Source organism: Salinarimonas sp. (assembly GCF_040111675.1).
Classification (GTDB): Bacteria; Pseudomonadota; Alphaproteobacteria; order Rhizobiales; family Beijerinckiaceae; genus Salinarimonas.
In genome coordinates this window covers 5,267,258-5,322,697 of the sequence record NZ_CP157794.1, presented here as the reverse complement: position 1 = coordinate 5,322,697, position 55,440 = coordinate 5,267,258, and the positions used below count along the sequence as shown (strand labels likewise).

The 55,440-nt window shown below is 72.2% G+C and carries 56 protein-coding genes and 1 tRNA gene (2 of these 57 only partly in view); 26 read left to right on the top strand and 31 right to left on the bottom strand.

Annotated elements, in window-relative coordinates; translation table 11 throughout:
• Nucleotides 1-49, bottom strand: partial view of an aminotransferase gene (locus tag ABL310_RS24790; protein WP_349369656.1) — the 5' portion only. Its footprint begins 1,097 nt before the window's first position; the window shows 49 of its 1,146 coding nt (coding positions 1-49); the start codon lies at nt 47-49; its stop codon lies beyond the left edge, outside the window.
• A gap of 61 nt (nt 50-110) precedes the next feature.
• A complete protein-coding gene (locus ABL310_RS24785) occupies nt 111-992 on the bottom strand; it encodes an EamA family transporter (protein WP_349372125.1) in 882 nt (293 codons plus the stop codon).
• 135 nt (nt 993-1,127) lie between these two features.
• Here ABL310_RS24785 and ABL310_RS24780 point away from each other — a divergent pair, with 135 nt between their 5' ends.
• Nucleotides 1,128-1,637: a ferritin-like domain-containing protein gene (locus ABL310_RS24780; protein ID WP_374730353.1), complete on the top strand. Its 510-nt coding sequence runs from the start codon at nt 1,128-1,130 to the stop codon at nt 1,635-1,637.
• A 12-nt stretch (nt 1,638-1,649) separates the two neighbouring features.
• On the opposite strand, the gene ABL310_RS24775 is transcribed toward ABL310_RS24780, so the two are convergent.
• A complete protein-coding gene (locus ABL310_RS24775; RefSeq protein ID WP_349369654.1) occupies nt 1,650-1,895 on the bottom strand; it encodes a DUF1674 domain-containing protein in 246 nt (81 codons plus the stop codon).
• 132 nt (nt 1,896-2,027) lie between these two features.
• Between ABL310_RS24775 and htpX the strand changes: the two genes are divergently transcribed.
• Nucleotides 2,028-2,966, top strand: coding sequence for a zinc metalloprotease HtpX (htpX, locus tag ABL310_RS24770; protein WP_349369653.1), 939 nt, complete (start codon nt 2,028-2,030; stop codon nt 2,964-2,966).
• Nucleotides 2,967-2,974: 8 nt separating this feature from the next.
• On the opposite strand, the gene ABL310_RS24765 is transcribed toward htpX, so the two are convergent.
• Together ABL310_RS24765 and ABL310_RS24760 are read right to left on the bottom strand one after the other, a co-directional pair.
• The gene (locus tag ABL310_RS24765; protein WP_349369652.1) at nt 2,975-4,096 is read right to left on the bottom strand and encodes a DUF2336 domain-containing protein; all 1,122 of its coding nucleotides are present in this window, start codon (nt 4,094-4,096) and stop codon (nt 2,975-2,977) included.
• A 123-nt stretch (nt 4,097-4,219) separates the two neighbouring features.
• Complete coding sequence (locus ABL310_RS24760; RefSeq protein ID WP_349369651.1) at nt 4,220-5,335, bottom strand: DUF2336 domain-containing protein; 1,116 nt, start codon at nt 5,333-5,335, stop codon at nt 4,220-4,222.
• Between the two features lie 329 nt (nt 5,336-5,664).
• On the opposite strand from ABL310_RS24760, the gene rimP reads away from it, so the two are divergent.
• The 9 genes from rimP to ABL310_RS24715 all read left to right on the top strand — a co-directional run bounded on the left by rimP (nt 5,665) and on the right by ABL310_RS24715 (nt 18,032).
• Complete coding sequence (gene rimP / locus ABL310_RS24755) at nt 5,665-6,315, top strand: ribosome maturation factor RimP (RefSeq protein WP_349369650.1); 651 nt, start codon at nt 5,665-5,667, stop codon at nt 6,313-6,315.
• A gap of 6 nt (nt 6,316-6,321) precedes the next feature.
• Nucleotides 6,322-7,989: a transcription termination factor NusA gene (nusA, locus tag ABL310_RS24750; RefSeq protein WP_349369649.1), complete on the top strand. Its 1,668-nt coding sequence runs from the start codon at nt 6,322-6,324 to the stop codon at nt 7,987-7,989.
• Nucleotides 7,990-8,020: 31 nt separating this feature from the next.
• The gene (locus ABL310_RS24745) at nt 8,021-8,755 is read left to right on the top strand and encodes an RNA-binding protein (RefSeq protein ID WP_349369648.1); all 735 of its coding nucleotides are present in this window, start codon (nt 8,021-8,023) and stop codon (nt 8,753-8,755) included.
• Complete coding sequence (infB, locus tag ABL310_RS24740) at nt 8,748-11,591, top strand: translation initiation factor IF-2 (protein ID WP_349369647.1); 2,844 nt, start codon at nt 8,748-8,750, stop codon at nt 11,589-11,591. The genes ABL310_RS24745 and infB overlap by 8 nt, the downstream gene beginning before the upstream one ends.
• A gap of 167 nt (nt 11,592-11,758) precedes the next feature.
• On the top strand, nt 11,759-12,178 hold the full coding sequence (rbfA, locus tag ABL310_RS24735) for a 30S ribosome-binding factor RbfA (protein ID WP_349369646.1): 420 nt from the start codon (nt 11,759-11,761) through the stop codon (nt 12,176-12,178).
• Between the two features lie 41 nt (nt 12,179-12,219).
• Nucleotides 12,220-13,239, top strand: coding sequence for a tRNA pseudouridine(55) synthase TruB (gene truB / locus ABL310_RS24730; RefSeq protein WP_349369645.1), 1,020 nt, complete (start codon nt 12,220-12,222; stop codon nt 13,237-13,239).
• A gap of 144 nt (nt 13,240-13,383) precedes the next feature.
• Nucleotides 13,384-15,063, top strand: a complete 1,680-nt coding sequence (locus ABL310_RS24725; protein ID WP_349369644.1) for a thiamine pyrophosphate-binding protein — start codon at nt 13,384-13,386, stop codon at nt 15,061-15,063.
• 289 nt (nt 15,064-15,352) lie between these two features.
• Nucleotides 15,353-16,708 (top strand): IS1182 family transposase, encoded by a 1,356-nt coding sequence (locus ABL310_RS24720; RefSeq protein ID WP_349368221.1) that lies wholly within the window; start codon nt 15,353-15,355, stop codon nt 16,706-16,708.
• A gap of 94 nt (nt 16,709-16,802) precedes the next feature.
• Entirely contained in the window at nt 16,803-18,032 is a 1,230-nt protein-coding gene (locus ABL310_RS24715; protein ID WP_349369643.1) for an FAD-binding oxidoreductase, read from the top strand.
• A 21-nt stretch (nt 18,033-18,053) separates the two neighbouring features.
• Here the strand turns inward: ABL310_RS24715 and ABL310_RS24710 are convergent, their stop codons facing one another.
• On the bottom strand, nt 18,054-18,683 hold the full coding sequence (locus ABL310_RS24710; RefSeq protein ID WP_349369642.1) for an SH3 domain-containing protein: 630 nt from the start codon (nt 18,681-18,683) through the stop codon (nt 18,054-18,056).
• 208 nt (nt 18,684-18,891) lie between these two features.
• Between ABL310_RS24710 and upp the strand changes: the two genes are divergently transcribed.
• Entirely contained in the window at nt 18,892-19,521 is a 630-nt protein-coding gene (upp, locus tag ABL310_RS24705; RefSeq protein ID WP_349369641.1) for a uracil phosphoribosyltransferase, read from the top strand.
• Nucleotides 19,522-19,531: 10 nt separating this feature from the next.
• Here the strand turns inward: upp and ABL310_RS24700 are convergent, their stop codons facing one another.
• The 3 genes from ABL310_RS24700 to ABL310_RS24690 form a co-directional block, all read right to left on the bottom strand.
• Nucleotides 19,532-20,113 carry a TadE/TadG family type IV pilus assembly protein gene (locus ABL310_RS24700; RefSeq protein WP_349369640.1) on the bottom strand — a complete coding sequence of 194 codons (582 nt, stop codon included), beginning with the start codon at nt 20,111-20,113 and terminating at the stop codon, nt 19,532-19,534.
• Between the two features lie 11 nt (nt 20,114-20,124).
• On the bottom strand, nt 20,125-20,724 hold the full coding sequence (locus ABL310_RS24695; protein ID WP_349369639.1) for a TadE/TadG family type IV pilus assembly protein: 600 nt from the start codon (nt 20,722-20,724) through the stop codon (nt 20,125-20,127).
• 114 nt (nt 20,725-20,838) lie between these two features.
• A complete protein-coding gene (locus ABL310_RS24690; RefSeq protein WP_349372124.1) occupies nt 20,839-21,324 on the bottom strand; it encodes a pilus assembly protein N-terminal domain-containing protein in 486 nt (161 codons plus the stop codon).
• Nucleotides 21,325-21,974: 650 nt separating this feature from the next.
• Between ABL310_RS24690 and ABL310_RS24685 the strand changes: the two genes are divergently transcribed.
• The 10 genes from ABL310_RS24685 (at nt 21,975) to ABL310_RS24640 (ending at nt 30,918) form a co-directional block, all read left to right on the top strand.
• Nucleotides 21,975-22,169: a Flp family type IVb pilin gene (locus tag ABL310_RS24685; RefSeq protein WP_349369638.1), complete on the top strand. Its 195-nt coding sequence runs from the start codon at nt 21,975-21,977 to the stop codon at nt 22,167-22,169.
• A gap of 82 nt (nt 22,170-22,251) precedes the next feature.
• Complete coding sequence (locus ABL310_RS24680) at nt 22,252-22,443, top strand: Flp family type IVb pilin (RefSeq protein WP_349369637.1); 192 nt, start codon at nt 22,252-22,254, stop codon at nt 22,441-22,443.
• 28 nt (nt 22,444-22,471) lie between these two features.
• On the top strand, nt 22,472-22,990 hold the full coding sequence (locus ABL310_RS24675) for a prepilin peptidase (protein ID WP_349369636.1): 519 nt from the start codon (nt 22,472-22,474) through the stop codon (nt 22,988-22,990).
• A 100-nt stretch (nt 22,991-23,090) separates the two neighbouring features.
• Complete coding sequence (gene cpaB, locus ABL310_RS24670; protein WP_349369635.1) at nt 23,091-23,891, top strand: Flp pilus assembly protein CpaB; 801 nt, start codon at nt 23,091-23,093, stop codon at nt 23,889-23,891.
• Nucleotides 23,892-23,935: 44 nt separating this feature from the next.
• Nucleotides 23,936-25,399 (top strand): type II and III secretion system protein family protein, encoded by a 1,464-nt coding sequence (locus tag ABL310_RS24665; RefSeq protein ID WP_374730419.1) that lies wholly within the window; start codon nt 23,936-23,938, stop codon nt 25,397-25,399.
• A gap of 45 nt (nt 25,400-25,444) precedes the next feature.
• Entirely contained in the window at nt 25,445-26,161 is a 717-nt protein-coding gene (locus ABL310_RS24660; protein WP_349369633.1) for a CpaD family pilus assembly protein, read from the top strand.
• Between the two features lie 23 nt (nt 26,162-26,184).
• Nucleotides 26,185-27,429: an AAA family ATPase gene (locus ABL310_RS24655; RefSeq protein WP_349369632.1), complete on the top strand. Its 1,245-nt coding sequence runs from the start codon at nt 26,185-26,187 to the stop codon at nt 27,427-27,429.
• 26 nt (nt 27,430-27,455) lie between these two features.
• Nucleotides 27,456-28,961: a CpaF family protein gene (locus tag ABL310_RS24650; protein ID WP_374730352.1), complete on the top strand. Its 1,506-nt coding sequence runs from the start codon at nt 27,456-27,458 to the stop codon at nt 28,959-28,961.
• 13 nt (nt 28,962-28,974) lie between these two features.
• Nucleotides 28,975-29,955, top strand: a complete 981-nt coding sequence (locus ABL310_RS24645) for a type II secretion system F family protein (RefSeq protein WP_349369630.1) — start codon at nt 28,975-28,977, stop codon at nt 29,953-29,955.
• 9 nt (nt 29,956-29,964) lie between these two features.
• On the top strand, nt 29,965-30,918 hold the full coding sequence (locus ABL310_RS24640; protein WP_349369629.1) for a type II secretion system F family protein: 954 nt from the start codon (nt 29,965-29,967) through the stop codon (nt 30,916-30,918).
• On the opposite strand, the gene ABL310_RS24635 is transcribed toward ABL310_RS24640, so the two are convergent.
• The 6 genes from ABL310_RS24635 to ABL310_RS24610 form a co-directional block, all read right to left on the bottom strand.
• Nucleotides 30,827-32,047 carry an FAD-dependent oxidoreductase gene (locus tag ABL310_RS24635; RefSeq protein WP_349369628.1) on the bottom strand — a complete coding sequence of 407 codons (1,221 nt, stop codon included), beginning with the start codon at nt 32,045-32,047 and terminating at the stop codon, nt 30,827-30,829. The genes ABL310_RS24640 and ABL310_RS24635 overlap by 92 nt on opposite strands.
• Nucleotides 32,044-32,766, bottom strand: coding sequence for a methyltransferase domain-containing protein (locus tag ABL310_RS24630; RefSeq protein ID WP_349369627.1), 723 nt, complete (start codon nt 32,764-32,766; stop codon nt 32,044-32,046). The genes ABL310_RS24635 and ABL310_RS24630 overlap by 4 nt, the downstream gene beginning before the upstream one ends.
• The gene (locus ABL310_RS24625; RefSeq protein WP_349369626.1) at nt 32,763-33,857 is read right to left on the bottom strand and encodes a type III polyketide synthase; all 1,095 of its coding nucleotides are present in this window, start codon (nt 33,855-33,857) and stop codon (nt 32,763-32,765) included. The genes ABL310_RS24630 and ABL310_RS24625 overlap by 4 nt, the downstream gene beginning before the upstream one ends.
• A gap of 65 nt (nt 33,858-33,922) precedes the next feature.
• Nucleotides 33,923-35,086: a radical SAM family heme chaperone HemW gene (hemW, locus tag ABL310_RS24620; protein WP_349369625.1), complete on the bottom strand. Its 1,164-nt coding sequence runs from the start codon at nt 35,084-35,086 to the stop codon at nt 33,923-33,925.
• A gap of 53 nt (nt 35,087-35,139) precedes the next feature.
• A complete protein-coding gene (locus tag ABL310_RS24615; RefSeq protein ID WP_349369624.1) occupies nt 35,140-35,466 on the bottom strand; it encodes an AzlD domain-containing protein in 327 nt (108 codons plus the stop codon).
• A complete protein-coding gene (locus tag ABL310_RS24610) occupies nt 35,453-36,169 on the bottom strand; it encodes an AzlC family ABC transporter permease (RefSeq protein WP_349369623.1) in 717 nt (238 codons plus the stop codon). Before ABL310_RS24610 ends, ABL310_RS24615 begins: the two co-directional genes overlap by 14 nt.
• Before the next feature lie 173 nt (nt 36,170-36,342).
• On the opposite strand from ABL310_RS24610, the gene ubiG reads away from it, so the two are divergent.
• Nucleotides 36,343-37,125, top strand: coding sequence for a bifunctional 2-polyprenyl-6-hydroxyphenol methylase/3-demethylubiquinol 3-O-methyltransferase UbiG (gene ubiG, locus ABL310_RS24605; protein ID WP_349369622.1), 783 nt, complete (start codon nt 36,343-36,345; stop codon nt 37,123-37,125).
• A 39-nt stretch (nt 37,126-37,164) separates the two neighbouring features.
• On the opposite strand, the gene rpsU is transcribed toward ubiG, so the two are convergent.
• From rpsU to grxC, 4 genes are all read right to left on the bottom strand, one after another.
• Complete coding sequence (gene rpsU / locus ABL310_RS24600; protein ID WP_349369621.1) at nt 37,165-37,407, bottom strand: 30S ribosomal protein S21; 243 nt, start codon at nt 37,405-37,407, stop codon at nt 37,165-37,167.
• Between the two features lie 284 nt (nt 37,408-37,691).
• The gene (locus tag ABL310_RS24595; RefSeq protein ID WP_349369620.1) at nt 37,692-38,198 is read right to left on the bottom strand and encodes a DUF1178 family protein; all 507 of its coding nucleotides are present in this window, start codon (nt 38,196-38,198) and stop codon (nt 37,692-37,694) included.
• 79 nt (nt 38,199-38,277) lie between these two features.
• Nucleotides 38,278-39,120 carry a carbon-nitrogen hydrolase family protein gene (locus ABL310_RS24590; RefSeq protein ID WP_349369619.1) on the bottom strand — a complete coding sequence of 281 codons (843 nt, stop codon included), beginning with the start codon at nt 39,118-39,120 and terminating at the stop codon, nt 38,278-38,280.
• A 15-nt stretch (nt 39,121-39,135) separates the two neighbouring features.
• Nucleotides 39,136-39,393: a glutaredoxin 3 gene (gene grxC, locus ABL310_RS24585; RefSeq protein WP_349369618.1), complete on the bottom strand. Its 258-nt coding sequence runs from the start codon at nt 39,391-39,393 to the stop codon at nt 39,136-39,138.
• 480 nt (nt 39,394-39,873) lie between these two features.
• On the opposite strand from grxC, the gene ABL310_RS24580 reads away from it, so the two are divergent.
• Entirely contained in the window at nt 39,874-40,209 is a 336-nt protein-coding gene (locus ABL310_RS24580; protein WP_349369617.1) for a hypothetical protein, read from the top strand.
• A gap of 21 nt (nt 40,210-40,230) precedes the next feature.
• Here the strand turns inward: ABL310_RS24580 and ABL310_RS24575 are convergent, their stop codons facing one another.
• Both ABL310_RS24575 and ABL310_RS24570 read right to left on the bottom strand, forming a co-directional pair.
• Nucleotides 40,231-42,012, bottom strand: a complete 1,782-nt coding sequence (locus tag ABL310_RS24575) for a mechanosensitive ion channel domain-containing protein (protein ID WP_349369616.1) — start codon at nt 42,010-42,012, stop codon at nt 40,231-40,233.
• 108 nt (nt 42,013-42,120) lie between these two features.
• A complete protein-coding gene (locus ABL310_RS24570) occupies nt 42,121-42,402 on the bottom strand; it encodes a DUF6356 family protein (RefSeq protein WP_349369615.1) in 282 nt (93 codons plus the stop codon).
• Between the two features lie 117 nt (nt 42,403-42,519).
• Between ABL310_RS24570 and ABL310_RS24565 the strand changes: the two genes are divergently transcribed.
• Nucleotides 42,520-42,993 (top strand): Lrp/AsnC family transcriptional regulator, encoded by a 474-nt coding sequence (locus ABL310_RS24565; RefSeq protein WP_349369614.1) that lies wholly within the window; start codon nt 42,520-42,522, stop codon nt 42,991-42,993.
• A gap of 28 nt (nt 42,994-43,021) precedes the next feature.
• Here ABL310_RS24565 and ABL310_RS24560 read toward each other — a convergent pair whose 3' ends face one another.
• From ABL310_RS24560 to ABL310_RS24550, 3 genes are all read right to left on the bottom strand, one after another.
• Complete coding sequence (locus ABL310_RS24560; RefSeq protein ID WP_349369613.1) at nt 43,022-44,341, bottom strand: aminotransferase class I/II-fold pyridoxal phosphate-dependent enzyme; 1,320 nt, start codon at nt 44,339-44,341, stop codon at nt 43,022-43,024.
• A gap of 84 nt (nt 44,342-44,425) precedes the next feature.
• A complete protein-coding gene (locus tag ABL310_RS24555) occupies nt 44,426-45,448 on the bottom strand; it encodes a complex I NDUFA9 subunit family protein (protein ID WP_349369612.1) in 1,023 nt (340 codons plus the stop codon).
• 99 nt (nt 45,449-45,547) lie between these two features.
• The gene (locus tag ABL310_RS24550) at nt 45,548-45,913 is read right to left on the bottom strand and encodes a hypothetical protein (protein ID WP_349369611.1); all 366 of its coding nucleotides are present in this window, start codon (nt 45,911-45,913) and stop codon (nt 45,548-45,550) included.
• A gap of 254 nt (nt 45,914-46,167) precedes the next feature.
• Here ABL310_RS24550 and ABL310_RS24545 point away from each other — a divergent pair.
• Nucleotides 46,168-46,253, top strand: a tRNA-Leu gene (locus ABL310_RS24545).
• Nucleotides 46,254-46,383: 130 nt separating this feature from the next.
• Here ABL310_RS24545 and ABL310_RS24540 read toward each other — a convergent pair.
• The 7 genes from ABL310_RS24540 to mutL form a co-directional block, all read right to left on the bottom strand.
• A complete protein-coding gene (locus ABL310_RS24540; protein ID WP_349369610.1) occupies nt 46,384-48,201 on the bottom strand; it encodes a di-heme-cytochrome C peroxidase in 1,818 nt (605 codons plus the stop codon).
• A 183-nt stretch (nt 48,202-48,384) separates the two neighbouring features.
• Nucleotides 48,385-48,828, bottom strand: coding sequence for a low molecular weight phosphatase family protein (locus ABL310_RS24535; RefSeq protein ID WP_349369609.1), 444 nt, complete (start codon nt 48,826-48,828; stop codon nt 48,385-48,387).
• A 4-nt stretch (nt 48,829-48,832) separates the two neighbouring features.
• Complete coding sequence (locus ABL310_RS24530) at nt 48,833-49,312, bottom strand: UPF0262 family protein (RefSeq protein WP_349369608.1); 480 nt, start codon at nt 49,310-49,312, stop codon at nt 48,833-48,835.
• A 71-nt stretch (nt 49,313-49,383) separates the two neighbouring features.
• A complete protein-coding gene (locus tag ABL310_RS24525) occupies nt 49,384-51,567 on the bottom strand; it encodes an endonuclease (RefSeq protein ID WP_349369607.1) in 2,184 nt (727 codons plus the stop codon).
• Between the two features lie 239 nt (nt 51,568-51,806).
• Complete coding sequence (locus ABL310_RS24520; RefSeq protein ID WP_349369606.1) at nt 51,807-54,524, bottom strand: HAD-IC family P-type ATPase; 2,718 nt, start codon at nt 54,522-54,524, stop codon at nt 51,807-51,809.
• 170 nt (nt 54,525-54,694) lie between these two features.
• Nucleotides 54,695-55,171: a hypothetical protein gene (locus ABL310_RS24515; protein WP_349369605.1), complete on the bottom strand. Its 477-nt coding sequence runs from the start codon at nt 55,169-55,171 to the stop codon at nt 54,695-54,697.
• Nucleotides 55,172-55,262: 91 nt separating this feature from the next.
• Nucleotides 55,263-55,440: the 3' portion of a DNA mismatch repair endonuclease MutL gene (gene mutL / locus ABL310_RS24510; protein WP_349369604.1), read on the bottom strand. The gene runs 1,736 nt beyond the window's last position; 178 of the gene's 1,914 nt are visible here — the last part of the coding sequence; the start codon falls outside the window, past its right edge; it ends in the stop codon at nt 55,263-55,265.

Here is a 55,440-nt window from a genome sequence, read left to right as displayed (position 1 = left end):
CGAAGATCGTGGTCGGCAGGTTCGTGAAGACGGTGTTGAGCGGCTTCATCGGGCGGCTCCGGGCTGGACGGGGGCCGTGGTGTAGCACGCGGCGCGAGAGGTGGGGAAGCTCACGCGCCGGCGGGGCGCCGCCGCAGGAGCTTGTCCCCGGACGCCACCAGCGCCCCCGCCACGATCAGCGCGCAGGCGGCCGCGAGCGCCAGCGTCGGCGCGGCGTAGCCCGTGGCGACGAGGGCGAGCGTCGAGATCACCGGCGCGGAATAGGCGGCCACCCCGAGGAGGCGGATGTCGCCGCGCTTGCAGCCGATGTCCCAGGCGTAGAAGGCCGCGCCCACCGGCCCGAGCCCGAGCGCGAGGACGGCGAGCCATTGCGTCGTGTCCGCCGGCCAGACCGTCGTCTCGAAGGCGAGATGACAGGCGAGCGAGAGGATCGCAGTGGCGAAGCAGAAGCCGACGACGGCGTCCGTCGGCACGCTCGCGACCCGGCGCGAGAGCACCGAATAGGACGACCAGAACAGCGCCGCCGCGAGCGCCAGCAGATAGCCCGGCACGTCCTCGACCCGCGCCGCGAGGCCCTGGCCCTGCGCGAGCACGACGACGCCCGAGAAGCCGATCAGCGCGCCGGCGACGTGGATCGCCTTCAGCCGCTCGCCCGGAAGCAAGCCGGAGAAGACGACGATGAGCAGCGGCCAGAGATAGGCGACGAGGGAGGCCTCCGCCGGCGGGGCGAGGCGCAGAGCCGCGAAATAGAGCGCGTGGTAGCCGAACAGGCCGCCCACGCCCAGCGCCCAGACCCGCCAGGGCTGGATCAGCGCCCGTACGGCGCCCGGCCGGAACGGCAGCGTGAGGAGCCCGAGGAGCCCGCCGATCGCGAAGCACATCGCGTTCATCTGGAAGGGCGGGATCACGCCGGACGCGGCGGTGAACAGCGCGAGCAATCCCCAGGAGAGGATCGCGAGAAAGCCGATGGCGGTGGCGAGGAGCGGCGACATGACGCCGAGGGATGGCATATCGCCGCCGCGCTGTCATCAGCGCCGCGGTCGCCATGAGTCGCGGGAGCGCTCCGGAACCCTGCCGTGGCCGCGTCCGTTCGGGTGCGATCCGAAACCGTGACGAAAAGGAGGTCCGTGATGGCCGACCTGCAGTCCACCTACGTGACCGCGCTGAAGAACACCCACGCCCTCGAGCTCGAGGCGCTCCAGGCCATGGAGCGCCAGGTCGACCGGCTGGAGCGCTATCCGGAGATGAAGGCGATCCTGGAGGCGCACATCGCCGAGACGAAGCAGCAGCGCGACCGGCTGGAGACCGCGCTCGAAGGCCAGGGCGCCCGGCCGTCCACCGTGAAGGAGACCGTGCTCGGCGCCGCCGGCAACGCGGCCGCGATCTTCCACTCGCCGGCCCAGGACGAGATCCTCAAGAACCTCTACGCCGACCACGCTCTGGAGAACTACGAGATCGCCGCCTACCGCTCGCTGATCTCGATCGCCGAGCGCGCCGGAGACACGGCCCACGTCTCCGCCTTCCGCCAGTCGCTGGCCGAGGAGGAGGCAATGGCCAAGCGCGTCGCCGCACAGATCGAGCCGGTGACGGCGAAATACCTCGAGCTGACGCTCGCGGGCGAGACGGCGAGCCGCTGAGGCGGGCGCCGCTCAGGAGAAGTCGCAGGCGATGCCCTTGATCTCCCAATCGGCGTAGCGGACCGGCTCGAGACCACCGCGGCCGTTGGTCTCGGGCGTCGCCGAAATCTCCGCGGCGCGGGCGTCGATGGCGGCGCGGCGCGCCGCGGCCTCCTCCAGCGCCCGCTGCGCCGCGGGCGTCAGCGCCTTGCCCGGCGCCGCGCCGGGCAGGGTCTCCCCGCTCTCCGCGGGGGCGTCGCGGGTGGTCTCGTCCTGCATGCCGCGCTTCTCCTTCGGGAGCCTATTCGACGAACCTCTTGCCGCCAGCGGGACGGCGTTCCCACATCTGCGTTGCGTCCATATAGGCGCGCGCGCCCCGAAAGGGGACCCCCGCCCAAGGCCCGATCCGCGATGAACGTGTTCAAGACCGCACTCCTCCTCGCCGCGCTCACCGCGCTCTTCGGCGTCGTCGGCTACTGGCTCGGCGGCACGGGCGGCATGCTGATCGCGCTCGGCCTCGCGGCCGCGACCAACGCCTACGCCTACTGGAACTCGGACAAGCTGGCGCTGCGCGCCCACCACGCCCGCGAGGTCGACGCGGCGAGCGCGCCGGAGCTCGTCGCGATGGTGCACGATCTCGCGCGGCGCGCGGACCTGCCGCCGCCGCGGGTCTACGTCATCGACAATCCCCAGCCCAACGCCTTCGCCACCGGCCGCAATCCGCAGAACGCGGCGGTGGCCGCGACGACGGGCCTCCTGCAATCGCTCTCGCGCGAGGAGCTCGCCGGCGTCATGGCGCACGAGCTCGCCCACGTGAAGAACCGCGACACGCTGACCATGACGGTGAGCGCCACGCTCGCCGGCGCGCTGGCGACGCTCGCCCAGTTCGGCTTCCTGTTCGGCGGCATGCGCGGCGGCGAGCGGCAGAACCCGATCGCGCTCATCGCCATGATCTTCCTCGCGCCCTTGGGCGGCATGATCATCCAGATGGCGATCAGCCGCTCGCGGGAATACGCGGCGGACCGGATCGGGGCGGAGATCTGCGGCAACCCGCTCTGGCTCGCTTCGGCGCTCCGCAAGATCGCCGGCGGGGTGGCCCGCACGCCCAATCCGGACGCCGAGAGCCACCCCGCCACGGCCTCGATGTTCATCGTCAACCCGCTCGAGGGCGGGGCCATCGACGGCATGTTCTCCACCCACCCGGCGACGGAGAACCGCGTCGCGGCGCTCGTCGATCTGGCGCGGGAGCTGGGCATCGGCGGCGGGGGAGGCGAGACCGCCGCCCCGGCGCGGAGCGGCGCGGCGCGGAGCGGCGCGGCGCCTTGGGGCCGTCGCCGGCCCTGGGGCTGAGGCTCCTCTCAGCGTATCCGGGCCTTCAGCTGGCGCTGGGCGGCGGCCTCGGCCGCGCGCTTCTGCGAGGCCTCGCGCGCCTTGAGGAACTGGACGACGCGCTGCGCCGTCTGCGGGCGCAGCTGCTCGAAGGCGTCGCGGGCGCGCTTCAAGGCGTGCGGCGCCGTCGCGCTCTCCGGCTCGCGCAGCTTCAGCAGCGGCTCAAGCGTCCCGAAGGCCCAGCCCTGGGCGCGGGCCACCACCACGAGAAGCTCCGAATCGCCCGCCTTGAACAGCCGCTCGGCCGTGGGCAGGCCGAGATCGGCGGCGAAGGAGATGGCGCAGATCGCCTCGTCCGCCTTGCCGTCGCGGGCATAGGTCGCGACGTCGGCCTCGGTGATCGGCCGCGTCGCGGCGATGCGCGAGACCGCGGCGTAGGCCGCGCCGAGGTCGCGCCCCTCGGGCAGGACGGCCGCGCGGACCGAGCTCGCGCCGATCTCCACCGCCTCGTCGAGATCGACGCCCGCCGGCGCGTCGGCGGCGAGGCGCCGGCGCGCGGTCTCCTGCGCGACGGCGACGAGCTGGCGCAGATGCTCCTCCGGCAGGTCGCCGCGCTCCTGCAGCAGCTCCTGCAGGGGCTCGTCCATGCGGGCGCGGTCGACGAGCGCGCCCACGGAGCCCTCCGAGAGGCGCGCGCCGGGATTGCCGGCGACCGCATGCACCACGCGCCGGTCCCCCCGCTTGACCAGCACGTCGGTGACGGGCTCGCTCAGGCTCCGCCGGCTCGAGATCGCGAGCATGTGCTCGCGCCCCTTGGCGATGGCGACCGCGACGAGATCCTCGTCGGACAGCCGGTTCGAGCGCTCCAGCACCGGCCGCGCCACGGCGATCTCGTCGTGGGCGAGCGAGCGGATCACGCCGCGCGGCGCGTTCGGCGCGTCGGCGAGGCGCTCCGCGAGCTCGGCGCGGGCGCGGGCCTCGATGGCGGCGGCGAGCCGGGCGATGACGACGTCGAACAGGTCCACCTGATCGTCGGTCAAGGCCGGCGCGTCGCGCAGGAAGAGATCGGTGACCTTGCGCAGGTGATCCGCGCGGCGCGCGGTCGTCCCCCGAGCAATGGCGTCGTCGACCTCTCGAATCAGAGCGGGCATCGCGTTCATGGCTCCTCGTGCCTCCCGACCGGAGACTAGCGAGGGGGATTCGAGAGACGGTTGAGTCGATCGCTCGAATTGTGCGCGTCTATGGCTGGGGCAGGGAGATACGACGAAGCGCCCTCACAGCCCCTCCGCCTCCAGCGTCCGCTCGCGCATCGCGGTGAAGCGCACGATGCGCTGGGCGGTCGAGACGGAGAGCTGCTGGTAGGCGGCGAAGGCGGAGCGGTGGACCTCGTCGGTGAGCTCGCGCCCGGCCTTGGCGACGAGGAAGGCCTTGAAGGTCGCCCAGCCGAATTTCAGCGAGCGCACGAAGAAGAGCAGCGGGTCGTAATGGTTCGAGTGGTAGGCCCGCGCCACGACCGGCGTCGGCACGCCGGCGAGGTGGGCGATGGCCGCGAGCGCATCCTCGATCCGCCCTTCGCGCGCCCAGGCGGCGATGGTCTCCTCGTCGAGGCCGCCGCTCCCCGCCGCCGCGGAGACGGTGCGCGCCGCGTCGGCGAAATCGTCGACCAGCGCCTTGTAGCTCGCGGTGCGCGCGAGATCCTCGGCGGCGTCGTCGACCGCGTCGTCGAAGGCGTCGCCGTCGATGACGAAGCCGGGCCCGAGCGCGTCGCGCATGTTGCTGCGGGCCTTCTCGCGGGCGATGGCGACGAGCTGGGCGAGCTGCTCGTCGCCGAGCCGGGCGCGGCCCTCGAGCGCGGCCTGGAGCGTCTCGTCGCTGCGTGCCTTGTCGACCAGCGCCGCCAGCGAGCGGTCGGACAGGCAGGCGCCCTCGTTCTCGGCGACGGCGCAGACGACGCGCTCGTCGCCGCGGTCGACCAGGATGTCGGTGACGCGCTCGGAGAGGCTCGGGCGACGCGACAGCGCGAGGAGGTGCTCCTGGCTCTTCTGCGCCGCCACCGCGGCGAGATCCTCCTCGTCGAGCCGGATCGCGCGCTCGAGCACCGGGCGGGCGATCGCGATCTCGTCGTCGAGGGCGAGGTCCCGCAGCACGCCCCGCGGGGCGTTCGTCGTGTCGGCGATGCGCTCGGAGAGCTCGACGCGCACCCGGAACTCGATGCCGCGGGCGAGCCGCAGGATCACCTCGTCGAAGACGGCGACGTGCAGGTCCGCCAGGTGCGGGGCCTGCTCGATGAAGAGATCGGTCATCCGCCGCAGCGTCTCGACGCGCCGCGACGGGTCGCCGTTGGATACGGCGTCCTCCACGTCGGCGACGAGCGATCCGAGGATGTCCATGCGGCGGGCTCTTCCTGGCGCGCGGCGGAGGGCTGCGCCCCCGCGTGACGCAGGGACACTAGTGCCCTTTCGTAAGCGATTTGTTGCGCCTCCCGTGCGAATGCGGGCGAACCCGGGTTGAACAAATGCGCGAGGCCGCGTATATCCCGTCTCGTCAGCTCTGGTAGCGGCGTGGAAGCGTCGCCTCGCGGGAGTGGGCCCCACCGGGTCCGCTCCTTTGTCATATTGGGCGTCGGCTCTGCCCGACCCCGCTGTGACCGCGGCCGGAGCGCGGCGCGGGACGCCCCCGCGCCGAGAAGAGCTTTCGAGCGACGAGGATGTTTGCCGCCGTGGCGGATCGACTGCAAGACCGACAGGAAGAACGCCTGATCTCCGAGACCGGCCTCGCCGCGCGGGTCGCCAGCATCGTCGAGCCCGTGATCGAGGATCTCGGCTATCGTCTCGTTCGCGTGAAGATCACGAGCCAGAACGGCTGCACGGTCCAAATCATGGCCGAGCGGCCGGACGGCACGATGGGCGTGGACGATTGCGAGACGGTGAGCCGGGCGATCTCGCCGGCGCTCGACGTCGACGATCCCGTGACCACCGCCTACAATCTCGAGGTCTCCTCGCCCGGCATCGACCGGCCGCTGGTGCGGCCCGGAGACTTCGTGCGCTGGGCCGGCCACGAGGCCAAGGTCGAGATGGCCCGGCCTGTCGGCGCGCGCAAGCGGTTCCGCGGCCTGGTGCGCGGCGTCGAGGGCGAGGACGCCCTCGTCGAGCTGCCCGACGCGCCCACGCCCGAGGAGCGGCTCGCCCGGCTTCCGCTCGCGGACATCGGCGAGGCGCGGCTCGTGCTGACCGACGACCTGATCCGCGAGTCGCTCAGGCGGGGCACGGCGCCCTCGGCCGAGGGCGCGGACGAGACGATCGAGAGCGAGGAGGAGGCCGAGGGCCCCGCCTCCGAGGACAACGACAACTTCCCTTCGTCGAAGGAGTGACACGCGATGGCCGTCAGCGCCAACAGGCTCGAACTCTTGCAGATCGCCGACGCGGTCGCCCGCGAGAAGGTGATCGACCGCCAGATCGTGCTGGCCGCGATGGAGGACGCCATCCAGAAGGCCGCGCGCTCGCGCTACGGCAGCGAGACCGAGGTGCGCGCCGAGATCAACCCGAAGACCGGCGAGATCGCGCTCTCGCGCCTCTTGCACGTGGTCGAGCAGGTCGAGAACGACGCCACCGACATCTCCCTCGAGGAGGCGCGGCGCAAGAACCCCGCCGCCATGATCGGCGACTTCATCGCCGAGCCGCTGCCGCCCTTCGATTTCGGCCGCATCGCCGCCCAGTCGGCGAAGCAGGTCATCGTGCAGAAGGTGCGCGACGCCGAGCGCGACCGCCAGTACGACGAGTTCAAGGACCGCGTCGGCGAGATCGTCAACGGGCTGGTCAAGCGCGTCGAGTACGGCAACGTCATCGTCGATCTCGGCCGGGCCGAGGCCATCATCCGCCGCGACGAGCTGATCCCGCGCGAGACCTTCCGCCCCGGCGACCGGGTGCGCGCCTATCTCTACGACGTGCGCCGCGAGACCCGCGGGCCGCAGATCTTCCTGTCGCGCACGCATCCGCAATTCATGTCCAAGCTGTTCGGCCAGGAGGTCCCGGAGATCTACGACGGCATCGTCGAGGTCCGCGCGGTCGCCCGCGACCCGGGGTCGCGGGCCAAGATCGCGGTGATCTCGCGCGATTCCTCGATCGATCCCGTCGGCGCCTGCGTCGGCATGCGCGGCTCGCGCGTGCAGGCCGTGGTCGGCGAGCTGCAGGGCGAGAAGATCGACATCATTCCCTGGTCGCAGGACGAGGCGACCTTCATCGTCAACGCGCTGCAGCCGGCGGAAGTCGTCAAGGTGGTGCTCGACGAGGACAACGAGCGTATTGAAGTCGTCGTCCCGGACGACCAATTGAGCCTTGCGATCGGGCGGCGCGGCCAGAACGTGCGCCTCGCCTCGCAGCTGACGGGCTGGGACATCGACATCCTGACGGAGGCCGAGGAATCCGAGCGCCGCCAGAAGGAGTTCACCGAGCGCACCACCCTGTTTCAGGACGCGCTCGACGTCGACGAGGTCGTGGGTCAGCTGCTCGCCTCCGAGGGCTTCCGCAACATCGAGGAGATCGCCTACGTCGACCTCGGCGAGATCGCCTCGATCGAGGGCTTCGACGAGGAGACGGCGCAGGAGATCCAGATGCGCGCCAACGAGCATCTGGAGAAGATCGAGGCCGAGAACGAGGCCAAGCGCGTCGAGCTCGGCGTCGCAGACGAGCTGCGCGAGGTGACGGGCGTCACCAGCGGCATGCTGGTCGCGCTCGGCGAGAACGACGTCAAGTCGATGGAGGACCTCGCCGGCTGCGCCACGGACGATCTCGTGGGCTACACGGAAGGCCGCGGCGCGGAGGCGAAGCGCTATCCGGGCTTCCTCGACGGCTTCGAGCTGTCGCGGGCCGAGGCCGAGGCGATGATCATGGACGCGCGCGTGCGCGCGGGCTGGATCGAGCCGCCGGCCGAGGAGGGCCAGGAGGAAGGCGTCGAGGGAGGCCTCGAGGAAGGCCACGACGAGGGCGCGGAGAGCTACGGCGAGGCCGAGGGCGGCGCCGAGGGGACCGAAGCTCATCCGAGCTGAGGAACGGACGAGAAGCGAGGGCGAAGCGGGCGTGCCGCGCGACGAAGCTCAGGACCGCGCCGCCGCGAAGGCGGCGTCCCGCTGGCGCAACGCGCGCCGCGAGCCGCAGCGCACCTGCGTGGCGACCCGCGAGGTCCGCTCGCCCGACGAGCTGATCCGGTTCGTCGCCTCCCCCGACGGGGTGGTGACGCCGGACTTGAAACGCAAGCTGCCCGGCCGGGGCGTATGGGTATCGGCCAGGCGCGAGGCGGTGGAGGAGGCGGCGAGGCGCCGGCTCTTCGCCCGGGGCCTCAAGGCGCCGGTCACCGTCCCGGAGGATCTCGCCGCGGCGATCGACGTCGCTCTGGTCGAGGATCTCCGCCAGGGCCTCGCCCTCGCCAACAAGGCGGGGCGGGTCGTGACCGGTTTCGACACGGTGGTGAAGACCATCGTCTCGAAGCCGATCGCCGCCCTCGTTCACGCCGCGGAAGCGGCGGAGGACGGCAAGAGGAAGATCGCTCAGGCGCTGCGACGGCGCCTGGGCGACGCCGCGGAGCGGATTCCGGTCGTGACGGAGCTGTCCGGCCACGATTTGGATTTGGCTTTGGGGCGGTCTCATGTGATACATGCTGCCCTCGTCTCCGGCGCCGGAAGCCGCGTCTTCCTGGAGCGCTGGGGACGGCTAAGCGTGTATCGCGGATCCATCGCCATGGCGGCCGCGCCCCTCGACCCCGAGGAGGCCGACGCCGACGATACGAACCCGCAGGATTGTGAGCGGAATGTCTGATACGAAAACCCCGGGCGACAAGACGCTGCACGCGCCGCAGAAGACCCTGAGCCTGAAGCCCCGCGTCGAGCAGGGTACGGTGCGTCAGAGCTTCTCGCACGGGCGCACCAAGCAGGTCGTCGTCGAGCGCAAGCGCGGCACCCGCCCGCCGGCAGAGGCGAAGGAGGCGGCGCCCGCCACCGCGAAGCCCGCCGCGCCGCAGGCGCCGGCGCAGAAGGCGCCGCGCCCGGGAACGCCGACGCGTCCGGGCGGGCAGGTGCTGCGCACGCTCTCCGAGAGCGAGCGGGACGCCCGCGCCGCCGCCCTGCTCGACGCCCGCCGCCGCGAGGAGGACGAGCGCCGTCGGCAGGAAGACGAGCGCCGCCGCCAGGAGGCCGAGGCCAAGGCCCGCGCCGAGGCGGAAGCCGAGGCGCGCGCCGACGAGGAGCGCCGCCGCGAGGCGGAGGAGCGCGCCCGCCGCGAGGCCGAGGAGGCCGCCAAGGCCGCCGAGGCCGCGCCCGCCGCCGAGGCGCCGCAGGCCGCTCCCGCGGAGCCGAAGGCCGACGCGGCGCAACCTGCGGCCGCCGCCGAGCCCGCCGCCGCCGCCAAGCCCGCAGCCGCGAAGACGGCCGCCGCCAAGCCGGCGGCCGCGGAGCGTCCCACGCCGCGCGCCACCCCGCCGCGTCCGGGCCTGCCGCCGCGCACGATCGTGCCGCGCGCCGACGCCCGCAAGCCGGCGAGCCTCGACTTCATGGCGCGTCCCGCGCCGGAGCCCGAGCCCGAGGTCAAGCCGGAGCGCCCGGCCGCCAAGGCCGCGGAGCCGGCCGCCCGTCCCGCCGCGGCGCCCGCCGCCGGCGCGCCGGCGCGCGCCCGTCCCGCCGCCGAGGAGGAGGCGCCCCGCGGCCGCAAGGGCGCGCCCAAGGCGCCGCCCGCGCCGAAGGCGACGAAGGGCGGCGAGGATCGCCGCCGCGGCCGCCTGACGGTCACGAAGGCTCTCGCCGGCGACGAGGAGCGCACGCGCTCGGTCGCCTCCTTCAAGCGCCGCATGCAGCGCCTGCAGGGCAAGGGCCAGTCCGCCGACCGCGAGAAGATCGCGCGCGAGGTGATCATCCCCGAGACGATCACCATCCAGGAGCTCGCCAACCGCATGGCCGAGCGCGCGGTGGACGTGATCCGCCTGCTGATGCGGCAGGGCGAGATGCACAAGATCACCGACGTGATCGACGCCGATACGGCGCAGCTCGTCGCGGAGGAGATGGGCCACACCGTCAAGCGCGTGGCCGAGTCCGACGTCGAGGAGGGCCTCTTCGCCGAGGCCGACGCCGACGAGTCGCTGCGGGCGCGCCCGCCGGTCGTGACCATCATGGGCCACGTCGACCACGGCAAGACCTCGCTGCTCGATTCGATCCGCAAGACCAACGTGGTCGCGGGCGAGGCCGGCGGCATCACGCAGCACATCGGCGCCTACCAGGTGACGAGCCCGTCGGGCGGCCGGATCTCCTTCATCGACACGCCCGGCCACGCGGCGTTCACCGCCATGCGCGCCCGCGGCGCGAAGGTGACGGACATCGTGGTGCTGGTGGTCGCGGCCGACGACGGCGTCATGCCGCAGACGGTCGAGGCGATCTCCCACGCGAAGGCGGCCGGCGTGCCGATGATCGTGGCGATCAACAAGATCGACAAGCCGTCGGCCAACCCGCAGCGCGTCCGCACGGAGCTCCTGCAGCACGACGTCCAGGTCGAGTCCATGGGCGGCGACACGCTCGAGTTCGAGGTCTCCGCCGTCACCCGCGCGGGTCTCGACGAGCTGCTCGAGGGCCTCGCGCTCCAGGCCGAGATCCTCGATCTCAAGGCCAACCCGGACCGGGCGGCCGAGGGCACCGTCGTCGAGGCCAAGCTCGACCGCGGCCGCGGGCCGGTGGCGACCGTGCTCGTCCAGCGCGGCACGCTGAAGACCGGCGACATCGTGGTCGCCGGCTCGGAATGGGGCCGCGTGCGCGCGCTCGTCTCCGACATCGGCGCGCAGGTGAAGGAGGCCGGTCCGTCGGTTCCGGTCGAGGTGCTCGGCTTCAACGGCACGCCCGAGGCCGGCGATCGCGTCGCGGTCGTCGAGAACGAGGCGCGCGCCCGCGAGGTCACCGAGTACCGCGCCCGCCAGAAGCGCGAGCGCCTCGCCGCGCGCACCGGCGGCGCCACCCGCTCGCTCGCGGAGATGATGCGCGACCTCAAGGAAGGCGTCGGCCGCAAGGAGATGCCGCTCGTCGTCAAGGCGGACGTGCAGGGCTCGCTCGAGGCCATCGTCGGCGCGCTGGACAAGATCGGCAACGACGAGGTCGCGGCCCGCGTCATCCATGCCGGCGTCGGCGGCATCACCGAGTCGGACGTCACGCTCGCCGAGGCGTCCGGGGCCGTGGTGCTCGGCTTCAACGTGCGCGCGCACAAGGAGGCCCGCGAGGCCGCCGAGCGCGTCGGCGTCGAGGTGCGCTACTACAACATCATCTACGACCTGGTGGACGACATCAAAGCCGTCATGTCGGGCATGCTTCCCCCGCAGCTGCGCGAGGAGCGGCTGGGCGAGGCGGAGATCCTCGAGGTCTTCAACGTGTCCAAGGTCGGCAAGGTCGCGGGTTGCCGCGTCCAGGACGGCGTCGTGCAGCGCGGGGCGCATGTCCGCCTGATCCGCGACAACGTCGTCATCCACGAGGGCAAGCTCTCCCAGCTCAAGCGCTTCAAGGACGACGCGCGCGAGGTGGTGGCCGGCCAGGAATGCGGCATGGCCTTCGAGAACTACCAGGACATGCGCAAGGGCGACGTGATCGAGTGCTATCTCGTCCACGAGGTGCGCCGCACGCTCTGACGCGCGGCGCCCACCCGGGCCATCTCGTTTCCCGCGCGGCGCGGCGTCCGAACCCCCGCGCCGCGCGGGCCGTTTCATCCCCTCACGCGTGAGCCGCGCCCCGAGCCGGGCGCGGCGCACGCGTCGTATCGGCGGGCCCGCGCGGGCCCGCGAAGGAGGCGCCCGCCATGGCGAAGCGTTTCGCATCCGCCGGCCCCACACAGCGTCAGCAGCGCGTCGCGGAACTCGTCCGCCACGCGCTGTCGGACGTGCTCACCCGCGGCGACCTGCCCGACCCGGTGCTGACGAGCCACGTCGTCACCATCCCGGAGGTGCGCATGTCGCCGGACCTCAAGCTCGCCACCGCCTACGTCATGCCGCTCGGCGGCCAGGACGAGGCGGCGGTGCTGGGCGCGCTGGACCGCTCCAAGAAGCTCCTGCGCGGCGAGGTCGCCCGGCGGGTCAACCTGAAATTCGCGCCGGACCTGCGCTTCCGCCGCGACGAGAGCTTCGACGAGGCGGCCCGCATCGACGCGCTGCTGCGCTCCGAGCGGGTGCGGCGCGACGTCGAGGCCGCGCCCGAGGCGGGCGACGAAGACGACGCCTGACGCGTCAGGCGCTTTCCGGATTGGACGAGATGGGTTCCACGATGAGCGACGAGACCAACACGGCCCCCGCCGGCGAGAACGCCCCGCGCCCGGGCGAGGCGCCGACGCGAGGCTCCCGCGGCAAGCGCGGCCCGCGCCCGGACCGGCCCAAGCGCCGGGACGTCAACGGCTGGGTGGTGCTCGACAAGGCGGTCGGCACGACCTCGACCCAGGCGGTCGCCATGGTCAAGCGTGCGCTCAACGCCAAGAAGGCGGGCCATGCCGGCACGCTCGACCCGCTGGCCTCGGGCCTGCTGCCCATCGCGCTCGGCGAGGCGACGAAGACCGTTCCCTTCGTCATGGACGGTCGCAAGGCCTACCTGTTCACCGTCACCTGGGGCGTCGAGACCGACACGGACGACGCCGAGGGCCAGGCCGTCGGCCGCTCCGACGCGCGCCCGAGCCCGGCGGAGATCGAGGCCATCCTGCCGGACTTCATCGGCGAGATCATGCAGATCCCGCCCAAGTTCTCGGCCATCAAGATCGCCGGCGAGCGCGCCTACGACCTCGCCCGCGACGGCGAGGCGGTGGAGCTCGTGGCCCGCCCGGTGGAGATCGACCGCCTGTCCCTCGTGGCGCATACCGGCGACACCTCGGTGTTCGAGGCCGAATGCGGCCGCGGCACCTATGTCCGCGCGCTCGCCCGGGATTTCGGCCGGCGGCTCGGCTGCCTCGGCCACGTCTCCTCCCTGCGCCGCACCCGCGTCGGGCCCTTCACCGAGGAGGACACCGTGGAGGCGGAGGACCTCGAGGCCTTCCGCGCCGCCACCGAGGCCGGCGAGGCGCCGTCCCTCGAGGATCTCGTCCTCCCCGTGCAGACGGCGCTGGGCGAGCTCGATCAGGTCCCCGTCTCCCGCGACGCGGCGGCGCGGCTGATGCGCGGCCAGTCGGTGATCCTGCGCGGCCGCGACGCGCCGGTCGAAGGTCCCGCCTACGCCACTTTCGGCGGCGTGCTGGTCTCCACCGGCACGATCGAGCGCGGCGAGTTCGTGCCGCACCGGGTGTTCAACCTGCGCTCCTGACGCGTGGAATCGAGGCGCGGGTTCGAAGCAGAAGCCGGCGTCGCCGCACGCGCAGGAGCACCGGGCCCCATGCCCGATCCGCACCGCGCCTGTTTCCCTCCCGGGTCCGCCCCGCCATACTGCGGGCAGCTTCGGAGCCGTCCCATGACCACACCTTCGCGCACCGGCGGGCAGATCCTCGTCGACCAGCTTCTCGTCCACGGCGCCCGGCACGTGTTCTGCGTGCCCGGCGAGAGCTACCTCGCCGCGCTCGACGCGATGCACGATGCGCAGGTCGCGATCACCGTCTGCCGCCAGGAGGGCGGGGCGGCCATGGCGGCGGAGGCGCAAGGCAAGCTCACGGGCCGGCCGGGGATCTGCTTCGTCACCCGCGGGCCCGGCGCGACCAACGCCTCGCCGGGGCTCCACATCGCGCGGCAGGATTCGACGCCGATGATCCTCTTCGTCGGCCAGGTGGCCCGCGACATGAAGGAGCGCGAGGCCTTCCAGGAGCTCGACTACCGCGCCGTGTTCGGCACGATCGCCAAATGGGCGACCGAGATCGACGATCCCGCCCGCATCCCGGAGATCGTCTCGCGCGCCTTCCACGTCGCGACGTCCGGCCGCCCCGGCCCCGTCGTGATCGCGCTGCCCGAGGACATGCTGACACAAGAGGCCGCCGTCGCCGACGCGCCGGCCTACGCCCCCGTCGAGACGCATCCCGGCCTCGCGCAGATGGCGGAGCTGCAAAAGCTGCTCTGGGCGGCGAAGCGCCCGATCGCGCTCCTGGGCGGCGCGCGCTGGAGCGAGGCGGCGGTGGCGCGCTTCACCCGCTTCGCCGAGCGCTTCGACCTGCCGGTCGCCTGCACCTTCCGCCGGCAGATGCTGTTTTCCCACGACCATTCCTGCTACGCCGGCGATCTCGGGCTCGGCGTCAACCCGAAGCTTCTCGCCCGCATCCGCGAGGCCGATCTCGTGCTGGCCGTCGGCGGGCGACTCTCGGAGATCGCGAGCCAATCCTACGCGCTCTTCGGCATTCCCGACCCGGGCGTCGAGCTCGTCCACGTCCATCCGGACGCGGAGGAGCTCGGCCGCGTCTACCGGCCGCGTCTGGCGATCAACGCCGCGCCGACCGCCTTCACCGCGGCGCTCGAAGGCGTCCAGCCGCCCGCCACGATCCCCTGGGCCGGCGCGGCGGAGGAGGCCCACGCGGCCTATCTCGCGTGGTCCGACCCGCGGACGATCACGCATCCGGGCGACCTGCAGATGGGCGCGGTCATGGCCCACCTCGCCGAGGTCCTGCCGGAGGACGCGATCCTCTGCAACGGCGCGGGCAACTACGCCACCTGGATCCACCGCTTCCACAGGTTCACCCGCTACGGCACGCAGCTCGCGCCGACCTCCGGCTCGATGGGCTACGGCACGCCCGCGGCCGTCGGCGCCAAGCGCCTCCATCCGGAGCGCACCGTCGTCGCCTTCGCCGGGGACGGCTGCTTCCTGATGAACGGGCAGGAATTCGCCACCGCGGTGCAGTACGATCTGCCCATCGTCGTCATCGTGGTCGACAACCGCATGTACGGCACGATCCGCATGCATCAGGAGCGCGAATATCCCGGCCGCGTCACCGCCACCGCGCTGAAGAACCCGGATTTCGCCGCCTATGCCCGCGCCTTCGGCGGCCACGGCGAGATGGTGACGCGCACGGAAGAGTTCGCGCCCGCCTTCGAGCGGGCCGTCGCCTCGGGCAAGCCGGCGATCCTGCACCTGCTGATCGACCCCGAGACGATCACGCCGACGGCGACGCTCGCGGGCCTGCGCGAGGCCGCGCTGCAGAAGGGGAGCTGAGAGGTCGTGCGATGCTCTCGCCACGCGAGGAACCGTCATCCCGGGCCGCGAAGCGGACCCGGGACCCATCACCTCGACCGTTGCTCGAGCGCGCTTGCCGCGCTCGTCGCGCCACGTTCGATGCTATCGTGTCGCGCGACGCGGCCCGAGGGCCGCGAAACAGGCGTCGGCGCGTCTAGGTCCCGGGTCGCCGTTCGGCGCCCGGGATGACAGCCCGAAGCTCCCGTCCCTAGGAGGCTGTCCGAGTAATTTTCTGGACGTGGGAATCCGGTCGTGATTCTCTTGTTTCATGAGCACGAGCAAGACGTTTCGCCCCTGGGATGTCGAGCAGAGCTGGCTTCTGCCGCCGTCCATTCACGACTTCGTCCCGCCTGGGCACGCGGCGCACTTCGTGCGCGAGACGGTGCGTGAGGGGCTGGATCTGCGGGATATCCTGAGCGCCTACATCGAGCTGCGAGGCTATCCGCCGTATCATCCGGCGATGATGGTGGCGCTTCTGCTGTACGGCTACAGCCGCGGGGTCTACTCCTCGCGCCAGCTGGCGCGAGCCTGCGAGGAGCGGGTCGACTTCATGGCGGTGACGGGCCTGCAGCGGCCGGACTTCCGCACGATCGCGGACTTCCGCAAGCGCCATCTCAAGGCGCTGGGGCGCCTGTTCGAGCAGGTGCTGCGCCTGTGCCGGGCGGCGGGACTGGTGCAGCTCGGGCACGTCGCTCTGGACGGCACGAAGATCAAGGCGAACGCCTCGCGGCACAAGGCGATGAGCTATGGCCGCATGAAGAGCGCGGAGCCGGCGCTGGCCGATGCGGTGGCGGGCTGGCTCGACCGGGCCGAGACGGCGGACCGCGAGGAGGATGCCGCGCACGGCGAGCGGCGCGGGGACGAGATGCCGGACTGGGCGGCGGACAAGCTGCGCCGGCTGGAGCGGATCCGGGCGGCCAAGGCCGCGCTGGAGGCCGAGGCGGCGGCGCCGGCGGGCGGCGAGGACGAGGACGGCCCCGGTCCCTCCAGCGGCATGCAGGATCGCGGGCGGCCCAAGCGCGCGCCCGACGGCGGCCCGCCGGACAAGGCGCAGCGCAACTTCACCGACCCCGACAGCCGCATCCAGCCGACCCGCGACGGCTTCATCCAGGGCTACAACGCCCAGATCGCCGTCGACGCCGCCCACCAGGTGATCGTCGCCCACCGCCTCCAGAGCAATCCGGGCGACGTCGACGCCCTCGTCCCCCTGGTGGACGCCGTGCGCCGCAATCTCGGAGCCAAGCCCCGCGAGATCTCGGCGGACGCCGGCTTCTGCTCGGAGGCGAACCTCGGCGCCCTGAAGGCGCGCCGCATCCGCGCCTACGTCGCCGTCGGCCGCGCCAAGCACGCCACCGGGGTCCCGGCGACCGAGCGGCGCCTCTCGAAATCACCCCTGACCCGGGCCATGGCCGAGACGCTCGCCCGCGCCGGGCGGCGCAGCCGCTACAGGCTGCGCAAGCAGGTCGTCGAGCCCGTCTTCGGGCAGATCAAGCAGGATCGCGGGATGCGCCAGCTCCTCTTGCGCGGCCTCGGCGCCGTCAGGGCCGAATGGGCGCTCGTCTGCACCGCTCACAACATCGCGAAGCTCGTCGCCGCTCACAACCGACCGAGGCCGGCCGGATGAGACGGGGCGAACGCGTCCCGCGAACGAAACGCACTCGCGTCGCAGAACGAATTAGCTGGACAGCCTCCTAGCCGACCAACCGGACCGCACGCCCGTGACCCTTCCCGCCAGCGCCGACGTGGTCATCGTCGGAGGAGCCGCCATGGGCTCCTCCCTCGCCTATCACCTGCTCGCCCATCCCGGCTTCTCCGGCCGGGTCGTCGTGGTCGAGAAGGATCCGACCTATGCCCGCTCCGCCTCGGCGCTCTCCGCGGCGTCGATCCGCCAGCAATTCTCGCAGCCGGTGAACGTGCGCATCTCGCTCCACGGCATCCGCTTCCTGCGGGCGCTGGAGGAGCACCTGGGCGTTCCGGGAGAGAGCTGCGATATCGGCCTGAGGGAGGGCAGCTACCTCTATCTCGCCACCGAAGCCGGCGCGGACGTGCTGCGTGCGAACCACGCCGTCCAGGTCGCGGAGGGCGCGGACGTGGCGCTGCTCGATCCCGCCGCCCTCGTCGCGCGCTTTCCCTGGCTGAACCCGGGGGACGATGTCGTCCTCGGCTCGCTCGGCCTCTCGGGCGAGGGCTGGTTCGACGGCTGGGGCCTGCTCCAGGCCTTCCGGCGCAAGGCGAAGGCGCTCGGCGCGCTCTATGTCGCGGGCGAGGTCGCCGGCGTCGTGCGCGAGGGCTCGCATATCACGCACGCGGTCCTCGCCGACGGCGCGCGCATCGCCTGCGGGACGCTGGTCGACTGCGCCGGCGCGGGCGCGCGCACCCTCGCGGCGAAGGCGGGGGTGGACCTGCCGGTCTTCGCGCGGCGGCGCTACGTCTTCACCTTCGCCTGCCGCGGCGACGTGCCGAACTGCCCCTTGATGATCGACACGACCGGCGTCTACGTGCGCCCCGAAGGCGAGACGGCGGACGGACGGCGCTTCATCTGCGGCGTCTCGCCGGGCGCGGCGGAGGACGAGGGCCTCGCCTGGCGCGACGACGACCCGGCGACGCAGGCGGTGGACTGGTCCTATTTCGAGGAGCGGATCTGGCCGGCGCTCGCCGCGCGCGTGCCCGCCTTCGAGGCGATCCGGCCGGGCGCGGCCTGGGCCGGGCCCTACGACATGTGCGCGCTCGACCACAACGCGCTCATCGGCCCCGCCGCGCCGCACGGTCCGGAGAACTTCCTCCTCTGCAACGGCTTTTCCGGCCACGGCCTGCAGCAGAGCCCCGCCGTCGGGCGCGGGCTCGCCGAGCTGATCGTCGAGGGCCGCTATGCGACCCTCGACCTGTCCGATCTCGCCTTCGCCCGCATCGCGGAGGGGCGGCGCGTGGTGGAGCGCAACGTCATCTGACGCCGCGCTCCCGGATGCCCGTCACCGGCACTCCACGTCGACGACGATGTCGCGGCGGTTCACCGTCACGGTCAGGCGGTCCTCACGATAGTCCTGCGTGTAGAACCGCCCCGGCTCCTCGACCCGCAGCCGGCGCGCGCCGGAGGCGTCGAGGGCGGCCTGGAGGCGGCGCTCGGTCGCCCGCTCGCCGATCAGCCAGCGCGCCGGCCGCTCGCGGCAGATCCCCCGCGTCGGATAGTCCGGGCGCGGATCGACGTCCGGGAAGGGGAACGGGAAGGGGAACGGAAAGGGCGTTCCCGGATAGACCGGCGCAGGCGCGGGTGCGGGATAGACCGGCCCCGGGCGTCCGCCCTGGCGCAGGTAGCGGCTCGACGCCCAGCCGACGCGGCCGCGATAGGAGACCTCGCACCAGCGCGGCACGCACCGGCCCACGTCGACGAGGCTGCCGCGCGGCATCGCCAGGATGACGCGATATTGCGTGCCGGGGCCGGTACGCAGGTTGAGATCGGCCGTCGTGCGCGCCGGCGCGGCGGCGGCGAGGTCGGTCGCGGCGATCAGGAGCGCGACCGCGCCGACCAGGGCGGCGAGCAGCGCGCGCCCGCAGGCCGCGTATGTGGCGGCCTGGGTGGCGGCATGGGTTCCTTGCGCCATGGCTGTCCATCCTTTCCTCGAGCGGACGGTGCGGGCCGAACGCCGGGACCGCCCGGACGGTTCGCCTCGTGCACGAGAGCCGTCCTTAAGCCCGTCCGCCTGAGCGGGAGATGAACGGGTGGACGGCGACGCCGCGCGCCGTTCCCATCCCCTCGCGCTTCGGCTAGGAGAGAGCGTCAGCAACGGCCGTCAGGAAGGGATCCGGATCATGCAGGGCGTCACCGTCGTCGATCACCCGCTCGTCCAGCACAAGCTCACCCTGATGCGCGCCAAGGAACGCTCGACGAAGGGCTTCCGGCAGCTGCTCAACGAGATCGGCATGCTGCTCTGCTACGAGGTCACGCGCGACCTGCCGCTGGAATACGTCACGGTCGAGACGCCGCTCGCGCCGATGCAGGCGCCGCAGATCGCCGGGAAGAAGCTCGTCTTCGCGCCGATCCTGCGCGCCGGCGTCGGCTTCCTCGACGGAATGCTCGATCTCGTGCCCTCCGCCCGCGTGGCCCATATCGGCCTCTACCGCGATCCCGAGACGCTGCAGGCGGTCGAATATTACTTCAAGGCCCCGTCCGACCTCGCCGACCGGCTGGTGATGGTGCTCGACCCGATGCTGGCGACGGCGAACTCGGCGGTGGCGGCGATCGAGCGGCTGAAGCAGCGCGGCGCCCGCGACCTGCGCTTCGTCTGCCTGCTCGCGGCCCCCGAGGGCGTCGCCCGCATGCAGGAGGCGCATCCCGACGTGCGCATCTGGACGGCGGCGATCGACGAGCGCCTGAACGACCACGGCTACATCGTGCCGGGGCTCGGCGACGCCGGCGACCGCATGTTCGGGACGCGCTGAACGTGTCGCCTCACAGGCAGGTGCGCCCGGAGAACGCCACCTCGGCGGCGTTGCGCACCGGCCAGGCGGTATCGTCCCTCAGCGTGATCTTCTTCATGAAGGCGTCGGGCGAGAAGGCCGGCTCGTAGGGCAGCGCCACCTCCGCGAAGACGTAGGAGGTCTGGGCCGTATCGAAGCCGACGGGGATCGGCATGATCGCCTCGCGCGCCCGTGCGACGCCGTTGGCGTTGGCGTAGCTCCAGCAGACGCGGCCCTCCAGGCTGCCGTCCTTGAGCTGCGTGACGTAGACGCTGCTGAGAACGATCGTGACCGGGGTCGGATCGTAGGGCTCGAGCACCACCGTCGCGGCGCGGATGATCTCGTCGAGCTCGGCCGCGCTCACGTCGCGATCGCGGCCCACGAGGTCTGCCACCGTGCGCGACAGGATCGTCACCTTGCGATCCATGTTCAGGCCGAGCGTCACCTGCGTCATGCCGAGATAGAGCAGCACCATGACGGGCAGGATCAAGGCGAACTCGATGGCGGCGACGCCGGCGCGTGCGGCGCGGAAGTCGCGCAGACGACGGGCGAGGAGGCGATGGGCTCTGCTCACGATGCGCTCTCCTATTGGCCGAAGGGCTCGTTCCGGAACGCGGCGGAGGCCACGATGAGGCGCCGGCCGTTGGCGAGGTTCGCCCGCGACGCGTCGAGCAGGGTCACGAAGACCGGATATTCGATGGCCGCCCGCACCACCACGACCTCGCGCTCGCCGCTCGCCTGGAATCCGAACGCGTCGGACGAGAAGGCGCCTTCGCCGTCGATCAGCGGATCGACGGTGACCGAGCCGAAATCGCCGAAGCGGCGCACGTCGACCTGGAGCATGGTGGAGCACGAGATCAAGGCGACGACGCGCGCGCAGATCTCGTCGCGGAAGGCCGTGCGCATCTCCTCGGGCGTGGCGGCCGCGTGCTGGTCCTGGAACTGGCCGGTGTAGATCAGGCGCGAGGCGTCCGTCACCGCGGTCTCGAGCACCTGCGTCGTCCAGAAGACGAGCGCCGTCTCGAGAATCGCGAAGAGGAGCGCGAAGAACGGCACGGAGACGAAGGCGAACTCGATCGCCGTCGAGCCGTCCTCGCAGCGTCGCAGCCGCCTGATCGCGCGAACGCCGAACAGGCGCCGGTTCCGGCGCCGGGAGGGGGCGTGTTCCGCTGGCTTGGCCCACATCGCTCGACCTCCTCGACAAGCGCGGGCGCGCATCGCGCCGCGATGCCGAGACGATTTAGCGAAAAAAGATTTCTCGACCCTTGCGACGATGGGCGTGTTTTCGCGCGATCCGCGTCAGCGCCCGACCGCCAGCTCGCTGCGCTGCGTCGCCTGGGCGCCGACGGCGCCGAAATACTCCGCCGAGTCCCCGAGCCTCAGCGAGGGCTGGCAGCCGGGCGTGCAGCTGTAGCTCTCGCGCGCGAGCCCGCGCTGCACCACGACCACGGAATCGGCGGGCGCCTTCACGCTGATCATGCTCTCGGCGAGGAGCAGGCCGTCCGGATCGAGCGCGATCAGGTTCGTCGCGCCATAGGCCTTGCCGGTGACGACGAGGATGCCGTTTCGCTGGACCGTCACGTCGGCGATGAACGGATTGCCGACGATGACCGTCTGCGCGCGCTCGGGCAGGCGGATGACCTTGGCGTGATCGAGATAGACCTCGAGCACGTCGAGAGACGGACCCCGCGCGCGCATGGAGGCCTCCGCGCCGGCCGCCGGATCGCCTTCGGGCGACGGCTGCACGGGGGCGGTCACGGCGAGGATGCGAGGCGCGGGCGCCATCGCGGCCGCCCCCGCCTCGGCGTCGGGGCTCGGGACGGGGATGGCCTCCTGAGCCTGCGCGGCGCCGACCGACCCCGCGCCGATCGCGAGGGACAGCGCGGCGACGCGCGCCACCGACGCTGCGAGGCGGCGCGGATGACGGTGAGGCGGGCGATCGCTGCGCATGCGCATGGTCCGTTTCTCTTCGTACCCGCCGGCCGGCGGCAGGCGCTCGAGCCGTGCGTGAGAGACTATCAACGCCTCGAAGACAGCGGAAATTGGTGAAGATTGTCTGAACGCGACCGGCTCGACTTGCCGTGCCGCGGTCGATCAACTCGCAGCGAGCCGGAAGGCCCATTGCGCTCCACTTGCGATCGGCTCAACCTGCGACAGACGAAGGTCGTCGTCGCCTGAAGCGTAAATTCGGGTTGACCAACAAATACTGTCCGATTCCCGTTCCGGCACAGCTGACTTTCAAATCGTTTCGATAACGTTGCACGCAGATAAAAGATTAACCATCCGATCTACAATCACGATGTATTTGGGAATGCTTGCGCGATTTAACTTCGCGGCAAGATGTCCTCGCCTAGGGTGAGCACATCGCCGCCCGGCGCCAGAAGCGAGACCGCCGGCCGCGTGTCGAAGCAGAAGTCGAAACGAGGAGCACACCCATGACCAACCTGTTCAAGCGCTTCGTCAAGGACGAGTCGGGCGCCACCGCCATCGAGTACGGCCTCATCGCCGCCATCGTGGCCGTCGGCCTCATCGCCGTCCTCAACGTGCTCGGCACCGAGCTGGCGCTGACGTTCGACGCGGTTCAGACCGAGCTGAGCACCGCGCGCACCGACAACGACGCCCGCGACTGATCGCGATCGCCGCACGCGATCGCTTCCGGGGCCTCTGCCGAGACCGTCGGCGGAGGCTCCGCAGCCCTTTGGAGCGCGTCCCATGCTGCGCCTCGCCCGCCGCTTCGCGCACCTGACCGACGGCTCCGTGCCGACGGAATACGCGCTCATCGCCGTGATCATCGTCCTGGCGATCATGGCCTCGCTTCCCCCGCTCGTGCCGGTCCTCTCGGGCGTGTTCGAGACCCTGGTCGCGGGCTTCGAGGACACGAGAGCGGCGGACCCGCAAACCTGACGGCCTCGTCCCGCGAAGGATTCCGGTCATGATCGACCAGCTGCCCGCCATCGTCGTCCTCGCCGCGTTCGCGGGCACGATTCTGTACGCGGCCGCCAGCGATCTGACGTCCTACACGATCCCCAACCGCGCGAGCCTCGCCCTTCTCGGGGCCTTCGCTCTCTTCGCCCCCCTCTCCGGCCTGTCGCTGGAGACGCTCGCCTGGCACCTCGCCGCCTTCGCGGCGGTGCTGACCGGCACCTTTCTCCTCTTCGCCATGGGCTGGATCGGCGGCGGCGACGCCAAGCTCGCCGCGGCGATCGCGCTGTGGATCGGCTGGCCCCTGCTGCCGGCCTACCTGTTCCAGACGGCGATGTTCGGCGCCGGGCTGACCCTCGCGCTCGTCCTGATGAGGCGCTTCCCCCTGCCGCTCGCCCTCGCCCGCGTCGGCTGGGTCTCGCGTCTGCACGACCCGCGCGCCGGCGTTCCCTACGGCGTCGCGCTCGCGTGCAGCGCCTTCGCGGCGCTCCCCGCGCTGCCCGTTTGGCGACTGGCCTTCCCCACGTAATCGATTGCCCAACGGTTCGATAGGATCGATTAACCATAAGTTGACGATTCGCTGATGAAGTCCGACGCGAGCAATTCTCGCAGCACGCGGACTTCGAACCATGAGACGAGCACAGCTGGCAGTCCTGGGACTCGCATTGGCGGCCGGCGCCGGGGCGATGATCCTGATGCGCTCCGATCCGCCTCCGGCTCCCGAGCCCGTCCCGGTCGCGGCGCCGGCACCGGCCCTCGACATGACCTCCGTCCTCGTCGCGGCCGCCGCGATTCCGATGGGCCAGACCCTCACCGAGCAGGATCTGCGCTGGCAGGACTGGCCGGCCGACGCCCTTCCGGAGGGCCTCATCACCGCCGACGACGGCATGGAGGTCGCCACCGGCGCCATCGCCCGGGCCGGCGTGCTCGCCGGCGAGCCGATCCGGCGCGAGCGACTGGTTCGGTCCGAGAGCGGCGGCTTCCTGTCGGCGGTGCTGCCCTCGGGCATGCGCGCCGTCGCCATCTCCATCGATTCGCGCGGATCGAGCACCGCAGGCGGCTTCGTCCTCCCCAACGACCGCGTCGACGTGATCTCCACCTATCGCGACGAGACCGCCTCGCAGCAGCTCGAGACGGACGTGCACGTCTCCGAGACGATCCTGCGCAACGTCCGCGTCCTCGCCATCGGCAAGAACGTCGAGCTCGACGAGGAGGGCAACGCCTTCGTCGACGGCGAGACCGCCACGCTCGAGCTGACGCCCGCCCAGGCGGAGTTCGTCACGCTCGCCCAGCGCACCGGCCAGCTCTCCCTCGTCCTGCGCAGCCTCGCGGACGCCTCGCCGAGCGCGGAGGAGGAGGCCGTCGAGGAGGAAGCGGACAGCCTGACCATCGTGCGCTTCGGCATCCCGCGCTCGAGCCCGATCCCGTGAGAGAGGCGCCCATGCCCCCGTTCGAGTCCCTTTCCGTTCAGGCGATGCGGCCGACGCCGCCGCGGCGGCCTCTCGCGACGGCGCTGGCGAGCGCCGCGCTTATCCTCGGGCTCGGCGCCGCGCCGACCGCCGCGCCGGCCGCCGACTGGGATCGCGCCGCGCCCGGCATCGTCGCGCCGCACGTCGCCTCCTCGGCGCCGATCGTCAGGATCGGCGCGGGAGAGGGCGCCGTGGCGCGCCGGGTCGACGTCGCGGTGGGCAAGTCCGTGATCGTGGAGCTCCCGGCGGACGCGCGGGAGGTCTTCGTCGCCAATCCCGCCGTGGCCAACGCCGTCGTGCGCTCGACCCGCAAGATCTTCCTCATCGGGCAGGCCGCCGGCGCCACCTCCGTGTTCGCCTTCGACGCCGAGGGGCGGCAGATCGCCTCGCTCGACGTCGATGTCGGCCGCGATCTCGTGGCGCTGCGCGACACGCTGCGCCGCACCCTGCCGGGCTCGACCGTGGAGGTCCAGGCGGCGGGCGAATCGATCGTGCTCACGGGCGCCGTCTCCTCGGCGCTCGAGGCCCAGCGGGCGGTCGACATCGCCCAGGCCTTCGTCGGCGTCTCCGAGGGCACGGCGGGCGCGGTGGTCAACTCGCTGACGATCGGCGGCGAGGACCAGGTCATGCTGCGGGTGACGGTGGTCGAGGTGGAGCGCTCCGTGCTCAAGCGCTTCGGCATCGAGACCAATGCGGGCTGGACGCCGAACCCCGTGGGCGGCTTCGAAGGGTTGACCCTGAGCTCGTCCGGCACGGGCGGCGAGGTGCGCGCCGGCCTTCAGGGCGGCGGCTTCAGCCTCGAGGCCACCCTCGACGCCTTCGAGAGCGTGGGCCTGCTGCGGGTCCTCGCCGAGCCGACGCTCGTGGCGATCTCGGGCGAGACCGCGGATTTCCAGGCCGGCGGCCAGATCCCGATCCGCAGCTGCTCGGGCACCGGGGCCACCCTCGAGTGCGGCATCGAGCTCCTCGACTTCGGCGTCAACCTCTCCTTCACGCCGGTGGTGCTCTCCAGCGGGCGCATCTCGCTGCGCGTCGCGACCCGGGTGCGCGAAATCGATCCGAGCGTCTCGGTCGAGATCGGCGGCTCGCCCTACCCCGGCTTCAAGACGCGTGAATCCGCGACGAGCCTGGAGCTCGGCTCGGGCGCGACGATCATGACGGCGGGCCTGCTCAGCCAGCGCATGGACCGGCGCGTCAACGGCTTTCCGGGCCTCCTCAACGTGCCGATCCTCGGCGCGCTGTTCCGGTCGACCGCCTACGAGCGGCGCGAGACCGAGCTGATGATCCTCGTCACGCCCTACATCGCGCAGCCCATGCAGCCGACGGAGGTGGCGCGGCCGGACGACGGCTTCGTCGACGCCTACGATCCCCAGACGGTCCTGCTCGGGCGGCTGAACCAGATCTACGGCACGGCGGGCCCGGTCGATCCGATCGGGCTGAGGGGCACCTTCGGCTTCATCGCGGACTGACGACGAGACTCTCGAGCCGAGACCTTTCGAGCAAGGACCACACGAATGGCGCGAACCGCACAAGTCGAACCCCGCACCGGCCGGCGCACCGCCGCCGCGTTCGCCGGGCGCCTGTTCCTCGTCGGGGCCCTCGCGGCGCTCGGCGCCTGCGCCGACCGGGTCGTCCAGACCGGCTCCACCTATCCCGCCGACTACCGCGAGCGCCACCCGATCGCGCTGACGCAGACGCCTGCGGTCCTCGACGTCATGATCAGGGGCGTGGGCCTCGATCCGCGCCAGCGCACGGACGTCGCCGCCTTCGCGGCGCGCTATCGCGACGGCGGCAGCGGCGCGCTCCACGTGCAGGTGCCCGAAGGCGGGGACGAGATCGGGACCCGGCGCACGCTGGAGAGCGTCAGAGCGACGCTCGCCGCGGCCGGGGTTCCCGCCGGCTATCTCTCCGTGTCGGGCTACCGCCCCGCCAATGCCGAGCTCGCGGCGGCGATCCGCCTCTCGTTCCGCCAGCTCGACGCGCGGGTCCAGAGCCGGTGCGGGCTGTGGCCGCAGGACCTCGGCGTCTCGGACGCGGGCTTCAACCTGCGCAACGAGCAGCACTGGAACCACGGCTGCGCCACGCAGAACAACGTCGCCGCCCAGGTCGCCGACCCGGTCGACCTGGTCCGGGCGCGCACCGCGACGCCGATCGACGTCAACGCGCGGCTCCCCGACGTCCGGGCGGTGCGCGCGGCGGAATATCCCGCCACCTCCTTCCCCGAAGACTGAGCGCAGCGAAAGAGGATGTCGCAATGACCGAGATCCCCGTGCGCGACGAGATGATCCCTCCCGTTCCGCGCATCACCATGCAGGCCTTCTGCGAGACGGCGGACCTCGCCGCGGCCGTCGAGGCGGCGGCGCTCGACCGACGCATGCAGAAGGCGCACGTGCGCGTCCAGACCGGGGGCGCGCCCGCCGCGGCCGCCGCCTACGCCCAGGCGCCGACGCCCAACGTCGTGCTGCTCGAGACGCGCCACCAGAGCCAGGGCGAGTTCCTCGGCCAGCTCGACGCCCTCTCGGAAGTCTGCGACGCGGGCACGAAGGTGATCGTCATCGGCCACGTCAACGACGTGACCTTCTACCGCGAGCTGATCGCCCGCGGCGTCAGCGACTACCTGATCGCCCCGATCGACGCACTCGGGGTGGTGCGGGCGATCTCCGGCCTGTTCGCGGCTCCCGGCGCGCCGCCGCTCGGGCGCACCGTCGCCGTCGTCGGCGCCAAGGGCGGCGTCGGCGCCTCCACGGTCGCGCACAATGTCGGCTGGGCGCTGTCGCGCAAGCTCGACATGTCCACCGTGATCGTCGACCTCGACATCGCCTTCGGCACGGCCGGGCTCGATTTCAACCAGGACCCGCCGCAGGGCATCGCGGAGGCCATCTTCGCGCCCGAGCGGGTCGACGCCAACATGGTGGACCGGCTCTTGTCGAAATGCTCGGACAAGCTCAGCCTGCTCGCGGCGCCGGCCCTGCTCGACCGCACCTGCGACCTCACCGAGACCGCCTTCGACAACCTGCTCGACATCCTGCGCGCGTCGACGCCGGCGATCGTCCTCGACGTGCCGCACGTCTGGACCGCATGGTCGCGCCGGCTTCTGGTCTCGTCCGACGAGATCGTGATCGTGGCGGCGCCCGAGCTCGCCTCGCTGCGCAACGCCAAGAACCTGGTGGACCTGCTCCGCCAGGCGCGCCCGAACGATCGCCCACCGAAGGTCGTCCTCAATCAGGCCGCGATCCCCAAGCGCCCCGAGATCGGCCCCTCCGACTTCGCCAAGGCGATCGGGCTCGACCTCGCGGCCGTGCTTCCGTTCGACGCGCAGCTGTTCGGCACGGCGGCCAACAATGGCCAGATGATCGCCGAGATGCAGCCGAACGCCCGCTGCGCCGAGCTCTTCAACGATCTCGCCGGCGCCGTGGTCGGCCGCACCGGTGAGCGTCGCGCCCGCAGGACCATGCTCGAGCCGATCCTGTCCAAGCTCACGCGCCGCAAGGCGTCCTGAGGCCTCCGACGGGGAGACGAGTTGCGATGTTCGGTAAGCGATCTCAAGGCGGAGCCCAGCCGGCGACGATGCCCCGAGCGGCGCCGCCGGTGGTGCCGCTCGCGAAGGATCCGGGCGACGGGGCGCCGGCTCCGGCGCCGCAGGCGGTCCCCGTCCTGCCCGACCCGGGCTATACGCCGGCGACGTCGCTCGAGCCGAAGGCGGCGATCGAGAAGCCGCTCGTCGTCGAGGAGCGCCACAAGTCGGACAAGTACTACCAGACGAAGAGCATGGTCTTCGGCGCGCTGATCGAGGCCATCGATCTCGCGCAGCTCGCGCGCCTCGAGGCGGATTCGGCGCGCGAGGAAATCCGCGACATCGTCAACGAGATCATCGCGCTCAAGAACGTCGTCATGTCCATCGCCGAGCAGGAGGAGCTGCTCGAGGACATCTGCAACGACGTGCTCGGCTACGGCCCGCTCGAGCCGCTGCTCGCCCGCGACGACATCGCCGACATCATGGTCAACGGCGCGAACAAGACCTACATCGAGGTCTCGGGCAAGATCCAGCTGACCAACATCCGCTTCCGCGACAATCAGCAGCTGATGAACATCTGCCAGCGGATCGTCAGCCAGGTCGGCCGCCGGGTCGACGAGTCGAGCCCGATCTGCGACGCGCGCCTCCCCGACGGCTCGCGCGTCAACGTCATCGCCCCGCCGCTGTCGCTCGACGGCCCGACGCTGACGATCCGAAAGTTCAAGAAGGACAAGCTCACCCTCGACCAGCTGACCAAGTTCGGCGCAATCGCGCCGCCGGGCGCGGACATCCTCAAGATCATCGGCCGGGTCCGCTGCAATACGGTCATCTCCGGCGGCACGGGCTCGGGCAAGACGACGCTGCTGAACTGCCTGACCAACTACATCGAGCACGACGAGCGCGTCATCACCTGCGAGGACGCCGCCGAGCTGCAGCTGCAGCAGCCGCACGTGGTGCGCCTGGAGACGCGCCCGCCCAACCTCGAGGGCCAGGGCCAGGTGACGATGCGCGACCTCGTGCGCAACTGCCTGCGCATGCGCCCCGAGCGCATCATCGTCGGCGAGGTGCGCGGGCCGGAGGCCTTCGACCTGCTGCAGGCGATGAACACCGGCCACGACGGCTCGATGGGCACGCTGCACGCCAACTCGCCGCGCGAGTGCCTGTCGCGTATCGAATCGATGATCACCATGGGCGGCTTCGCCCTGCCTTCTCGCACGATCCGCGAGATGATCGTCTCCTCCATCGACGTGATCATCCAGGCGGCGCGCCTGCGCGACGGCTCGCGGCGGATCACCCACATCACCGAGGTGGTGGGCATGGAGGGCGACGTCATCATCACCCAGGATCTGGTCGTCTACGACATCGTCGGCGAGGACGCGAACGGGCGCCTGATCGGCCGCCATCGCTCCACCGGCATCGGCCGCCCGCGCTTCTGGGAGAGGGCCCGCTATTACGGTTGCGAGACCGCGCTCGCCGCCGCCCTCGACAAGCTCGAGGTCTCGGAGGCGCAGGAATGAGAGGCCCCCGGCGATGGACATGAACACGCTCGTCGCCGCGGCCATGATCATGGCGGCCGTCGGCGGCCTCGCCTGGGTCTTCGTCTATCCGATCCTCTCCGGCGATCGCCGCGCCGAGAAGCGCCAGCGCGCGCTCGTCGCACGCGGTCCGGCGGTGCGGACCGAGCGGGTGACGGGGGGCGGCCAGAACCGCCGGGAGCAGATCGCCCAGAGCCTCAAGGAGGTCGAGGCCCGCAAGAACGCGCAGAACCGCGTCACGATCGAGCAGCGCCTCGCGCGGGCGGGGCTCGACTGGCCGCCGTCGCGCTTCTACCTCCTGAGCGCGGGGCTCGGCGTCGTGCTCGCGCTCCTGGGCCTGCTGCTCACGCGCAGCCTGCTCGTCGCGGGTCTCGCGGGCTTCGTCGGCGCCTTCGGCCTGCCGCGCTGGCTGCTCGGCCATCGGGCGAAGAAGCGCATCGCCGGCTTCATCGAGGAGCTTCCCAACGCCATCGACATCATCGTGCGCGGCATCCGCTCGGGCCTTCCCCTCGGGGACTGCATCCGCGAGATCGCGATCAACGCCCGCGAGCCGATCCGGACCGAGTTCCGCCACGTGATGGAATCGCAGGCCATCGGCATCCCGCTGTCGGAGGCGATCCAGAAGATGGCCGAGCGCGTGCCCATCCCGGAGGCCAACTTCTTCGCCATCGCCATCGGCATCCAGTCGAAGGCCGGCGGCAACCTCTCCGAGGCCCTGGGCAACCTGTCGCGGGTGCTGCGCGAGCGCCGGCGCATGCGGGGCAAGATCAAGGCGATGAGCATGGAGGCCAAGGCCTCCGCGGCGATCATCGCCTCGCTGCCCTTCCTCGTCGCGCTGCTCACCTATCTCACGAGCCCCGACTACATCTCGCTGCTCTGGACGACGGGTCTGGGCCGGATCGTGCTCGGCTGCTGCGCCTTGTGGATGGCGATGGGCGTGCTGGTGATGCGCAACATGATCAACTTCGAGATCTGAGGCGAGACGATGGACACCAACCTGCTGGCCACGGCGCTGGCCATGATCGCCGCCGCAGCCACCGTCTACTCGCTCGCCATGCCGCTCGTCAGCGGCGACAATCTCGACAAGCGCATGAAGGCGGTGGCGGTGGAGCGCGAGCGGATCCGGGCGCGCGAGCGCGACCGGATCGCTGCGGATCGCAGCCGCGGCTCCCTGCGGCAGCGGCCGCAGGCGCGCATCAAGGAGATCGTGGAGCGCTTCAAGCTCTCGGACTGGCTCGGCACCGAATCCGCGAAGATGCAGCTCATGCAGGCGGGCTTCCGCGGCGAGCGCGCCGAGTACACCTTCCTGTTCTTCCGCCTCGCGACCCCGATCGGCCTGTGCGCGCTCGCGGCCCTGTACCTGTTCGTGGTCGCCGATCTCGGCCTGCCGCCGCTGCTGCGGCTGGCGATCGTAATGGTGGCGGCCTATGTCGGCGTGAAGGCGCCGGAGATCTACCTCTCCAACGCCAAGGCCAAGCGGCAGCTCTCGATCCGCCGGTCCTGGCCCGACGCGCTCGATCTCCTGCTGATCTGCGTGGAGGCCGGCATGTCGATCGAGCAGGCCTTCAAGCGCGTCGGGCTCGAGGTCGGGCCGAATTCCGTCGCGCTCGCCGAGGAGCTCGCCCTCGCCAGCGCCGAGATGGCCTATCTCAACGACCGCCGGCTCGCCTACGAGAACCTGGCGATACGCACCGGGCTCGAGACCGTGAAGGCGGTCTCGCAGGCGCTCGTCCAGGCCGAGCGCTACGGCACCCCCATCGGCCAGGCCCTGCGCGTTCTCGCGCAGGAGAGCCGCGACCAGCGCATGAACGAGGCCGAGAAGAAGGCCGCCGCGCTGCCGCCGAAGCTCACGGTGCCGATGATCGTGTTCTTCCTGCCGGTGCTGTTCGCCGTCCTGATGACGCCGGCGGCGATCCAGGTGATGGAGACCGACTGGTGATCGCACTGCGCCAGGCGCGTTCGGGGACCCGCGTCGCAGCCGCGGCGCGCGCCACGAGCGCCGGCGCGAGCGTCGCCGCGACGACGGCGAGGCGACGCCCGAGCGCGCCGCGCCCGAGCCGCTCCAGGAGCCGCGCCCGCCCGATCTGAGGGCCGATCTCCGCCGCGAGCCGCGCGTGGTGCGCGCGCGCATCCTCGCCCGCCAGGATCGCCCCGGCCGCGCGCAGGCCGGCATGCAGCGCGATGGCGAGGCCGTCGCCGCACAAGGACGGCACCACGCCCGCCTGATCCCCGACCCGGTAGAGCCCTGGCGGATCGTCCGCCGCCGGGCGATGCACGAAGCCGTAGGGGATCTTCGCGATCGCGAGGGGCCGTTCGTGCAGGGCGCGGGCGCCCGCGAGCGCATCGGCGAGGACGGGCGTCTCGCCGGCGACCCGGGCGACGACGCCCTCCAGCCCGCCGCCCGCGGCGCGCACCAGGCGGGTGTCGGCGACGAGGCAGAGATTGGCCCGGCCGCCCTCGACGAGCTGCAGGCCGGCATAGCCGCCTGCGAACGCCACGAGCGCGATGCGCCCGGACAGGCGCGCCGCGCCCGCGGGCGGGAGGGCGAGATGCGTCTTGAAGCCGACGAGATCCGCGTCCGCGGGACGCGGGCGGGCGTGGCCGCGCAGGTCGCGCTTGCCGACCGCGAGGACAGCCCGGGGCGCCGCGCAGGTCGTCCCGTCCGCGAGCCTGGCGCGCCAGAGATCACCCGGGCCCCGATCGAGGCCGCGGACGGCGAGCCCGCGCACGAGCCGCACGCCCGCGCGCGCCGCCGCCGCGAGCAGCGCCTCGTCCAGCACGCGCCGGCTCAGGCCGCAGGCGCGGAACGGCAGCGGCGCCTCCGCCGTGCGCGGCCCGACGGCGAGGGTCAGCCGATCGATCGTCGGCGCTTCGGGGGCCGGCGGGGCGAGGCCGAGTCCGTCCAGCATCGCGCAGGCCTCGCCGGAGACGAACTCGCCGCAGACCTTGTCGTGCGGGCCCGCCTCGCGCTCCACCAGCATCACGTCGAGGCCGCCCTGGGCGAGGCGCAAAGCCGCCGCCGCGCCCGCCGGCCCGCCGCCGATCACGAGAACGTCCGCGCCGCTCATCGCGGAGCCTCCCGCAGGCGCTCGACGGTCAGCCGGAACGGAAAGCGCCGCCGGATCGCGACGGCGCCGTCGAGGCCGGCCGCCGCCGCGAGGCTGCGCCAGTCGGCCTCGGTGAAGCCGCGGGCGATGGAGAGCGGACCGTCGTGACGCACGAAGGGATGCCAGCGCATCGCCGCCGCGAGCGCGCGGAAGCCGTGGAAGGAGAGGCGCGAGCGGCGCAGGTCGTTCACCAGCCAGCCGATCCCGGCGCGCCGCTCCATGCGGTCCAGCAGCGCGACGATGTCGGCGTCCGCGAGATGGTGGGCGACGAGGGACGAGACGATCAGGTCCGGCCGCGCGCCCTCCTCGGCCAGCGCGTCGCCGACCCGGTAGGCGACGGCGTCCGCCGGATCGGTCGCGGCGCGGGCGGCGGCGACGGCGTTCGGCGACAGGTCGATCCCCTCCAGATCGAGCGCGAGCCCGCGCCGCCGCCCCAGCGCCGCGAGGGCGCGCAGCGTGTCGCCGTAGCCGCAGCCGAGATCGACGACGCGCAGCCGCCGGCCCGGATGCGCCCGCGCCGCGCGTTCGACGAAGCCGAGGACGGGGCGGCGGCCGAGGGTGAGCGTGTTCACCCGCGCGAGGTCGGCGAGGCAGGCCGCGAGCACGTCCGGCGCGACCGCCGGATCGTCCATCAGCTCGGGGCCGGGCGCGCGCGCGGAGGCGTCGAAGCGCACGCTCACGCCGCCCTCGCGAAGCGGAAGGTCTCGGCCACCATGCCGGGGCCGAAGGCCATGCCGAGCCCCGGCTCCCCGGCCGCGCCGCGCGCGTCCATGAGCCGGCGCAGCACGAAGAGCACCGTGGGCGAGGACATGTTGCCGTTCTCCCGCAGGACGTCGCGCGCCGGGCCGAGCGCCGTGTCCGGCAGGTTGAGCCCCTGCGCCACGGCGTCGAGCACGGTGCGTCCGCCGGGATGCACGGCGAAGAGGGCGTAGTCCTCGGGACGCCGCCCGCCCAGCACGCCGCGCGGGTCGTTGCGGGCGCGCTCGGCCTCGAGCGCCTCGGCGATCGCCTGCGGCACCGCGCCGGAGAGGTGCATCAGGAAGCCGGTGTCGCCGATGTCCCAGGTGATCCGGTCCTGCGTCGCCGGGATGGTCACGGCCCGGAAGCTCTCCAGCGCGAAGCCGGTCTCCTCGGCGGTGACCAGCGCCGCCGCCGCGCCGTCGCCGAACAGCATCGCCGAGAGCAGGCTCTCGAGCCGGTCGACCTCCTGCAGATGCAGGGTGCACAGCTCCACGCAGACGACGAGCACGCGCGCCTGCGGCTCCGAGCGCACGATGTGCCGCGCGGTCTTGAGCCCGTTCACAGCCGCCGAGCAGCCCATGTAGGAGATGGCGATGCGCTCGATGTCCGGATCGAGGGCGAGCCGCTCGACGAGGCGCTGGTCGATTCCCGGCGCGCAGAAGCCGGTGCAGGAGACGGTGATCAGATGCGTGACGGCGCCGAGATCGGCCCGCGCCGCGAGGTCGCGCACGGCGGCTTCCGCCAGTACCGGCGCGTGCTCGGAATAGCGCCGCATCCGCGCCGCCGTGCCGGGAAAGGCGCCGCGCCGGAAGAAGCGCTCCTCGTCGAGGCGCTCGTCGTGCGTCGGCCGGAAGGTCGACCAGCGCCGCGCGATCCCCGCGCGGCCGGCCATGCGCCGGAACAGCGTCCGGTCCCGACGCTGCGAGAGGGTCCCCTCGGCGAAGGCGATGAAGGCCTCGTGGATCTGGTTCGGCGGCGTCGCGACGCCCACTGCGTTCAGATGGGCCGTGACGGCCTCGGCTTCCGGCATGCGCGCTCCTCGTGCCTTCGCAGAGGGATACGCACGGGGAGACGAAACGGGTTCGCCCGCGCGCCTCAGGCGGCGAGGTCGGCGACCACCGCGTCGAGCACCGGAAAGCCTTCGTTCGTCACGGCCAGGCGGCCGTCGGGATGCTGCGCGATCATGCCGTGCTCGACGAGCGCGGCGATCCGCCGCGCGTCGAGGCTGCGGCCGGAGAGCGCCTCGTAGGTCTTCGGGTCGACGCCCTCCGACAGCCGCAGCCCCATCAGCAGGTACTCGTCCCCCTGCTCGCTCGCGCCGAGCACCTCGGTGTCGATCACGCCGTTGCCGTCGCGCTCCACCCGCTCGAGCCAGGTCTCGGGATGCTTCTCGGTCGCGGTGGCGATGCGGCCCTCGTTGGTGACGAGCCGGCCGTGCGCGCCGGGGCCGATGCCGGCATATTCGCCGTAGCGCCAATAGACGAGATTGTGCCGCGATTCGGCGCCGGGCCGCGCGTGGTTCGAGATCTCGTAGGCCGGCAGCCCCGCCGCCTCGCAGACCTCCTGCGTCACGTCCCACAGCGCCCGCGCCTCGTCCGGCGTCGGGATCACGAGCTTGCCGGCCCGGTGGAGCTTCTCGAACCAGGTGTCGGGCTCGATGGTGAGCTGGTAGAGCGAGAGATGCTCGGCCGCCCGCCCGATCGCCCGGCGCAGCTCGGCCGCCCAGGCGTCGGGCGTATGGCCCGGCCGGGCGTAGATCAGGTCGAAGGAATAGCGCTCGAAATGCGCCTCCGCCACGCCCACGGCGGCCAGCGCCTCGGCGGCGGAGTGCATCCGCCCGAGCGCCCTGAGGTCCGGGTCGTTCAACGCCTGCACGCCGAGCGAGACGCGGTTCACGCCCGCGGCGCGGTAGCCCGCGAAGCGCGTCGCCTCGACGCTGGTCGGGTTCGCCTCGAGCGTCACCTCCGCGTCCGGCGCGACGCTCCAGGCGCCGCCGATGGCGTCGAGGATCGCGCCCACCGTCTGCGGCTTCATCAGCGAGGGCGTGCCGCCGCCGAAGAAGACGCTCGACACGGTGCGCCCCGGCGCCAGCCCCGCGGCGTAGGCGATTTCCCGTTCGAACGCCGCGAGGAAGCGCGCCTCGTCGGGCGGCGCCTGACGGACGTGGCTGTTGAAATCGCAATACGGGCACTTCGAGGCGCAGAAGGGCCAGTGCACGTACACGCCGAATCCGGCGGCGGAGGTGGGATGGGCGCTCATGTCGATGCGAGATGTGACCCCGCGCGCGCGATTTGGCAACAGCGCGGGGCGAGTCACAGCCCCACGAGCCGCGCCAGCGACACCGCCGCGAGCCCGGCGGCGACGCCGGCGAGCTCGATGCGGGTGACCGTCATCACCGCGATCGCCGCGGCGAGGCCGAGAATGGCGGAGAAGCCCGCCTGCGCCGCGACGGGGAGGATCGTCGCGATCACGATGGAGCCGGGGAGCGCGCGCAGGGCCCGCTCGATCCGCGGGGTGATTCGCATCCGGCTCATGAACACGATGCCGGAGGCGCGGCAGAGATAGGTCGCGACCGTCATCAGCGCGACGGCGACGTAGTCCCCGGCGGGGCCGGCGAGGAGGCCCTCAAGCGCGGTCATCGAGGAGGGCTCCCGCGGCCGCGCCGGCGAGCGCGCCGACGATGATGAAGGCGTAGCCCTCGACGAGGACGCTGGTGAGGAGGGCGACGGCGCCCGCGACGAACCAGGGGATCGCCGGGCGCAGGCCCTTCCACAGAGGCACCAGCATCACCGAGAAGAACACCGGCATGACGAGGTCGAGGCCGAAGGCGCGCGGGTTCGTCACCAGCGCGCCGGCGAGATAGCCCGGCAGGGTCGCGACGACCCAGATCACCCACAAGGTCGCCCCGGCGCCGAGGATGACGCCGAGATCGCGGCCGCGATCGGCGTGATAGCGGGTGGCGACGAGCCAGCTCGCATCGGTGAGGAGAAAGAAGTTGAGGAGGTTCAGGCCCTTCGGCATGCCGCGGATGTGCGGAGAGATCGCCGCGCCCATCAGCACCATGCGCCCGTTGATCGTCGCCGTCACCGCCATGAGGTAGAGGAGGGTGGGCAGCGACCAGACCTCGCGCCAGAGCTCGAGCGCCACCATCTGCGAGGCGCCGGCGAAGACGAAGGCGGAGAGCGAGAGCGTCAGCCAGACGTCGAAGCCCTTCTGCGCCGCCGCCGCGCCGAAGGCCGTGCCGAACACGATCACGCCGGGCACGAGCGGCAGGGTGAGCCGTGCGCCGGTGAGCGCGCCCGCGAGCGTCAGCGGCGCGGAGGTTTTGGAGGCGTCGCGCATGGGTGTCCGTCTTCGATGTCGCGGATGCGTCGGATAGACCGGCGCGGGGTGCGCGCGCAATCGCCCCGCACGCGCAGCCGGCATGCGCGGGGCGGTGCACGGGTGCGCGCGCGGCCTTGACCGCGGGCGCGTTCGGGCGAAGTAAGGGGCGTCCCGTCGAGGAGGTGAGCCCCATGTCCGCCGAAGCCCGCGCCGATCAGGCCCCGCACGATCCGGCCGTCGATCCCGACGAGGTCGCCCGCTTCGAGCGCATCGCGCGGACCTGGTGGGACCCCAAGGGCCCCATGCGCACGCTGCACAAGTTCAACCCCGTGCGGCTCTCCTACATCCGCGATCACGTCGCCGCGCAGTTCGGCCGCGACCCGAAGGACGGCGCGCCGCTCTCCGGCCTGACGCTGCTCGACGTCGGCTGCGGCGGCGGGCTCCTCACGGAGCCGCTGGCGCGGCTCGGCGCCGAGGCCAAGGGCCTCGACCCGGCGCCGACCAACGTCGAGGTGGCGCGGCTCCACGCCGAGCGCTCCGGCGTGCCGGTCACCTACGCGCAGGAGACGGTGGAGGCCGTGGTCGCCCGCGGCGAGCGCTTCGACGTGGTGATCTCGATGGAGGTGGTGGAGCACGTTCCGGACCCGGCCGCCTTCACCCGTACCTGCGCGCAGGCGGTGAAGCCAGGCGGGCTTCTGTTCATGGCGACGATCAACCGCACGCTGAAGGCGTGGGGCCTCGCCATCGTCGGGGCGGAATACGTGCTCGGCTGGCTGCCGAAGGGCACCCACGAACGGGACAAGTTCGTCACGCCCGACGAGCTCGAGGCAGCCATGCGCGAGGGCGGCCTGTCGGTGCGCGAGGTGACGGGCGTCACCTACAATCCGCTGCGGGACAGCTGGGGCCTCTCCCGCGACAAGGCCGTGAACTACATGGCCTATGCGGAGCGCCCGGGGGCCCGACCGGGGGCGTGACGAGAGCCGAGCGGGCGCGCGCCCGCCCGGGAGCCCGCGTCAGCGGCGGCCGCCGGCGGCGACCTTCTTGCGGGCCGGGAGCAGGCCCTCGCGCTGCGCCTGCTTGCGCGCGATCTTGCGGGCGCGGCGGACGGCCTCGGCCTTCTCGCGGGCGCGCTTCTCGGAGGGCTTCTCGAACGAGCGGCGCTTCTTCATCTCGCGGAACACGCCCTCGCGCTGCATCTTCTTCTTGAGGACGCGGAGGGCCTGGTCGACGTTGTTGTCGCGAACGAGTACCTGCAAAAACTCTCTCCTCGGTCTGTGCGGCCGCTCGGGGGCCGCGAATGGCGTAACGATCGCGCCGCCGGCGTTGCAGGCCGGGGCGAAGGTCCGGACTCGGTAGAGGGCGAGCCTGGGCGACGAGCCGGGCGGGAACCCGACGCGGGGCCGATCGCGCAACGGGCGACGACCCCGACGAAACGCGCCGGCGTGCGAGAACGCGAGCGCGAGCGCGGCGACGGACGCCGCGCGCATCACCGTCGATTATGGGGCTTCAGGCTCGGATTGCAAGCCGGAAGGAGACGAGCTCAATTCCGCTCGTCCGGCAGGACCGGCAGCGGCGCGATCGGGACGCCGTCCTCGATCAGCTCCTCGATCTCGTCCCGGTCGGCCTGGCCCATGATGAAGCGCTCGGGCGCGTCGCCCGCATGGATGCGGCGCGCCTCCTCGGGGAAGCTTCGGCCGACGTCCTCGGCGTTGGCCTCGACATAGGCGCGCAGCTCCCGGATCGCGGCGCGCATGCGCTGGTGCTCCTCGGAGAGGAGCGCAGGCGGCGGCGCGGGCGCGGGGACCGGAGCCGGGGCGGGCGCGGAGGCGGGCGCCGGAGGAGACGCCTCCGGCTCCGCCGCGGGGCGAGACGGGGCGCGGTCGGTTCGGGCCACCGAGGGCGCCATGATCTGCTTGGTCACCGTCGCCGAGTCGCAGACCGGACATGTCACGAGGCCCCGCGCCGCCTGCTCGTCGTAGGCGGCGGCCGAGGGGAACCAGCTCTCGAAGGCGTGCCCGCTGTCGCAGGCCAGGGCATAGCGGATCATGGGCTCAGGGTGACGCGAAACCGGCTGATAAACCTTAAATGGCCGTGCTCCCGCCGCAAGGCAAGCCCGCCGTCCGGCGTCACTGCGCGGCGAGGGGCCGCGCCGTCTCGAGCCGCACGGGCCGCGTGTGGGCGAGCGAGGGGATGCGCCCGCGGGCCCGCCCGACCTCGGCGAGGTCGATTTCCGCCATGACGAGGCCCGGCTCCGCGTCGCCCTCGGCGAGGACGCGGCCCCAGGGGTCGACCACGATCGAATGTCCGTAGGTCTCCCGCCCGTCCTCGTGACGCCCGCCCTGGGCGGCGGAGATCATGAAGGCGCCGTTCTCGATGGCGCGGGCGCGCTGCAGCACGCTCCAGTGCGCCTCGCCCGTCTGGCGGGTGAAGGCCGCCGGCGCGGTGAGGATCGCCGCCCCGGCCTCGGCATAGGCGCGGTAGAGATAGGGAAAGCGCACGTCGTAGCAGATCGAGACGCCGATCGGCGCGATCGGCGTCGCGGCGAGGACGGCGCATTCGCCGCCGACATAGGTCGCCGATTCGCGCCAGGTCTCGCCGTTGGGCAGGTCGACGTCGAACAGGTGGATCTTGTCGTAGGTGGCGAGGATCTCCCCGTCGGGCGCGATCACCACCGCGCGGTTCGCGACCTTGTCGCCGACGCGCACGGCCAGCGAGCCGAGATGGACGGTGACCCGCGCCTCGCGCGCGACCTCCCGCAGGGCGGCGATGGTCTCGTCCTCGTCCGGCTGGCGGATCTTCTCGAAGAGCGCCGCCTTGTCCCGCTCGAGCAGCGCCGTCATCTCCGGCGTCTGCACGTAGGCCGCGCCGGCGGCGGCCGCCTCTCGCACGCGCGCCACCGCCTCCGCGCGATTGGCCGCGGGATCGCGGGAGGAGCGCATCTGCACGCAGGCGACGACGAGGCGGGACATGGGAGGAGCCTCCGGTCAGGCGGCGAGCAGCGGGTCGAGCCGCCCGGCGCGATCCATCGCCGAGAGATCGTCGTAGCCGCCGACATGCGTCTCGCCGACGAAGATCTGCGGCACGGTGGTGCGGCCGTTCGCACGATCGATCATCTCGCGCCGCCGCTGCGGCTCGCGCTCGATGTCGATGACGGTATAGGCGGCGCCCTTCTTGTCGAGCAGCGTCTTCGCCGCGATGCAATAGGGGCACCAGGCTCGCAGGTAGATCTCGATGGGCTTCATGCTGGGCTCGCTCCGTGGACGAGGGAGCATATAGGAAGCGATGGGCGCAGCGCTACGGGGGCGCGGCTGAGCGGTGACGAGAACAGTCAATTTCCGGCTGAGATTCAATTGACGCGCAATCCCGTCGCCATTACGCTTCTGCCGTTCGTGGGGGACCGATGATGGCGAGGCGGCGCGCAAACCTCGACAGCGGCAGACCGGCGCGTTTCGGCGCGTCACCGGTCCTCGGCGTCGCCACGTATGAGGCCGAAGCGCCACCCGTCGGTTCGCGATCCTCTCAGCGCGCGGGCAGCCCGCCCGACCGCCTTCCGTCCGAGCCCCTCGCACCGGAGGAATTGGCGGCCGAGATGTTCGAGCGTCTCCGCGACGAGCTCGCCCACCGCGTCGACGACGTGAGTGTCGCGGCGCCCGAACGCCACCGTGAGGCCATCCGGAGCCGGTTGCGCGGTGCGGGGCTGCTGAACTAGGGCCGTCGAGAGCATGGACTGGCGCGTCAAGGCGGCGGAGGCCGCCCAGAACATCGCGGACAAGCTCCGGATCCCGGAGACCATCAAGTCCCTGCAGGATTCGCAGAACGATCTCACGGAGGCGCTGGTCACCTCGTCCGACCGGGTCACCCTGCTCGAGGCGAAGGTCGAGGCCGTGAAGGCGGAGGCGACGCTCGACGCGCTGCGGGAGACGCAGGCGGCCGTGACGCGCGTCCACGGCTCGCTGGAGGAGCGCGTCGCGCGGCTGGAGGCGAAGCTGGCCGTGATCGAGGCGGGCCGCCCCGCCGCCGATGGGCAGCCCGGGCCGAGGTCGCTCCCCGCGGGCTGAGCCGGTTCTCTCGTCCTGTCGTCAGCCCGCTCCGCCCGTCGCGCCGGATCTGGTCGATGCCGCCGCCGCGGCCGGGTGGATCGACACCGCCGACGCGGCCTCCGTCCGCGCCGCCGTCGCGGGGCGCGACGCCGCGGCGCCCTCGTCGTCGCCGACGAGCACGCGCCGGCGCGGCAGGTAGGCGCCGCCGTCGAGCCCCTTGAGCCAGGCGACCAGCGCCTCGCGCACCTCGTTGTGCAGGCGCCAGGAGGCCAGCGCGTCGATGCCCGGCAGCCAGATCCAGAGCACCGCGTGCTCGCCGTCGGCCTCGACCATCTCCACGGTCGGCGGCGCGGTGAGCCGCGCGTCGCCGTCGACGATCCGCTCGACCTCGGCCCGCACGCGGCCGACGTCGATCCTGTAGTCCACCGCCAGCTTGACGATGCGCTTCACCGCCTCGCCCTCCTTCGACCAGTTCTCGAAGGGCCGGGAGAGGAAGTCGGAATGGGGCACGATGAGGCGCGTGTCGGTCCAGGTGCGCAGCACCGTGTGGGCGAAGGAGATGTCCTCCACCGTCGACCAATGCCCGTCGTAGACCACGACGTCGCCGATGCGCACGGGGTCGGTCATGGCGATCTGCAGCCCCGAGACCATGTTGCCGAGGAGCGGGCGCGCGGCGATGGCGACGAGCACGCCGAGCGCGCCGGCGGACGCGAGGATCGACAGGCCGAGATTCTGGAACACCCCGACGCGCAGGAGCACGTAGCCGACGGCGACGATCGCGACCAGCACCACCGTGAGGCGGCGCACGACGTAGACCGTCGTCTTGATGCGGCGGTTCTCCGGATCGTCCGGCGCCAGCGGGACCACGTAGCGCTCGCTCAGGCGCCGCGTGCCCGCCGCGACGAGACGCAGGAGCAGCCAGACCGCGGCGACCAGCGCCACCACCTCCGAGCCGACGTCGAGCTGCGAGGCGACCGGCCCCGTGAGCAGCACCAGCCGCTCCGTCCCGATGCGGAAGGCGATCGCCGCGACCAGCGTGGCGAACGGCCAGACGGCGTGCCGCGCCTCGCGGCGCCCGGGCCGCGGCAGCCGGCGGGCGAGGGTGCGCACCCCGGCGACGAGCCCGATCCAGATCCCGGCGGCGCCCAGGAGAAGCACCGCGACCGCGCCCCATTCCCAGGCCGAGGGCCGCCCCAGCGTATCGAGCCGGCGCGACAGGGACATCCAGCGGGCGAGCAGCCCCGGCCTCTCCTCGGCGTAGAGCGCCGGCACGCGCTCCACCGCGAAGGGCGAGAACAGCCAGACCGGATCGCCCTCCCCCGTCCAGAAGCGCTGCAGGCTGATCGGCACGGGACGGCGGTCGAGCATCACGGAGCCGAGCTCCACCGAGCGGCGGCTGTAGGGGCTCACCGCCTGCTGCACTCCCGGCAGAACCCGTGCGTCGGGCTGGTCGGGGATGTCGGCCCAGTCGATCAGGTCGTAGCGGAAGAGGAGGAAGGCGAGCTCGAGGGCGAGCTCGGGCGCGCGCTCGGCCCGCGCCGCCTCGGGAATGGCGTTCAGGTTCAGGGCGTGCGCCGCGCGGGTGAACTCGTCGCGCCGGATGGCGTCGAGAAAGCTCTCCAGCGCCGCGCGCGGGGTGTCCAGCCGCAGCGGCGGCTCGGCCGGCTCGAGGCCGGCATTGATGCTCTCCACGCGGTAGGCGAAGGGCTCGGAGGCGCCCTCGCCCTCCTGCGCGCGCGGGCTCGACGCGAGCGCCAGCAGCGCGGCGAGCGCGACGAGGAGGGCGAGCCCGACCGGGGGAAGGAGACGCGGGAGGGGCACGGCGCGGGTCGCTTTGCGGCATCGACGCCGCGCGGCGTCGCGGCGTCGGTGGAGATGGCGTGGCCGCGGACAACGCGCTCGCCCGCGGCGAGTTTCGCGCCGGCCCTCTCAGCCGCGCCGCGCCGCGTGCGGCTCGCCGCCGCGCGCCCCGTCGTCAGCCGCGTGACGCGCGCCGTGGCGCGCGCGGTTCGTCACCATGCGCTCGTGCAGCGCGGCGACGGCGCGCGATCCGGTCTTCGTGAACAGGAACGGGAAGATCCCGTGCGCCAGGCAGGCGAGGCCGGCGCCGATCATGCGCACGCCGAAGGAGAAGGCGACGCCCATGTGCTCGAGGTAGCTCTCGCCGACGGAGGCGGGGTGATCGGTGAAGGACAGCTTCGGGCGGGACATCGGGAGCTCCATGCGCGGTGACGGCACGATGATGCCGTCCGGCGGTCGGCAGCGGTTTGCGATTTCGCGGCGTCTCGCCTAGGATCACGCAAGATTCCTCTGCCAAAGGCGGATCGCATGGAAAATCTCACCCTCGATGCGATCGATCGCAAAATCCTGTCCTGCCTTCAGGAGGACGCGACGCTCTCTCTCGAGGCCCTCGCGGCCCGCGTCGGGCTCTCGCCCTCGCCCTGCTGGCGGCGCATCCAGAAGCTCGAGCAGGCGGGCGTGATCGTGAAGCGCGTGGCGCTGCTCGACCCGGACAAGCTCAACGTGGGCGTGACCGTCTTCGTGATGGTGCGCACGAGCCGCCACGAGGCGGACTGGGCCGAGCGCTTCTGCGCGGCGGTGGCGAAGATCCCGGAAGTCGTCGAGCTCTACCGCATGAGCGGGCAGGTGGACTACCTCCTGCGCGTCGTCGTCCCCGACATCGCCGCCTACGACCGGGTCTACAAGCGCCTGATCGCGGTGGCGGACCTGTTCGACGTCTCCTCGTCCTTCGCCATGGAGCGGATCAAGAACACGACGGCGCTGCCGCTGGACTACGTGTGAGGCGCGGTCCGCACCACGCGCGGGCCTCTCAGGCCACGGCCCCGCCCTCCCCGCGCGCCTGCTGCTCGGCCTCCACCGCCGCCGCGAGGATGGCGAGCGCGATGCCCTCGGCGGCGGCCTTCACGTCTGGCAGCGCGGGGAAGCTCGGCGCGATGCGCAGGTTGGAATCGTGCGGATCCGCGCCGCCCGGCCATGTGGCGCCCGCCGGCGTCATGGCGACGCCGAGCGCCTTGGCGATCGCGACGACCTTCCGCGCCGTGCCCGGACGGACGTCCACCGAGACGAAATAGCCGCCCTTCGGCTCGACCCAGCGCGCTGCGCCGGTTCCCGCGAGGCGCGCGGCGAGCGCCTTCTCGACGGCGGCGAACTTGGGCGCCAGCAGCGCGCGGTGCTTGTCCATGTGCGCCGTCAGCCCCGCTTCGTCGCCGAAGAAGCGGACGTGGCGCAGCTGGTTGATCTTGTTGGGGCCGATGGTGCGCAGCCCGGCATTGGCCAGGTACCATTTCACGTTCGCCGGCGAGGAGCCGAAGAAGGAGAGGCCCGCCCCGGCGAGCGTCACCTTCGAGGTCGAGGCGAAGACGAAGGCGCGGTCCGGGTTGCCCGCCGCCGCACAGGCCTCGAGGACGTTCGCCAGCGTCTCGCCCGCGGGCGTGAGGTCGTGGACCGCGTAGGCGTTGTCCCAGAACAGCCGGAAATCGGGTGCGCCGGTCTCCATGCGCGCCAGCGCCTCGACCGTGTGCGGCGCGTAGGTCTCACCCGTCGGGTTCGAGTATTTCGGCACGCACCACATGCCTTTCACGGCCGGGTCCCGCACCGCCTCGGCGACGGCGTTCATGTCGGGCCCCTCGCCGGTGAGCGGCACGGGGATCATGCGCACGCCGTAGCCCTCCGTGATGGCGAAGTGCCGATCGTAGCCCGGGACCGGGCAGAGGAAGGCGATCCCGCCGGTCTCCCGGCCTCGCTGCTCCTGCCCCCACGGTCGCGCCCCGCCCGGCACGCCCTTGAGCAGCGCCCAGACCAGGCAATCGTGCATCAGCGCGAGCGACGCGTTCTCGCCGATCACCACCTGCTCCGGCGGCGCGCCGACCATGCAGGCGAACAGCCGCCGCGCCTCGGCGATGCCCTGCAGGCCGCCGTAATTGCGCGCGTCCTCGCCGGCTTCGGTGTGGTAGTCCCGGTTGCCGGGCAGCGTCAGCATCGCGTCGGCGAGATCGAGCTGCTCCGGCGCGGGCTTGCCGCGCGTCATGTCGAGCTTCAGGCCCCGGGCCCGGAAGGCCTCGATCTCGCGGGCGAGATCGACCGCGAGCGCCTGGAGCGCGTCGGTGGAGAGGTCGGCGAGAGCGGTCACGGCAAGCCTCCGTCGGCGCGGGAAACCGGTGAGGTTAAGGAGGCGGGCGCGGGCGGTGTCAAGCCGCCGACGCTCGGGATCCGCTCAACTCATCCGCGCCGTGTCGCGCGGATCGCGCGGCTCCTCGAATTGGCCGCGCTTGCGGAAGCGCTTGAGGTAGGCCGGCACGATCGCCTCGACGGCGGTGGGCTGCACGCCGATGCCCTCCAGCGTGCGTCCTTCGGCCTTCGCCGCCTCGGAGACGACGTTGTCGGAGGCGAGCATCTTCAGCTGGTCGCGGGTCAGCACGATCTCGTCCGGCATCAGGCCGAGCGTCACCTTGTCGAGCGTCTCGGTGATGGTCGCCTGGATGCGGGCGAGGCCGTCGGGCAGGGGCAGGATCGGGCGCCGGCGCTCGGTGTAGCGCAGCACCAGCTCGACCACCTCGCGGAAGGTGAAGATCTCCGGCCCGCCGAGCTCGTAGACCCTGCCGCCCTCCACCGTCCCGTCCATGGCCCGCGCGATGGCCTCGGCGACGTCGGCCGCGTAGACCGGCTGGAAGCGCGTCTTCGCGGAGGCGATCGGCATCACCGGCAGGGCGCGGGCGAGCACCGCGAAGCGCGAGAAGAAGCCGTCGCCCGGCCCGAAGACGATGGAGGGCCGGAACACGTGGGCGTTCGGCAAGGCGGCGAGGACGCGGGCCTCGCCCTCGGCCTTGGTGCGCCCGTAGCGGGATGCGCTCTGCGGGTCGGCGCCGATGGCGGAGACGTGGGCCAGCGGCACGCCGGCCTGCGCCGCGGCCCGGGCCACGGCCTCGGCGCCCTCGGTCTGGACGGCGGAGAACGTCTGCTTGCCGCTCTCCTGCAGGATGCCGACGAGGTTGACCGCGCCGTCGGCATTCTTCAGCGCGGCCGCGACCGAGTCCGGATAGCGCAGGTTCGCCTGGACCGGCATGATCTGCCCGACCACGCCGAGCGGCTGGAGATGGTAGGCGAGCTCGGGCCGGCGCACGGCCACGCGCACGCGGTAGCCGCGGCGGGCCAGCAGCTGGCAGACGTATCGCCCGAGAAAGCCGGACCCGCCGAAGACGGTGATCAGTTTCGCACTCGGCCAGCCTGACGCCTGCATGGTCACTCACCCCTCGCGTTCGCGTGCGGGGGTTCTCTAGAGCCTTCCGCGCGGCCTGGAAAGGGCGCGCCGCGAAAATGCCGCGGCCGCCGGTCGGGCTCAGTCGCGCCGCGGGATCTTCGGCACGCCGTGGCGGCCGCGGGCGCGCACCCGCACGGGCTGCAGCCGGACGGCGCGCTCGTCGTCGCGGCCGCCGCCGCCGGGGCCGCCGTCGAAGTCGTCGTCCTCTTCCCAGGGCAGCAGCATCACCGCGGTGGCGATGGCCGCGCCGCCGCAGGTGACGGACAGCCCGAGCGCCAGCATGACGATGGCGACGAAGCCGTTCGGGTCGGTGAGCGCGAGCGTCGCCACGCCGCGGAAGTCCACCGCCACGAGCAGAGCCGCGATGGCGAGGCCGAAGCCGATTCCCAGGAACCCGTTCACGACGAACAGGCGGATCAGCGGCTGCTTCATCAGGGCGCGCATGGGCCGCCCTCCTTTGCTCCGGGTCGATAGACGCCGGGCCCCGCGCCCGCGGTTATACGCATCCGGGCGGATCGTGGATCCATCGCCGTGAAGATTTCCTTGCGCCGCCCTGCTGCGCACCCGATCCAGGTGGCCCCGCCCGCGCCCGCCGCCAGCGCGACCCGCCGCCGCGGCCCGCGACCCGATCGCCGCCGCAAAATCGCGATTGACGCGGCCCCTGCGCATGTCTATGAACCCCTCCACCGCGAAAGCGGGCCCAGGTGGCGGAATTGGTAGACGCGCTGGTTTCAGGTACCAGTGGTTAACAGCCGTGGAGGTTCGAGTCCTCTCCTGGGCACCATCGTGGTGCTCCTCCCTCCGGACCCCGTCGACGATCGACCGCTCGCGTCGGCGCGCTCGGGCCGCAGCGCGCTTCGACCGGCCAGGGCGAGCGCCCCGGCCGGCTGTCGCGTCGCCCGCACCGCCCCGCGTCACAGCGTCTTCAGGTACTCCAGCAACGCCCGCTTCTCGTCGTCCGAGAGGTCCGTCCCGTATTCGTGGCCGCAGCGGCTGTCGCCCGAGGAGAGGTCGTCGCACCCGGTGGTGACGAGCGTGTGGTCGAAGGCGGTCTGCTCGGCGGCGAGGCCCACGGCTTCGATGTCGTAGGCCGGGCCCAGCTCGAACGACGCCACGCGCTCGGAGGCCGGCTTCAGCAGCTCGGCCAGCGTCGGCACCGAGCCGTTGTGCAGATAGGGCGCGGCCGCCCAGATCCCCTCCAGCACCCGCGATTCGTAGCCGCAGCCCGATTGCGGCTGGGCGCCGTCGCTCGGCGGCCGCGGGGCGGTGATACGGGCCAGCGCCTCGCTGCGGAACGCGCCGGCGAGATCGCGCAGCTCCGGAGGCAGGGCCGCCTCCAGCTCCTCGGTCGAGGCGTCGTCGCCGAGCGCGGCCTCCCGGTCCTCGAGAACATCGGATCGCCCGCCGCCGCGGAAGAAGTCCTGGACGATCCCGCCGAGGACGCTGGCAGCCAGCACGTCGAACGCCTTCGCCTCAGGGCCGAGATCGGCGACGAAGGGAATGCGGGCGCCGTTCATCACGCCGGTCTTCACCACGCGCGTCAGCACCTCGCATTCGCGCCGGTCGGTTCCGACGTCGACGATCGGCGTCTTCCAGGTGGTGTGCTCGAAGGAGCGGAAGGCGCCCTGCTGGATGCCGTGGCAGCTCACGCAGCCGCCGTCGGCCTCGTCGCGGTGGAAGATCTCCCCGCCGCGTCGCGCCAGGTCCTCGTCCACCGCCCAGGGCCAGCGCGGCGGGCCGATGTCCCAGATCAGGTCCTCGAGCGCGCGCAGGCCGTCGAAATTGGCGCTGTTGTTCGTGATGTAGTCCCTGTTGAGCCGCAGGAGCCCGCGTTGCTCGACCGGGTGGAAGATGGCGAAGACGCCGTAGACCTCGCCCAGGTTTCGCGACAGGCCGAGAATGTCGTTGCCGTTGTCGGCGAAGCCCGGCCATTGCGTCTTGTCCTGGCGCGCGGCGTTCCACAGGAACGGATAGCGCGTGGGCGCGTCCGCGAGCGCGATGTTCTCCTCGATGAGGAAGGTCGGCGCCTCTCCGAGATCGAGGCCGGCGAGGCGGTTGAAGATCATCGTGACCGCGTCGAGCCGGCCCGGGCCCCAGGAGGGATCGGGCAGCGAGCCCTGCATCAGCGCGTGGTAGCGCGCCTGCCAGATCTCGAAGTCGATCCGCAGGTCCTGGCGGTCGGCGTCGCTCGCGCCCGGACCGAGCACCGCGGTGGCGAAGGCGTCGAAGGCGTCCGCGCTCGCGAGCACGGCGGACGTCGCGGCGTCGAGATCCGAAAGGAAGGCCTGGAAGTCCACCATGGCCGGCCCGCCGTCGGCGCGGAAGGGCGTGCCGTTCACCGTGATCTCGCGGGTGTGGCAGGCCGCGCAGGTCATGCCGATCGAATCCGCGCCGTCGTACGGCGCCCGCGGCTCCGAGGCGACGGTGAAGCCAACGGGGATGTCCGGCGCGGGCGCGACGGGGTTCGGCAGGTAGCCGTAGCGCGCGAGGCTCCCGTCGAGAAAGGGCGTCCCGTCGGGCAGGGTCAGCGCCCGCATCCAGGCGAGCGGCATGATGCGCGAGCCCTGGTCCGTCACGTAGAAGGCCGAGCGTTTCGCTTCGGTCCAGGCCGCGCCCTGGTCGAGGAACACGGTCTGCGCCGCGGCGGGCGCCGCCGCGAGGAGGGCGATGGTGAGCGGGGCCGCGCGCGCGGCCGCGCGCAGGCCCGACCCCGCCGAAGAGCTGGTCGACATGCCGGAGATCCCCCGAGGGTTATACACGTGTTGGATGAACTCACAGTCACGCTAGCACGACCTAGAGATTCGCCCATGCGGGGGAGTACCTACCAGTCTGGATTGATTCCAGGACGGAGCGGACGCGCCGCGTCGGCGCGCCGGACATCGAGCGTTCCGCTCGCCGTTTCTTCTGATCACGTCCTACCGCAGCCGCGCCCGCACCCGCTCCATCAGCCAGTCCCGCGTCGCGCGATAGGCTTCGAGCCGCTGCTCGCGGGTGCCGGTCTCGATCGTCGGGTCCGGGGTCGGCCAGTACTCGACGTCGGCGGCGATGGTGCGGGTCAGCTCGAGGGCCGCGTGGTGGGCTTCCGGGGTGAGAGTGACGATCAGGTCGAAGCTGAGCCCCTCGTATTCCTCCAGCTCGTCCAGCGTGCGGCATTTGTGGCGCGAGGCGTCGATGCCGATCTCGTCGAGCACGGCGACCATGAACGGGTCCGGCGCATCCTCCTTGCGCACGCCGGCGGACTGGACGTAGGTGGACTTGCCGAAGAAATGCCGCGCCATGCTCTCCGCCATGGGCGAGCGCACGGCGTTGTAGTTGCACACGAACAGGACCGAATGGACGCGCTGGTCCCCGGCGGCCACGGGCTCAGCCCTTCCAGTGGAGGGCGAAGATCAGGGTGAAGATCCGCCGCGCCGTGTCGAAATCGATGTCGACCTTGCCCCGCAGGCGCTCCACCAGGAGCTCGGCCGCCTCGTTGTGCAGGCCGCGCCGGCCCATGTCGATCGCCTCGATCTTCTGCGGCGAGGCGGTGCGGATCGCCTCGTAATAGCTCTCGCAGACCGTGCGGTAGTCGCGGATCACCCGCCTGAAGGGGGTGAGCGAGAGCAGATGCGTCATCACCGGCTCGCCGCTCTCGGTCTGGATCTCGAAGGCGAGCTTGTTCTCGACGAGGCCGAGCTTCAGCGCGTAGGGCCCGTCTTCGCGGCCGGGCACCGCGAAGTGGTTGGCCTCGACGATGTCCCAGATCGCGATGGCGCGCTCGTGCTCCTGATCGGGGCTGCCGCGCCCGATCGAGGCCTCGTCGAGCACCACCCGCGCGAGCCTGTCTGTCGATGTCTCCGCCATCCGCGCTCCGTCCCCTGCCGCCGGCGACCCTAGCGCGACCGCGCGGCCCCGCAAAGGGGCGGCCCGGCTTCCTAGCGACGCGCCATGCCGACGCGCAGGAGCGCCTCGCTCGCGAGCTCGGGATGATCGATGAACGGGTTGCGGTTGCCCTGGGCCTTCTCGATCAGCCAGTTGCGATGCCGCTCGTAGTCGCCCGGCGGATCGGCTGCGTGCCAGGCGAGGAGCGTCGCGATCCGGTCCGGCCCCATCTCGCGCGAGGCGTCGCCGACGAGGCCCGGGTAGCGCACGATGAAGTAGAACGTCGCCCGCGCCGCCGGCCCCTTGCCGTGCTCCGGCTCGAAGCGCGTCGCGTCGATCTGCCCGCACAGCGGCCGCACCGCCTCCTGGAAGGGCGGGAACTCGCCGAAGGGAATGTTGCCGCGAAAGCTGTTGCAGCGCGGCTCGCAGGTGAAGAGGTGATGCAGGTCGCTCTTCATCGGCATGTCTCGCGAGAACCACGATTGCGGCACGACGTGCTCGCAATTGAAGATCTCCCCGGATTCGAGCGCGGCCTCGAAGGCTTCGTCCAGCATCAGCGTCTCGAGATCGTCGAGATCGGCGGCCTCCATGCCGGCATAGGGGGCGAGGCGCGCGAGCTCGTCGGCGATCGCCTCCTCGGCCTCGAGCACCACGCCCGAATAGACGTTGCGCAGCTTGCCGTCGGGATGCAGGTCGACGGACGGGTAGAGGAAGTCGAAGCGCGCGCGGGCATAGGAGAGCGTCGTCGCATGGCGGGCGCCGAGATGGTCGGAGAGGCGCCCGAACAGCTGCCGGGGCGCCGCCGCGAGGTCGAGCTCTTCGTAGAAGGCCTTCCGCGCCGCGACATCCTCGGCCTCGACGTAATAGGGCTCGCCGCGATGGCGTTCGACGAGCCGCGCCGCGGCCGCGCGTGCGGCGTCGCGCGGCGACGGCGCGACGGTGGCTGGCATGGCGGGAAGCGGCGAGACCGGCACATGCGGCCCCGATCCCGGCTGCGGCGAGGGCGGCGCCGGGCGCGCCGGGTCGCCGCCGGGCGCGACGGGACCGACCGTGATGCGGAACAGCCAGGACGCGCTGCCGTCGTCGCCGATCACCGGCCCGCCGAGCGGCCCGCGGGACCCTCCGCCGCCGCCCTCGCCGCGCTCCAGCCCGCCGCCCGGCGGCGTCGGCGGCCGACCGCGGCCTCCGAACAGATCCCAGAGATCGAGAGGCCGCGGCGGCGCGAAGCAGGCGTCGAACAGGGCGCGGCGCGGGCCGTCGAGGGGCCGGCCGCGGATCTCCGCGACGATGCTCGAGATGCGCACGCCCTCGTTGGCGAGCCAGTCGATCTCGTCGATCTTGCTGGAGCGCCCGCCCCAGGCGTTGCCGTCGCGCAGCAGGATGCGTCCCGTCGGGTCCCGGCGCGGCACGCCGGCGTGATGCACGGCCGCGAGCTCCCAGCGATCGTTGAAGACCGGCGAGCCCGAGGAGCCCGGCAGCGTGTCGGTTTCGTAATGCAGGAAGTTCTCCGGCGTCGCGACGATCATGTTCTCGCGCACCGAGACCTGCATGCGCTCGCCCTGCGGATGCTGGATGATGTTGACGCGCTCCCCCTTGAGCGCCTTGCCGGAGGCGGCGATGAACGGGCACCAGCCGCGGCTCGACAGGGGATTTCCGGCGGCGTCCTCCGGGTCCAGCGCCACGAGGGTGAAGTCGAGCTCCCGGCTCGTCTCGAAGAAGAGATCGGGCCGCATGCGATAGACCAGCGGCTCGCGCGCCGCGCCGGCGGCCGAGATCAGGTACTCGAACTGCGCCAGGCTGGCGGCGGCGACCTCCGGGGTCTGGAGCACGTGATTGTTGGTCAGGAACAGGCGCGGCGAGACCAGGACGCCCGAGCCGTAGCCGGACAGCGTGCCGGCGCCGGAGCGGATCTCGACGCGGGCGACGGCGCGGGCGGCGACGAGCCCGCGTTCGAAGAACTCGATCCCGGCGAGCTGGCTGTCCTCGATGATTCGCTCGAGCGGGTTGAAGTCGAGGTCCTCGCGGTCCGCGACCTTCGCGGCGAGATCCGCGCGGCCCATCCCGGCGAGACGGGTCTGGAGGCGGGAGGGCTGCTCCATCTTGCGCCAGTCCGGGCTGCCGCCCTGGGCCATCAGCGCCATCTGGTGCTTGGTGGTCTCGCGCTCCGCGCGGGTCTCGTGCCAGCGGCGCTCGACGTCGCGGATCTGGGCTTCGAAGCTGCTGGCGACGGTCGGCATGGGGTCCCCCGGCGGCGGCGCGCCCGGCGCGTCGTCGCGCACGGCTGGTGCCGCGGAGGATCGCACGTCTCGTGCCGTTCCACAACTCATACCTGATATTTGGACAACTCTCGGTCAGGCCTCCGCTCGCGCTCGGCTGGACGGGATGCCGCGCTTCGTCGCCCGCGCGCCGGCCGACGTCCTCGATGCGGTGCGAACGCGCGACGCGGCCGGCCGTCAGCGCGGCGCTCGCCGGCCCGTCAGGTGGCCGACCGCCGCCTGATCCATTTCTCCATGCCGATCACCGGCAGGATCACCGCGCCGACCAGCGCCGCCTCGGCCCAGCCGCGCAGGTCGAGCGGCGTCGAGCCGAAGACCACGTTGAACGCCGGCAGGTGCACGAAGGCGATCTGGAGCGCGAGCGTGAGCGCGATGCCGCCGAAGATCCACGGGTTGCTGCCGGGGCCGATGGCGGTGATCGGGTCGCGCAGCGAGCGGCAGTCCAAGAGGTAGAAGATCTGGAAGAAGATCACCGTGGTCACCGCCTGCGTCTGCGCGGACGCGTAGGCCGTCGAGCCGGGCGCCGGCGTCTGCGCATAGGCCACGACGAACAGGGCGAGCGCGCCGGCCGTCATCAGGATGGCGACCAGAACCGTCCTTGCGAGGACGAAGGGGCTCAGCACGGGCGCGTCCACCAGGCGGGGCGGACGGCGCATGAGGTCGGATTCCTTCGCCTCGAAGGCGAGCGGCAGGGCGAGCGCGACCGCCGCGACGAGGTTGATCCAGAGGATCTGCGCCGGCCGCATCGGGAGGACCGGCTCGCCGTCGACGATCGGGAACGCCGCCACGGAGGCGATCATGATGAGCGCGAGACCCAGGTTCGTCGGCAGGACGAAGGCGAGCGCCTTGACCAGGTTGTCGTAGACCCGCCGCCCCTCCTCCACCGCCGCGCGGATCGAGGCGAAGTTGTCGTCGGCGAGCACCATGTCCGCGGCCTCCTTCGAGACCGCCGTGCCGGTGATGCCCATGGCGACGCCGATATCGGCCTGCTTGAGCGCCGGCGCGTCGTTGACGCCGTCCCCCGTCATGGCGACGACGTGGCCGTCGGCCTGGAGCGCCTTGACGAGCCGCAGCTTGTGCTCCGGCGCGACGCGGGCGAAGACGTCGGCCCGGGCCGCCACGTCGCGCATCTCCTCGTCGGAGAGATCCTCCAGCCGCGAGCCGGGCACGGCGCCCTCCGGCGCGGCGAGGCCGAGGGACCGGCCGATGGCGGCGGCGGTCGCGCCGTGGTCGCCGGTGATCATCTTGACCGCCATGCCCGCCTGCTTGCAGGCGGCCACGGCGTCGCGCGCCTCCGGGCGCGGCGGGTCGATCATGCCCTGGAAGCCCAGGAGCGTGAAGCCACCCGCCACGTCCTCCTCCTCGAGATCGTCCGGCACGCTCTCTGGTCGGCGCACCGCCACCGCGAGAACGCGCATGCCCTCGGCGGCGATGCGGTGGACGACGTCGAGCGCGCCGTCGAGCGGGCCGTCCCCGGGCCCGTCGCAGCGGCGCAGAACCACCTCGGGAGCGCCCTTGACGTAGATCGCGCGGCCCCCGTCCGGCTCGGCGTGGAGGGTGGCCATGAACTGCCGCTCGGAGGCGAAGGGAATGGCGTCGAGGCGCGGGCGCTCCTCGCGCGCGCGGTCCGGCGAGAGGCCGAGCTTGGCGGCGGCGGTGAGGAGCGCGCCCTCGGTCGGGTCGCCGGCGATGCTCCAGCCGCCGTCGGCGTCCTGCCGCAGCGCCGCGTCGTTGCACAGCGCGCCCGCGCGCACGAGCGCCTCGACGCCCCCCGGCGGCGCCGGCTCGAGCGCGCCGTCCTCCCGGGAGAGATCGCCCTCGGGCGCGTAGCCGACGCCGCCCAGGCGCCAGAGGCCGCCGGGCGTCCAGAGCACCTGGACGGTCATCTCGTTGCGGGTGAGCGTGCCGGTCTTGTCCGAGCAGATCACCGTCGTCGAGCCGAGCGTCTCCACGGCCGGAAGCTTGCGGATGATCGCCTGGCGACCCGCCATGCGGCGGACGCCGATGGCCAGCGCGATGGTGACGATCGCCGGCAGGCCCTCCGGGATCGCCGCGACCGCGAGCGTCACGGCGGCCAGCACGGCGTCCGCCAGCGGATAGCCGCGCCACAGGCCGACGCCGAGGAGGAGGATCGACACGACGACGATGGCGATGGCGATGTAGCGCGCGATCACGCCGAGCTGGCGCGTGAGCGGCGTCTCGAGGTCGGTCGCCTGTCCCAGCATTCGGGAGATGCGGCCGAGCTCGGTGCTCGCGCCCGTGGCGACGACGACGCCGCTCCCGGCGCCGCGCGTGACGAGCGTGCCGCTGTAGGCGATCGATCTGCGGTCGCCGATGCCGGCGTCCTCCTCGACCGGATCGGTCCCCTTGGCGGCCGGCGCCGATTCGCCGGTGAGCGCCGCCTCCTCGATCATCAGCCCACGGGCCCGCAAGAGGCGCAGATCCGCCGGCGTGCGGTCGCCCGCCTCCAGGTGCACGACGTCGCCCGGGACGAGCTCCACCGCCGGCAGGGAGCGCTTGCGGCCGGCGCGCGTCACCACCACGGCGGAGGGAACCATCGTGGTGAGCGCGGCGATGGCGCGGCTCGCCCGATATTCCTGCACGAACCCGATCAGGGCGTTGAGGACGACGACCCCGCCGATCACCGCGCCGTCCAGCACCTTGCCCGTCAGGATGGCCAGCGCGGTCGAGCCGAGGAGGACGTAGATCAGCGGATCGCGGAGCTGGCCGAGGAGGATGCGCCACGCCTCGCCGCCGCCGTTCTCCGGCAGGGCGTTCTCGCCGTAGCGTTCGCGCCGCCGGTCCGCTTCGTCCTCGGTCAAGCCGTTTTCGGATGCGTCGAGCCGCTCGAGGGCCTCGGTCGACGCCAGGGCGTGCCAGGCGACCACGTCTGCGGCGTCCGCCGGCGCATCGGTCATGCTGTCCTCTCGTTCGTCGGGTCGCGGCCGAGATTAGGGGGAAGCCGCGGCTGCGCCTACCCGGGGACGCCCCGCATGCGGAACGGGCCGCGCCGCGACCCTGGGGACCGTCCTCTGTCCGATCGCCGCTCCCGCCCCGACCCGCGGCGCCTGCGCGCCGAGGCGTCGCCTCACTCGGCGTGCACTTCCTCGCCCTGCGGGGTGAGGAGATACCACTCGCCGCCGAAAGACTCGATGTCCTGGCCCTGCGGCGCGTCCGCTCCGGCGTCGCGGGCGAACGTGTAGAGCGGCCAGCCGGCATAGGTGACGACCGTCCCGCTCTCGGCCCGCATGGTTCCGAGGAGAGCGGCGTCGACGCCCTCCCCGGCCTGCGGCGCGCCCTGCGTCGTGACCAGCGGCCAGGCCGCGAGGCACGCCTCGCTGGTGCAGGAGATCCGGGGCTCCTGGTCGGCCGCGCCCCGCGTATCCGTCGTGAACAGGTAGACGGGCCGGCCCTCGGCCGTCGCGAGGTACGAGCCGTAGCGGTCGCTCTCGGCGACCGCGATGGTGACGGCCTCCTGAGCGGCGGCCTGCGGCGGGGCGCCCAGGATCGCCGATGCCGCGAAGGCCGACGCGGCGGTCAGGGCGGGTGTCGTCGAAGCGCGCATGCTGTCCTCCCGATCCGAAGCCTCCCGGAACGTCGCGCTCGACCGCGGGTTCCCGCGCCGGCGAGGGTCGCGGGCAAAGACGCCGATGCATTCAGCGCCGCCCGAACAGCTTCTCGATGTCGGCGAGCTTCAGCGCGACATGGGTCGGCCGGCCGTGGTTGCACTGGCCCGACAGCGGCGTCGCCTCCATCTCGCGGAGCAGCGCGTCCATCTCCTCGGGCTTGAGCCGCCGGCCGGCGCGGATCGAGCCGTGGCAGGCCATGCGCGAG

Coding starts and splice junctions, on each gene's coding strand:
- ABL310_RS24785 (WP_349372125.1), bottom strand. CDS start 992: ATGTCGCCGCTCCTCGCCACCGCCATCGGCTTTCTCGCGATCCTCTCC.
- ABL310_RS24775 (WP_349369654.1), bottom strand. CDS start 1,895: ATGCAGGACGAGACCACCCGCGACGCCCCCGCGGAGAGCGGGGAGACC.
- htpX (WP_349369653.1), top strand. CDS start 2,028: ATGAACGTGTTCAAGACCGCACTCCTCCTCGCCGCGCTCACCGCGCTC.
- ABL310_RS24765 (WP_349369652.1), bottom strand. CDS start 4,096: ATGCCCGCTCTGATTCGAGAGGTCGACGACGCCATTGCTCGGGGGACG.
- ABL310_RS24760 (WP_349369651.1), bottom strand. CDS start 5,335: ATGGACATCCTCGGATCGCTCGTCGCCGACGTGGAGGACGCCGTATCC.
- nusA (WP_349369649.1), top strand. CDS start 6,322: ATGGCCGTCAGCGCCAACAGGCTCGAACTCTTGCAGATCGCCGACGCG.
- infB (WP_349369647.1), top strand. CDS start 8,748: ATGTCTGATACGAAAACCCCGGGCGACAAGACGCTGCACGCGCCGCAG.
- rbfA (WP_349369646.1), top strand. CDS start 11,759: ATGGCGAAGCGTTTCGCATCCGCCGGCCCCACACAGCGTCAGCAGCGC.
- truB (WP_349369645.1), top strand. CDS start 12,220: ATGAGCGACGAGACCAACACGGCCCCCGCCGGCGAGAACGCCCCGCGC.
- ABL310_RS24725 (WP_349369644.1), top strand. CDS start 13,384: ATGACCACACCTTCGCGCACCGGCGGGCAGATCCTCGTCGACCAGCTT.
- ABL310_RS24720 (WP_349368221.1), top strand. CDS start 15,353: ATGAGCACGAGCAAGACGTTTCGCCCCTGGGATGTCGAGCAGAGCTGG.
- ABL310_RS24710 (WP_349369642.1), bottom strand. CDS start 18,683: ATGGCGCAAGGAACCCATGCCGCCACCCAGGCCGCCACATACGCGGCC.
- upp (WP_349369641.1), top strand. CDS start 18,892: ATGCAGGGCGTCACCGTCGTCGATCACCCGCTCGTCCAGCACAAGCTC.
- ABL310_RS24695 (WP_349369639.1), bottom strand. CDS start 20,724: ATGTGGGCCAAGCCAGCGGAACACGCCCCCTCCCGGCGCCGGAACCGG.
- ABL310_RS24690 (WP_349372124.1), bottom strand. CDS start 21,324: ATGGCGCCCGCGCCTCGCATCCTCGCCGTGACCGCCCCCGTGCAGCCG.
- ABL310_RS24685 (WP_349369638.1), top strand. CDS start 21,975: ATGACCAACCTGTTCAAGCGCTTCGTCAAGGACGAGTCGGGCGCCACC.
- ABL310_RS24680 (WP_349369637.1), top strand. CDS start 22,252: ATGCTGCGCCTCGCCCGCCGCTTCGCGCACCTGACCGACGGCTCCGTG.
- ABL310_RS24675 (WP_349369636.1), top strand. CDS start 22,472: ATGATCGACCAGCTGCCCGCCATCGTCGTCCTCGCCGCGTTCGCGGGC.
- cpaB (WP_349369635.1), top strand. CDS start 23,091: ATGAGACGAGCACAGCTGGCAGTCCTGGGACTCGCATTGGCGGCCGGC.
- ABL310_RS24665 (WP_374730419.1), top strand. CDS start 23,936: ATGCGGCCGACGCCGCCGCGGCGGCCTCTCGCGACGGCGCTGGCGAGC.
- ABL310_RS24660 (WP_349369633.1), top strand. CDS start 25,445: ATGGCGCGAACCGCACAAGTCGAACCCCGCACCGGCCGGCGCACCGCC.
- ABL310_RS24655 (WP_349369632.1), top strand. CDS start 26,185: ATGACCGAGATCCCCGTGCGCGACGAGATGATCCCTCCCGTTCCGCGC.
- ABL310_RS24650 (WP_374730352.1), top strand. CDS start 27,456: ATGTTCGGTAAGCGATCTCAAGGCGGAGCCCAGCCGGCGACGATGCCC.
- ABL310_RS24645 (WP_349369630.1), top strand. CDS start 28,975: ATGGACATGAACACGCTCGTCGCCGCGGCCATGATCATGGCGGCCGTC.
- ABL310_RS24640 (WP_349369629.1), top strand. CDS start 29,965: ATGGACACCAACCTGCTGGCCACGGCGCTGGCCATGATCGCCGCCGCA.
- ABL310_RS24635 (WP_349369628.1), bottom strand. CDS start 32,047: ATGAGCGGCGCGGACGTTCTCGTGATCGGCGGCGGGCCGGCGGGCGCG.
- ABL310_RS24625 (WP_349369626.1), bottom strand. CDS start 33,857: ATGCCGGAAGCCGAGGCCGTCACGGCCCATCTGAACGCAGTGGGCGTC.
- hemW (WP_349369625.1), bottom strand. CDS start 35,086: ATGAGCGCCCATCCCACCTCCGCCGCCGGATTCGGCGTGTACGTGCAC.
- ABL310_RS24615 (WP_349369624.1), bottom strand. CDS start 35,466: ATGACCGCGCTTGAGGGCCTCCTCGCCGGCCCCGCCGGGGACTACGTC.
- ABL310_RS24610 (WP_349369623.1), bottom strand. CDS start 36,169: ATGCGCGACGCCTCCAAAACCTCCGCGCCGCTGACGCTCGCGGGCGCG.
- ubiG (WP_349369622.1), top strand. CDS start 36,343: ATGTCCGCCGAAGCCCGCGCCGATCAGGCCCCGCACGATCCGGCCGTC.
- ABL310_RS24595 (WP_349369620.1), bottom strand. CDS start 38,198: ATGATCCGCTATGCCCTGGCCTGCGACAGCGGGCACGCCTTCGAGAGC.
- ABL310_RS24590 (WP_349369619.1), bottom strand. CDS start 39,120: ATGTCCCGCCTCGTCGTCGCCTGCGTGCAGATGCGCTCCTCCCGCGAT.
- grxC (WP_349369618.1), bottom strand. CDS start 39,393: ATGAAGCCCATCGAGATCTACCTGCGAGCCTGGTGCCCCTATTGCATC.
- ABL310_RS24580 (WP_349369617.1), top strand. CDS start 39,874: ATGGACTGGCGCGTCAAGGCGGCGGAGGCCGCCCAGAACATCGCGGAC.
- ABL310_RS24570 (WP_349369615.1), bottom strand. CDS start 42,402: ATGTCCCGCCCGAAGCTGTCCTTCACCGATCACCCCGCCTCCGTCGGC.
- ABL310_RS24565 (WP_349369614.1), top strand. CDS start 42,520: ATGGAAAATCTCACCCTCGATGCGATCGATCGCAAAATCCTGTCCTGC.
- ABL310_RS24555 (WP_349369612.1), bottom strand. CDS start 45,448: ATGCAGGCGTCAGGCTGGCCGAGTGCGAAACTGATCACCGTCTTCGGC.
- ABL310_RS24550 (WP_349369611.1), bottom strand. CDS start 45,913: ATGCGCGCCCTGATGAAGCAGCCGCTGATCCGCCTGTTCGTCGTGAAC.
- ABL310_RS24540 (WP_349369610.1), bottom strand. CDS start 48,201: ATGTCGACCAGCTCTTCGGCGGGGTCGGGCCTGCGCGCGGCCGCGCGC.
- ABL310_RS24530 (WP_349369608.1), bottom strand. CDS start 49,312: ATGGCGGAGACATCGACAGACAGGCTCGCGCGGGTGGTGCTCGACGAG.
- ABL310_RS24525 (WP_349369607.1), bottom strand. CDS start 51,567: ATGCCGACCGTCGCCAGCAGCTTCGAAGCCCAGATCCGCGACGTCGAG.
- ABL310_RS24520 (WP_349369606.1), bottom strand. CDS start 54,524: ATGACCGATGCGCCGGCGGACGCCGCAGACGTGGTCGCCTGGCACGCC.
- ABL310_RS24515 (WP_349369605.1), bottom strand. CDS start 55,171: ATGCGCGCTTCGACGACACCCGCCCTGACCGCCGCGTCGGCCTTCGCG.